This is a genomic window from uncultured Dysosmobacter sp., from assembly GCF_947631165.1.
GTDB lineage: Bacteria > Bacillota > Clostridia > Oscillospirales > Oscillospiraceae > Oscillibacter.
In genome coordinates, this window is record NZ_CANRKH010000022.1 from 1 (window position 1) to 49,279 (window position 49,279).

Sequence of the window (49,279 nt, forward strand, 5' to 3'; positions counted from 1 at the left end):
TCATTAGGGATTGTCTGTACGCCATGTCCTGTGTTATACTCTTGCTCATGAAGGATACGGCCTCCTCTCGTCAAGTTGGTGTCTGACAACTCAACTTTAACCGATGAGGCTCTATCCTTCATCCTTTTTTATTCATCTGTCTAATATGTATTGTAATCCTACACTGGATTTCCCGCGGAATTTCTCTGTACATCCTTCTCTTGCTATGGTATAATATACTTTCACTATTATCCAACATTCCCAATTGCCCTTTGCTCATCGGGGGCATTACCAGATATTCATCAAAAGCGAGGGATCATCATATGCGTGAAGAGATGCGGACCTTCGGTTACCTCTGCCCCAAGTGCGGCAAGCCGGTGATGGCCGCCCGCTCCATTTTCGCTCTGGAGGCGTCCAACGCGGAAGTGGCCTGCAGCTGCGGCGAGACCGCCCTGCGGGCCATCTTTGACGGCGAGCGATACCAGATCTACGTTCCCTGCGGCATCTGCGGAGAGACCCACATGGCCGTGTGCGAGCCGGAGCGGGTCCTGCGGGGAGCTACGGCCCTGGGCTGCGCCAAGACCAAGCAGTTCTGCTGCTTCATCGGTCCGGAAGGCACCGTGGAAAAGAACCTGCGGGAGCTGTCCATCCTGGCGGAGAAGGAGAAACGGCAGGAGGACGAGGGCCGGGAAGCCTTTTTGGACAACGTCATCATGTACGAGGTCCTGTCTGAACTGAAGGACATCGCCGCACGTCCCGGCGGCGTCACCTGCACCTGCGGCAGCAGCCGCTACGGCATGGAGATCCGCCGCTCCTCCGTGGATCTGGTGTGCCGGGACTGCGGCGCCAAGCTGCGCATTCCCGCCGCCACAGATCGGGATCTGGACGATCTGTGCTGCCATCTGAAGCTGGTCATCCCCGGAAAATGACCGTGTTTCAAGAATTGGAAAGGAGCTGACGACCTATGATCTCTCTGCTGGCCCGTCTTTTTCTGAAGCCGGAGGGCCGGGACGGCGCTGCGCTCCGCAAGGGCTATGGCATCCTCTGCGGCGCGGTGGGGATCGGACTCAATGTGCTGTTGTTTCTGGGCAAGCTGTTTGCCGGTGCGCTCTCCGGGTCCATCGCCATTACAGCAGACGCCTTCAACAACCTCTCCGACGCGGGCAGCTCGTTTGTTACGCTGTTGGGCTTTCATTTGGCGGGGCAGGCGCCGGACGCCGGCCATCCCTTCGGCCATGGGCGGTTCGAATACCTGTCCGGCCTGGTGGTCTCCATGCTGATCCTGCTGATGGGCTTTGAACTGCTCCAGTCCTCCGTCCATAAGATCCTCAATCCCGCCCCGGTGGCGTTCAGCTGGCTGATCGTGGCCATTTTGACCGTTTCCATTGCGGTGAAGCTGTACATGGCTCTTTACAACCGGAGACTGGGCAAGGCGCTGAAGGCTTCTGCCATGTTGGCCACAGCTGCCGATTCCATTGGCGACAGTGTGGCCACCGCCGCCGTGCTGCTGGCGACCCTGGTCGGGCATTACACCTCTCTGCTGATCGATGGCTGGGTCGGCGTGGCGGTGGCGCTCTTCATCCTCTGGTCCGGCGTACAGTCCGCCAAGGACACTGTGGACCCTCTTCTGGGTACGCCGCCCAGCCCGGAGCTGGTGGCCCGCATCCGGGACCTTGTACTGGCCCATCCCACCGTCATCGGCCTTCACGATCTCATCGTCCACGACTATGGCCCCGGCCGCATGATGATATCCCTCCACGCGGAGGTCTCCGCCGCGGAAAACGTGCTGGACCTGCACGACGAGATCGACAACATCGAGCGGGAGCTGGAAAAGGAGCTGGGCTGCAGCGCCGTCATCCACATGGACCCCATCGTCACCGACGACGGCATCACCGAGGAGACCCGCCGCCGGGTCGAGGCGCTGGTCCACTGTATCGACGACGCTGTCAGTATCCATGATTTCCGCATGGTGGCCGGTCCCTCCCACACCAACGTCATTTTCGACGCGGTAGTGCCCTTCCACTTCCGTCTCTCCGATGAAGAGGTGGCATCCAAGATCAAGGCCGCCGTGCAGGCTTTGGACGGCAGCTATTATGCCGTGGTGAACGTGGAGCGGTCTTATACATGAGCGGGCGGGGCGGAGAGGCGCCCATCTCCTGCGGCGGTCCCTGTTGAGGGACCGCATTTCATTGAAAGGAGCAGCCGCCATGGAAACTGGCCGTTTCGCGCCCTCTCCCAGCGGGCGCATCCATTTGGGCAACATCTTTTGCTGTCTGCTGGCCTGGCTCAGTGTCCGGCAGAAAGGCGGCCGGATCATACTGCGCATCGAGGACCTGGACACCGCCCGCTGTCCCCGCCGGTATGCTGCCCAGATGGAAGAGGACCTGCGGTGGCTGGGGCTGGACTGGGACGAAGGTCCCGCCGTAGGCGGCCCCCATGGGCCGTATTACCAGAGCCAGCGGACGGCGCTGTATCAGGCGGCGCTGGAAAAGCTGGAGACAAAGGGATTGGTGTATCCCTGCTTCTGTACCCGGGCGGAGCTGCACGCCGCCAGTGCCCCTCACCGGGAGGATGGCCAGGCGGTCTATGCCGGGACCTGCCGCCGCCTGACGGCGGCGGAGGCGGCGAAGAAGACCATGCGCCGCCGGCCCGCTCTGCGGCTGCGGGTCCCAGAGGAGATATGGGGCGTGCGCGACGGCCACATGGGGGCGTATCAGGAAAACCTGGCCCGGGACTGCGGCGATTTTCTGCTGCGGCGGTCCGATGGCATGTTCGCCTATCAGCTGGCGGTGGTGGTGGACGACGCCGCCATGGGGATCACGGAGGTGGTCCGGGGGGCGGACCTGTTGGCCTCTACACCCCGGCAGCTGTACTTATACCATCTGCTGGGATTAACGCCGCCCCGTTTTCTCCATGTCCCGCTGCTGCTGGCCCCGGATGGCCGCCGGCTGAGCAAGCGGGATGCCGACGCGGGATTGGACAGCCTGCAAGACCGGCTGAGCGCGGCGGAGCTGCTGGGGAAGCTGGCGTATCTGGCGGGCTTCCATCCCTCGGCGGAGCCGAGGACGGCCCGGCAGCTGCTGGCGGATTTTGCCTGGGACAAGGTGCCCCAGACGGATATCCGCATCCCGGAGGGACTGTTCTGAACATGGGGAGCCGCGGCGGAGGTCTGCGGCTCCACTGCTTTATGCGGCTTTTGACGCCTTCTCTGCTTTGAAGGCCCACAACAGTGTTTCCTGAGCGAAATTTTTGTGGTCAGGGTATTCCATTTTCTTCGGACAGACTGTATAATCCCATATATAGTTATCAAATCGGATGGGAGTGTTTTTCCATCTGTACAGGAGGCACGGATGCGGATCATCATCGTAGGCGCGGGAAAGGTGGGCCTGGCGCTGACACAGCAGCTTTCGGTGGAACATCAGGTCACCGTGATCGATCAGAACCCCCAGTTGATCGACAATATCATCAACATTTACGACGTAATGGGCGTCTGCGGAAACGGCGCCAGCTATGAGGTACAGAAGGAGGCGGAGACCGACAGGGCCGAGCTGCTGATCGCCACCGCTTCCAGCGACGAGATCAACATTTTGGCGTGTCTTGTGGCCAAGAAGCTGGGCGTGAAGCACACCATCGCCCGTATCCGCAACCCGGAGTATGAGAAGCAGCTCCGCTTCATGCGGGAGGAGCTGGGCCTCAGCATGTCCATCAATCCGGAGAAGGCCGCCGCCAGGGAGATCGCCCGGGTCCTGCGCTTCCCCGCGGCCATGAAGCTGGAGTCCTTTTCCAAGGGGCGGCTGGAGCTGGTGGAATACCGCCTGCCGGAGAAGTCGGTTCTGGATGGGATGAAGCTGCTGGACCTGTACAAGAATATCCGGGTCCGGGTCCTGATCTGCGCTGTGGCCCGGAAGGGGGAGACCATCATCCCCTCCGGCGACTTCACCCTGCATTCCGGTGATAAGATCTACCTTACCGCCGCGCCGGACCAGCTGAGCCAGTTCTTCCAGTACCTGGGGGTGTTCCGGAACCGGGCCTCCTCAGTGATGATCGTGGGCGCCAGCAAGATCTGCTACTATCTGGCGTCGGAGCTGCTGTCCATGAACATGTCGGTGAAGATCATCGACCAGAGCGAGCAGCGCTGCATCCAGATGAGCGAGCGGCTGCCCAAAGCCCTGGTCATCGTGGGCGACGGCACCGACAGCGAGCTGCTCCACGAGGAGGGCATCCAGCAGACCGACGCCTTTGTGGCCATCACCGGCATCGACGAGGCCAATATCCTCATGTCCATGAGCGCTGCCAAGCAGGCCGGGAACTGCAAGGTCATCGCCAAGATCAACCGCAGGTCCCTGGTGGACCTGGTGTCCAACGAGAGCATGATCGACAGCGTGGTGTCCGCCCGCAGCGTCACCACGGAGCTGATCATCCAATATGTCCGAGCCATGGAGAGCGCATCCGGCGCCAAGATCAAGACCCTCCACCGGCTGGTGGACGGGGCGGTGGAGGCCCTGGAGTTCGGCGTGACGGCGGATGTGCCTTTCATTGGCGTGCCGCTGAAAGACCTGCGGCTGCGGAGCGGTATCCTGCTGGCGGGCATCGTCCGGCGGAACGGCAAGATCGTCATCCCCTCCGGCAGTGATGTGCTGAACGAGAAGGACGACGTCATCGTGGTCACCACAGGTACCGCCCTTCAGGACATCCGGGACATTTTACAGTAAAGGCAGGAACCAGATTTGAACTATCGAATGATCGGCTTCGTCATTGGACGCATCCTGCTGACGGAGGCTGCCCTGCTGATGCTGCCTATGACGGCGGCGGCGCTGTACGGCGAACCGCTGCGGCCTTTTCTCGCCCCGGCGCTGGCCCTGCTGCTGACAGGAGCGGCCCTGGGCCTCCGGCGGCCCCGGCAGACGGCACTGTACGCCCGGGACGGCTTTGCCGTGGTGGCTCTGGCATGGCTGCTGATGTCTGCCTTTGGGGCGCTGCCCTTTGTGCTCTCCGGCGATATCCCCGGCTATGTGGACGCCTTTTTTGAAACGGTGTCCGGCTTCACCACCACCGGCTCCACCATTTTGACGGAGGTGGAGCACCTGACCCGGAGCGGCCTGTTCTGGCGCAGCTTCACCCATTGGATCGGGGGCATGGGCGTGCTGGTGTTTGTCATGGCCATCCTGCCCATGACCGACGGCCACGGGATGCATCTCATGCGGGCGGAGGTCCCCGGGCCCACCGTGGGCAAGCTGGTGAGCCGCATGAGCGACACCGCCAAGATTTTGTACGGTATCTATTTCGTGATGACCGTCATGGAGATTGTTTTGCTCCTGGCGGGAGGGATGCCGCTGTTCGACGCCTGCATCCACGCTTTCGGCACGGCTGGCACCGGCGGCTTCAGCTGCCGGAATCTCAGCGTGGGGGCCTATGAGAGCGCGTATTTCGATATTGTCATCGGCATCTTCATGCTGCTGTTCGGCGTGAACTTCAACCTGTATTACTTCCTGCTGATCCGCCGCTTCCGGGATGTGTTCCGCTCCGAGGAGCTGCGGGCCTATCTGCTGATCGTGGCGGCGGCAGTGTTGGCCATTGCGGCGGATATCGCCCATCTGTACGGAAACGCTTTTACCAGCCTGCGCTATGCATTTTTTCAGGTGGCGTCCATCATCACCACCACCGGCTTCGGCACGGCGGACTTCAACACCTGGCCTACCTTCTCCAAAGCCATCCTGGTGGTGCTGATGTTCGTGGGCGCCTGCGCCGGGTCCACTGGCGGCGGCATCAAGGTGTCCCGCATCCTGATCCTGGTGAAGTCCTCCGCAGCGGACATGCGGAAGATGCTGCACCCCAACGCCGTCACCACCGTCCGGCTGGAGGGCAAGCCCCTGCCGGAGAAGAGCATCCGGGGCGCCCATGTGTATTTCTCCGTGTATATGCTGGTGTTCGTCATCTCTTTCCTGCTGCTGTCGCTGGAGGGCTTTGACCTGGTGACCACCTTCACTGCCCTGGCGGCCTGTATCAACAATATCGGTCCCGGCCTGGAGGTCGTGGGCCCCATGGGAAATTTCGCTGCGTTTTCCCCGGCCTCCAAGCTGCTGCTGTCCTTCAATATGCTGGCCGGACGGCTGGAGCTGTTCCCCATGCTGCTGCTGTTCGCACCCTCTATCTGGAAGCGGCGGCTGGTGCTGCGCCGTTCCGGCGAAGAGCAATAGACCGGCAACAAGCAGCTATCTGTGAACTGGCCCGAATCATAAAAAGCCCCCTGATGCAGTCTGTTTTCCTGCATCAGGGGGCTTTTGCCTGCCGCTCGTTTTTCCGGTCCGTCTTGCGGCGTATCCGGGATCTTCTCACCGGCATATTCGCTTGTCAGCCAAAGGCCTGCTTGATCTCGTCCAATTCCTTTTGGGTCTCGACCCAATTTTCCACATAGCCGCAGTCACAGCAGACGTAGCGGATCACCGGGATCTTGCCGAAAAGAGTCACGGTGGTGGTGTAGATGTTGTTGCCGCTGGCATGGCGGAGAGGGCTGTCCGGGACCCGGATCACGTTCCGCCCGCCACACTTGGGGCAAGTGTGGGTGTTTTTCATGGCGTACGCCTCCCTCAATACGTCCGCTTTTGATACAGCCGCATGGACAGGGGGACGGAGACGGCGGTGAGGATCACCGCGGCCGCGGGCAGGACGGCTATGACCAGAGGCGGAACGTGTAGCGCGCCGTCGCCGATGTCCATGGCGATGGAGCTGACCGCTCCGGCGGCACCGCACACGAGAAAGATCATCAGGAACATCACCAGCCGTCCCCGCTCCACGCCGAAGCGGAACATGATAGGCAGGGTGATAGCCAATACGCAGGCGCTGGCGCAGAGGCCCAGCAGGCTTCCCACCGGGTCCAGGGCCGCCGTAGGGACGCGCAGGATGGTCAGGACCAGCTGGGTAGCCAGGGAGAACAGCGCCGCCGCGCCCATGCACAGCCAGCCCAGGGCGTATTTGCTCAGCACGATGTCACGGATGGAATAGGGCATCATGGCGGCCAGCTGGTCCCATTTGCTCCGCTCGTCGTAGGCCATGGCGGTGAAGGGCATCATGGCCGCCCAGACCACGATGAACACGTTGCCGAAGGCGCCGTTGAATACGGCGATGACCAGTATCACAAAAATGAAGATACGCATTTGCTTCAGCAGGACGCAGAGGTCTTTCCATACCAGTGCTTTCATGCTTCCTTCGCTCCTTTCACGGTGAAGAGGATGATATCCTCGATGGTGGGCCGGTCCAGCTGGAAGCCAGCGGGAGCCAGGTCCCGGCGGATCAGCGCCCGGACGCCGCCGTAGCCGTTTTCCTCCCGGGACACCACGGCCTCCGGCAGAAGGCACTCCAGCTGCTCGGCGCTGTCGGTGAAGATGCCATAGGCCTCCAGGAGCTGGTCCTTCTCGTCGCAGAACAGCAGCCTGCCTTGGTGGAGAAAGGCGATATAGTCGCACAGCTTTTCCAGATCGCTGAGGATGTGGGAGGAGATGAGGATGGAATGGTCTTCCTCCCGGGTAAATTCGTTGAAGATGTTCAGCACCTCGTCACGAATGATAGGGTCCAGTCCGGCGGTGGCTTCGTCCAGCACCAGCAGCTTGGGACTGTGGCTCAGGGCCACGGCGATGGCCAGCTTCATCCGCATGCCCCGGGAGTAGTCCTTGAAGGGTTTCTTCTCCGGCAGCTCGAACCGGCGGAGATAGCTTTTGTACAGGCCATCGTCCCAGCGGCGGTAGGTGCCGGCCATGATCCGGCCCACCTGGGCGGCGTCCAGGACCTCCGGGAAGTAGGCCTCGTCCAGCACCACGCCCACGTCCTCCTTCACCGCCTGGAACTCCGGGGCGTTCACGTCCACGCCCAGGATCCGGGCTTCGCCGCTGTCGGGCCGGAGGGCGTTCATCATGAGCCGGATGGTGGTGGATTTTCCGGCGCCGTTTTCGCCCACCAGACCGCAGATGGTGCCGGTGGGCACCGTCAGGCACAGGTCAGAAATAGAAAAAGCGCCGAAGGATTTGTGGATATGGGACAGTTCAATAGCGTTCATAGGGATTCCTCCTCCAATAGGATGCGAAGCATTTCCTGCAGCTCGGCGGGTGTGACGCCGCAGGCGCGGGCCAGCTCCGCGGCGGCGGACAGGTGGCCCTCCAGCTCCCGGAGCCGCTGCTCCCGGATGATATTCAGGTCCTTTTCCGCTACGAAGCAGCCCTTGCCGGCCACGGTGTAGAGGAAGCCTTGAGCTTCCAGCTCGTCATAGGCCCGTTTGGTGGTGATGACGGATATTTTCAGGTCCTTGGCCAAGGCCCGGATGGAGGGCAGCGCCTCCCCCGGCGAGAGCTGGCCGGAGATAATCTGGGCCTTGATCTGCTGACTGATCTGGTCATAGATCGGCTGGCCCGCCGTGTTGCGGATGATGAGTTCCATGGAAGTTCCTCCGTTCGTACTGTACATATACAGTATACACAGTATATACGGTTTGTCAAGTACCCTTTGAAAAAATTTTAGGGGGTCTAGGAAACAGGTTTGTTTTGTGATACACTACAAAGGATAAAAACAGCGGAAAACGGGAGGAACAGGCGGTTGGAGATCCTGAGCGGCGCGAACAACTGGAAACTGGTGGTCCGCCGGGAGGCGGCGGGAGCGGAGATCCTGTGGGCCGCCACCTGCGACACTAGGGCGGCCCTGCCGGAGGAGCTGTTCGGCCTGCCGGTGACGGCGCTGGGGGACCATGCCCTGACGCCGGGGCGGCCCATGCCGAAGGGGGAGACGGTGCTGGTGACCTGCGGCCCCGTGGCGGATGACGCGGCGTGGGACAACAGCCGCCTGGAGGACCTGGGCCTGCCGGAAAGCCTGCTTCGGGTCGGGGATTACGGCCTGCTGAACTGCCGGATGCTGCGGACTTTGCGGCTTTGGGACACGACGCTGTGCTGGGGCGGCGGCGCGCTGATGAATTGCCGGAGCCTGGAGCGTTTCCACGTGACCTGCACTGGCCGGGAAGGGGAGCTGCTGTCCTATTTCGCCGGAGAGCTTTCCCATGAGCTGGACATGACGCTGCGCCTGCCGGCCGGAGACACGGCGCGGCTGATCCTGCCGGAGTATGTGGAGATCTATGAAGAGAATTGCCCTGCCCACCATTTTGATTACAATATCTACGGCGCGGGCTACGGCTATCACCACTGTTTTTACCGGCGGAAGCTGAATTTGAAAGCCTATGACGAGCTGTGGCGTTCCATGCTGGGTATGGAGCACGATGAGGACTGCGCCATGCGGCTGGCCTGGTGGCGGCTGTGGTATCCCGCAGAGCTGTCGGAGCAGGCGGAGCGCGATTATCTGGCTTACCTGCAGGCAAATGTCCTGTCGGCTGCTCGCTGGCTGCTGGCGGAGCGGAACACGGAGGGGCTGCGGTTCCTGCTGGAGCACACCGGCTGGACCCGGGAGGAATTGTCGGAGGCCTGCGAGCTGGCCCGGCAGGCGGGGTTTCCGGAGGCGGTGGCGCTGCTGCTGGAAGAGCGGCACAGACGGTTCCCCACGGGCATGGGAAAGCGATTTGAACTCTAAATAAATTAGAAATTTGGAATTAGAGATGAGAAATGAGGAATTTTGATATCCGGCAAAGCCAGACATATCAAGATCATTCCGCTAAAGGCGGAATACAACGATTCCTGATTTCCAGAAGGAGGGGCTCCGCAGTGGGCGAAACGCCGGAGAAGGACTTTGCCGCCATCGGGCGGGACATTTTATTTGCCGCCCGCAACGAACTCTATATGAACCTGCCCTATCTGGATGCGGCCCTGTGCGCCCTGGACTTTCAGCCTGGGGGCGGGATCACGCTGTCTCTGGCTACCAACGGCGAGACCCTGTTTTACGACGGCGGCTATCTGGCGGAGCGGTATCTCCGGGGGGCTGTCTATACCAACCGGGCTTATCTCCATGTGATCCTCCACTGCATGCTGCGGCACTTGGCGAAAAAGCGCGGCAAGGTGCCGGAGCTGTGGGATCTGGCCTGCGACGCGGCAGTGGAGAGCATTTTGGACGAGCTGCACTACCCCTGTCTGGAGGAGGGCACCGTTCCCGCCAAGCTGAAATTTTACGGCGAGTGCCGGGCCGACATGCCGGTGCTGACGGCGGAGGGCATCTACCGCCGGCTGCTGCGCCTCAGCCTGCCGGAATATGAACTCGCTATGCTGCAAAGGCGCTTTTTGGCGGACGACCACGGCCTGTGGGACCCGGAGAAGCAGGACCAACAGTCCCAGCGGCAGGATGAGAAGTGGAAGGACCTGTCGGAAAAGACAAAGACTGGCATGGAGACGGTGCTGGCGGGCCAGGCCACCGGCGGCGAGGCGGTGCTGGAGCAGGTGAAGGTAGCCGTCCGGGACGATGTGGACTACCGGGCCTTTCTGCGGCGGTTCGCCGTGCCCCGGGAGATCATGGCGGTGGACGGCGACGCCTTTGACTATGGCTTTTACAGCTACGGCCTGCGGCTCTACGGCAACATGCCCCTGGTGGAGCCGCCGGAGACGAAGGAGGAAAAGCGCATCGAGGACTTCGTCATCGCCGTGGATACCTCCATGTCCACCTCCGGCGAACTGGTGCGGCAGTTCCTGGCCTGCACCTATGCCATTCTCCGCAGCACCGAGACCTTTACCTGCAAGGTGAATATCCGCATCCTCCAGTGCGACGATCAGGTCCGGTCCGACACGGCCATCCACGATCTGGAGGAACTGCGGGACTATATGGACCACTTTGAACTGGCCGGCGGCAGCGCCACGGATTTTCGCCCGGTGTTCCAGCACGTGGAACAGCTGCAAAAAGCGGGGGCCTTCACCAGCCTGCGGGGGCTGCTGTATTTCACCGACGGCATGGGCGTCTACCCCCAGAAGCGCCCGCCCTATGAGACGGCCTTTGTGCTGCTGGAGGAGCCGCCTATGTCCGTCAAATTCCCGCCCTGGGCCATCCGGCTGACGCTGGATCTGCCTGGCATAGAGAAAGCGGCCCGGGAGACGGCGGAGGAATATCCGGACCTCATCGACCTGGAGGAACTTCCCCAACTTTAGGAGGCGTCACGATATGAACATCAAACAGGCAAAGCAGGAGATCGCCAATACTTTGAAGGCGTATCTGGCCAAGGACGAGCTGGGGAATTACCTGATCCCCGCGGTCCGCCAGCGGCCGGTGCTGCTGATGGGGCCTCCGGGCATCGGCAAGACCCAGATCATGGAGCAGATCGCGGCAGAAGAGGGCGTGGGGCTGGTGGCCTACACCATCACCCACCATACCCGCCAGAGCGCCATCGGTCTGCCCTTCATTGAAAAGCGGACCTACGGCGGTCGGGAATTCTCCGTCACGGAGTACACCATGAGCGAGATCCTGGCCTCGGTGTATCAAATGATGGAGCGGACGGGGCTAAAGGAGGGCATCCTTTTTCTGGACGAGATCAACTGTGTGTCTGAGACTTTGGCGCCTATGATGCTGCAATTCTTGCAGTGCAAGACCTTCGGCAATCAGAAGCTGCCGGAGGGTTGGCTCATCGTGGCGGCGGGAAATCCGCCGGAGTATAACAAATCTGTCCGGGATTTCGACGTGGTGACCCTGGACCGGGTCAAGCGCATCGACGTGGCGGAGGATTTCGCCGTGTGGAAGGAGTACGCCTATCGAAAGGGCATCCACGGGGCAGTGGTGTCCTATCTGGACATCAAGAAGGACCATTTTTATCAGATCGAGACCACGGTGGACGGCCTGCAGTTCGCCACCGCCCGGGGCTGGGAGGATCTCAGCGAGCTGATCCAGGTCTATGAAAAGCTGGGCCTGCGAGTGGGCCGGGAGGTGGTGGGGCAGTATATCCAGCTGCCCCGCATTGCCAAGGATTTTGCCAATTATCTGGAGCTGTATTACAAATATCAGAAAACCTACCATGTGGATGACATCCTGCGGGGCCAGTGGCAGAATATCACCATGCTGGAGCTGCGGGAGGCCCCCTTTGACGAGAAGCTGTCGGTGATGGGCCTGCTGCTGTCCCGGCTGGCGGAGGCGGCCCGGGAGACCCGGAAGCAGGACGCCCTGACTACCGCTCTCCACGCCGCCTTGACGGAGTTCAAGGGGAAGATCGCCGAAATGGAGCCACAGGCGGTGCTGGCTCAGCTGGTGTGGCAGCGGCAGACGAGGCTGAAGCAGGCCGGCGAGGCGGGGCAGCTGGACAAAGAGCGCCGGGAACTGGACCAGCGGGAGATCAACACCCTGGAGGATTACCGCCAGCGCCTCCAGCGGGAGGACGCCGCAACCCCGGCGGAGGCTATGGACGCGGTGCGGGAGTGGTTCAGCCGGGAAGTGGAGAAGCGGGAGGCCCTGGGCAGGTTTGCCGGCGAAGAGTTCGACAACGCATTCCGCTTTTTGGAGCAGACCTTCGGCCAGGGCCAGGAGCTGGTGCTGTTTGTGACGGAGGTCACGGCAGGATATGACGCCAGCTGGTTCGTGGAGAATTTCGGCTGCGACGCCTATTTCCGGCACAACAAGGAACTGCTGTTTGACGATACCCGGCGGCGCATCCGGGAGCAGATCACTGCGGCCAAGGCGGCGGAAAGGGAGGATCATCATGACTGAGGAACAAAAGCGCATCGAAGCCGTGCTGGAGGAAAAGGTCCGGCCTGCCCTGCGGGCCCACGGCGGCGAGATCCAGATCGACCGCCTGGAAAATAAGGTGCTGTATGTGAAGCTGCTGGGCCAGTGCGCCGGCTGCCCCTCGGCGGACCTGACCAACGAGACCATTGTGGAGGCGGAACTGGTCAAAGCCCTGCCGGAGCTGGTGCAGAAGGTCTGCGTGGTGCAGACTGTCAGCGATGAGCTGTGGGAGCAGGCCAAGCGGCTCCTGCGGGACCACCATCTGTAAGGAGGAGCGGCCATGGAACTGACGCTGCGGAAAAACGGTCTCATTGCCCGGGCGGAGACCCTGGGCGGCGAGCTGGTGTCCCTGCGGGACCACAGGGGCACAGAGTACATCTGGAGTGGTGCCCCAGCCTACTGGTCCGGGCGGAATCCTGTGCTGTTCCCCATCGTGGGGCGGCTGAAGGATGGCGGTGTGGACATTGGCGGGAAGCACTATGAGATGGCCCGGCACGGCTTTGCCCGCCGGAGCGAATTCACCGTGGCGGAGCAGGGAGGGGACTTTGCGGAGTTTGAACTGCGGGAGAGCGGGGAGACGCTGCGGCAGTATCCCTTCCCCTTCTCTCTGCGGGTCCGCCACACCCTTTTGGAAACTGGCTTTTCCACCTGCTTCACCGTGACCAACATCGGAACGGCGCCCATGCCCTTCTGCATCGGCGCCCACACTGCCTTCCGCTGTCCGCTGGAGGCGGGGGAGCGGTTCGAGGACTACCGCCTGGTGTTTGACAAGGTGGAGGACGCGGCCTCCATCCCGCTGGGAGAGGGCGGCTGCCTGCAAAGCGGCGCAGGGGGCGTTGCGCTGGATCACACGGACACCATCGTCCTGGATCATGCCGTGTTCGATGAAGTCGACACTTTGATTTATGAGGGCCTGCGGTCCAGGAGCGTTCGCCTGTGCCATAAGGATACGGGCCGGGGCCTCCAGGTCGATTTTTCGGAGTTTCCCATGGTGGCCTTCTGGACCATGCCGGGGAAGGCAGCACCCTATATCTGCATCGAGCCGTGGCAGGGCTGCGCCGCCTTTGACAACGAGAGCGGAAAATTCGAGGACAAGCCTCACTGCGTGACCCTGGCGCCGGGAGAGGCGAAGAGGCTGACCTATACGGTATCGCTGTTGAATGATTAAAAGAAGCGCTCCGTCCATGGGGACGGGGCGCTTCTTGCTTCCATATTATGTTCTCAGGGGGAACGTGGGGATGCTGGACGGCCTGCGGTCACTTCATCAACTCGCACACCAGGTCAGTGTAGCCGGAAGGATCATCCAGCGTCAGGCCCGCGATGAGCAGAGCCTGGTCGTACAGCAGCGTAGCATACTTCTTCGCCTTTTCCGGGTCCTCCGCCACAGCGGCCTCCAGCGCCTGGAAGGCGGGGTGCTCCACGTTCAGCTCCAGGATGCGGTCCGCCTTGATGCCGGAATCGGGCTGGACGGCCTGGAAGTACTTTTCCATCTCAAAGCTGAGGCCCTCTCCGGCAGTGAGGCAGACGGGATGGGACTTCAGACGGGCGGAGGCCTTGACCTCCTTTACGGCGTCACCCAGGGCCTCCTTCACAAAGTCAAAAGCGGCCTTATGGGCATCCACGGCCGCTTCGGCCTTCTTTTCCGCGCCTTCTTCCAGTTCCTGATCCAGGATGGAGCGGAATTCCTTGTCCTGATAATTCCGCAGGGTCTGGGCGCAGAACTCGTCCACCTCCTCGGTGAAGTACAGGATCTCGCAGCCTTTTTCCTTCAGCAGCTCTGTCTGGGGCAGCTTGTCGATCTTCTCAGGGTTCTCGCCCATAGCGTAATAGATATACTTTTGATCCGCCTGCATCCGAGAGACGTACTCCGCCAGGGTCACTGGCTTTTTCTCCGTGGAGGACCAGAACAGCAGCAGGTCCTGGAGCAGCTCTTTGTGCATCCCATAGTCGTTGGCCACGCCGTATTTCAGCTGGCGGCCGAACTGCTTCCAGAAGGCCTCATAGGTCTCCCGCTCGTCCTTCAGCATTTTTGCCAGCTCGCTTTTGAGCTTCTTCTCCAGATTGGAGGCGATGACCTTCAGCTGCCGGTCATGCTGCAAAAGCTCCCGGGAGATGTTCAGGCTCAGGTCCGGGGAATCCACCACGCCCCGGACAAAGCGGAAGTGATCCGGCAGCAGGTCGGCGCACTTGTCCATGATGAGCACGCCGTTGGAGTAGAGCTGCAGGCCCTTTTCATATTCTTTGGTGTAGTAATCATAGGGCATGGCTCCAGGGATGAACAGCAGCGCTTTATAGGTCACCGCGCCCTCGGCAGACACGGCGGTGACCCGCAGGGGATCGGTATAGTCGTGGAATTTGTCCCGGTAGAACTTGTTGTACTCCTCCGGCTTCACGCTGGACTTCCGGCGCTGCCAGATGGGCACCATGGAGTTGAGGGTCTCCACCTCCTGGTAGGTCTCATACTCCGGCTTGTCGTCGGGGCAGCCCTCCTTTTTCCGGGTCTTGCTGACCTCCATGCGGATCGGGAAGCGGATATAGTCGGAGTATTTCCGAACCAGCTCCTGCAAACGCCAGGACTCCAGGAATTCGCCGTATTTTTCATCGTCGGTGTCCGGCTTGATGTGCATGATGATGTCGGTGCCGGCGGCCTCTTTTTCGCATTCAGTGATGGTGTAGCCGTCGGCTCCGGAGGACTGCCACATGTAGGCGTTCTCTCCGCCGTATTTCTTTGTCACCACAGTGATGTGGTCCGCCACCATAAAAGCGGAGTAGAAGCCCACGCCGAACTGGCCGATCACGTCGGTGTTCTTGGCGTCGTCCCCCATCTCCTGCTTGAATTTGTAGGAGCCGGAGGAGGCGATGACGCCCAGGTTGTTCTCCAGATCCGCCTTGTCCATGCCGATGCCGTTGTCGGACACCGTCAGCAGGCGGGCGTCCTTGTCCACGGTCAGCTCGATTTTGAAATCCTTGCGGTTCAGCTTCACCTGATCGTCGGTCAAAGACAGGTAGCACAGCTTGTCGCAGGCGTCGCTGGCGTTAGAGATGATCTCCCGGAGGAAGATCTCCTTGTGGGTATAGATGGAGTTGATCATCAGGTCCAGCAGCCGCTTGGATTCCGCCTTGAATTGCTTCTTTGCCATGATATGGGTACACTTCCTTCATTTTAATTTTTTTCAACACGTTAATATAGCATACCGGTTTGGAAAAATAAATGACTTTTTTGTAAATTCCACCGGCAAACAGTTGTCTGCCGGAACGATTCCGAGTAAAATACAAGCATACCCTCAGTGAACAAAGGGCAATGCGTTTTTTGGGGCATCTTGAACGGCTGGCAGGCGTGCTGCCTTTTGCCCATTAAGGGTATCATTCGGCGTGTCCGCCAAAAAAGGAGTTCTGCTTTATGGGCTTTTTCCAGAGGATCGGGAATGCGCTGGCCCGCTTTATGTATGGCCGCAACGGCATGGACCAGCTGAACCGGGCGTTGTTCTGGAGCTATCTGGCCATTTTTCTGGTGCAGGCCATCGTGGCGCCGTTGCTGAAGAGCCGCCCGCTGGCGCTGGCCTGCGATGCGCTGCTGTGGATTTTGATGCTGCTCATCTTCTTCCGGATGTTCTCCAAGAACCTGCCCAAGCGGCGGGCGGAGAACCAAAAATGGATGAGTTGGTGGTGGGGTGTGAAGAACCGCCAGGCTGGCGCCAAAGCCCGCCATGCCGACAAGGACCACCGGTATTTCACCTGCAAGAACTGCAAGACCATCTGCCGCGTTCCGGTGGGCAAGGGAAAGATCGTCATCACCTGCCCCAAATGCGGCGCGGAGATCAAGGCGAAAACATGAACGAGTGGTGGCGCGGGAGCGCGCCGCTGTCCATTTTCAGGAGGAGCTATGCGGATTCGGCTTGCCGCAGAGGCGGACGTTCCGGCGCTGCGGGCGATCTACGGGCAGTACATCGATACATCCGTGACTTTTGAATATGTTCTGCCCACGGAAGAGGAATTCCGGGAGCGGGTCCGCTCCATCTCGTCGGACTATCCCTATCTGGTCTGCGAGGAGGACGGCGTCATCGTGGGCTACGCCTACGCGCACCGCCAGGCGGAGCGGGCGGCCTATCAGTGGAACGCGGAGCTGTCGGTCTATCTGGATCGGAATCACACCGGCCAGCGGCTGGGGAGACGGCTGTACGGCGTTTTGACAGAGCTGCTGCGGATGCAGGGCATCCGCACGGTATACGCGCTGGTCACCAGTCCCAACCCGCGGAGCGAGGCCCTCCACCGGGGCATGGGCTTTCGGCTGATGGGCGTTCAAAAGCGCACCGGCTATAAGGCCGGCGCGTGGCGGGATGTGTCCTGGTTTGAGAAGGCCATCGCCGGCTATGATCCGGAACCCGCTCCATTTCTGCCCTTCTCCCGGATACCGGGAGAGCGGGCCGAGGAGGTCCTGGCGCAGTACGGCGCGTAAAAACATCCGGAGGAGCTTTGGCTCCTCCGGATGTTTTTTATGAATGTGGGAATGAAGGGAATCAGCCCTTGCAGACGGGTACGACCCAGCCCTTCTCATCGGGCAGGCGGCCCCACTGGATGCCGGTCAGGGTGTCGTACAGCTTCTGGGTCAGCTCTCCGATCTTGCCGTCGGAGATCTCGACCTTGTCGCCCTTCCAGTCCAGCTCCTTGACAGGAGACACGACGGCGGCAGTACCGGTGCCAAAGACCTCTTCCAGAGTTCCCTCGTGGCCGGCCTTCATGACGTCAGCGATGGCCAGCTTGCCCTCAATGACTTCATAGCCCCAGTCCTTCAGCAGCTCGATGATGGAGCGGCGGGTCACGCCGGGCAGCACGGTGCCCACGCAGGCGGCGGTGTAGATCTTGCCGGAGATCTTGAACATGATGTTCATGGCGCCGACTTCTTCGACATACTTCTTCTCAACGCCGTCCAGCCATAGGACCTGGGAGAAGCCCTTCTCCTCGGCCAGAGCGCCGGCCTTGATGGAGGCGGCGTAGTTGCCGCCGCACTTGGTGAAGCCGGTCAGGCCGGGGGCGGCGCGGATGTACTCATCCTCCACATAGATGCGGATGGGATCCAGACCCTCGGCATAGTAAGCGCCGGAGGGAGAGCAGATGATGCAGAAGGTGTAGTTCTTGCTGGCGTGGACGCCCATGCCCACATCGGTGGCATAGACGAAGGGACGGATATACAAAGAAGTGTCCTTGGCGTGGGGGACCCAGTCCTTGTCCACTTCCACCAGGGCCTTGACAGCCTGGACGAAATCCTCCACGGGGATGGTGGGGATGCACATACGGTCAGAGGAATCCTGCATCCGCTTGCCGTTGCAGTCGGGACGGAAAAGCTGGATCTGATTGTCGGCGGTGCGGTAGGCCTTCAGGCCCTCAAACAGCTCCTGCGCATAGTGGAACACCACACAGGCGGGGTCCAGGGCAAAGGGGGCGTAGGGGACAATGCGGGCGTCATGCCAGCCCTTGTCGGGGGAATAGTCCATCAGGAACATGTGATCGGAAAAGATCTTGCCGAAGCCCAACTGGTCGTCGGCGGGTTTTGCCTTGGGTGCGGTGGTTTTGACGATCTTGATATCCAACATTGCAAACTCTCCTTAATAAAAAATATCGTTGTTCAGAGTGCTGGGCGGAAACAAAAAAGACCTCCGCACAGTCCCGCCCGGGGGCGGAAAGGCGAAAGTCATACTTCCGTGGCGTGTCATGTCGGAGCGCCGGCTGACGATTCGCCGTCTCTATTACTTTTATACGCTGATAACAGGGGAAAGTCAAGCGGTAAAATACACAGAAAGCCCGTGCTTCTGGGAAAAAGGCGGCCGAAGGACCGGCGGAAGCATCAAAAGCTTCCGAAAAGCGCGGCGGACCAGCGGGAAGCGCCGGTCCGCCGTGTGTTTGGATAGATCTCAGATCACTGGACGCAGGCCATGCCTCTGCGGAAAGCCTCGATGTTCAGGGGAATGAACTTGGCCTTGGGACCGGCGAACATCGACTGGATCATCGCTTCGATGGTCTCCGGCTTCAGGATCTTGGTGGCCGCCACATAGGCGCCCAGCATCACCATGTTGCCCACCTTGGGATTGCCCACTTCCTCGGCGATCTTGGCGCAGGGAATGTAGTAGGCCGTCAGGTCCGAACGGCTCACCCGGTCGGTGACCACGTCGGAGTTGACGAATACGGAGCCACCGGGCAGCACGCCCTCTTCAAACTTGGAGAGGGATGGTTCATTCAGAGCGATCAGCTCGGTAAAGCGGGCGAACACCGGGGAGCCCACCGGCTTGTCGGACAGCACCACGGAGCAGTTGGCGGTGCCGCCGCGCATCTCAGGGCCATAGGAGGGAGCCCAAGTGACATTCAGCCCCTCGGCCATGCCGGCCTCCGCCAGATTCTTGCCGATGGCCAGACCGCCTTGGCCGCCGAAACCGGAAATAATGATCTCTTTCTTCATGTCGTCACACCTCCAGTCCCTTGTCCTTGATGACCCCCAGAGGATAGTAGGGGATCATGTTATCCTTCAGCCATTGAACAGCCTTCAGCGGCGTCATGCCCCAGTTGGTGGGGCAGGTGGAAAGGACCTCCACAAAGGTGAAGCCCTCCCGGTTCATCTGCTTTTCAAAGGCTTTCTTGATGGCCCGTTTGGCCTTATTGATGTTGGCGATATCGGTGACGCAGACCCGCTCGGCGTATACACAGCCATCTAAGGTGGACAGCATCTCCGCCACGCGGATGGGCATACCGGCCTGCTCCACAGTCCGGCCGGACTGACAGGTGGTGGCCTTCTGGCCGATCAGGGTCGTGGGGGCCATCTGGCCGCCAGTCATGCCATAAATAGCGTTGTTGACAAAGATGGTGGTGAACTTCTCACCGCGCATGGCGGCGTGGACGATCTCCGCCGCGCCGATGGAGGCCAGGTCGCCGTCGCCCTGATAGGTGAACACGGCCTGGTCAGGATGGGTGCGCTTGATGCCGGTAGCTACGGCAGGAGCGCGGCCATGGGAGGCCTCCAGCATGTCACAGGAAAAATAGTTATAGGCAAACACGGAGCAGCCCACCGGGCAGATGCCGATGGCTCCGTCCAGCAGACCCAGCTCCACCAGGGACTCGGCCACCAGCTTGTGAATGATGCCGTGGTGGCAGCCGGGGCAGTAATGCAGTTCAGCATCCGTCAGTCCTTTGGACTTCTCATATACGACCGCCATATCACTTGACCTCCTTCAAAGCGCTTTTGACCAGATCGATCATTTCCTCCACGGTGGGCATCACGCCGCCGGCGCGGCCCAGATACCGGATGGGCTTGCGGCCCTCCACAGCCAGCCGGACGTCATCCAGCATCTGGCCGGTGGTGCTCATCTCCACGTCCACGAAAGCTTTGACGTGGTCCTGTTCCGCCAGCGTGTGCAGCGCCTTTTCGGGGAAGGGCCAAAGCGTGATGGGGCGGAACAGACCGGCCTTGATCCCCTCGGCCCGTAGCGTGTCCAGAGCCGTCAGGGCGATGCGGGCAGGGGTCCCGTAAGCGGTGATGACGATCTCCGCGTCCTCACACTGGACCTCTTCCCACCGGACCTCGTTCTTTTCCATCTCGGCATATTTGGCCGTCAGATGGTCGTTATGATCGCTGCACTCCTCGGCGGCGATAAAGATGGAGGTGATAATGTTGTGGTGGTCGCGGCCCTTGCGGCCGCAGGCGGCCCAATCCTTGGGCGGAAGCGCCCGCTTTTTGACGGGATGCCACTCGATGGGCTCCATCATCTGGCCGATCAGGCCATCGCACAGCACCATGACAGGATTGCGGTATTGGTCGGCGATGTCAAAGGCCTCCTGCACGAAGTCCACGGTCTCCTGTACATTGGAGGGAGCCAGGACCACGGTGCGGTAGTCTCCGTTGCCGCCGCCCCGGGTCGCCTGATAATAGTCGCCCTGAGCAGGCTGAATGGTGCCCAGGCCCGGGCCGCCCCGCATGCAGTTGATGATGACAGCGGGCAGCTCAGCGCCTGCCAGATATGTAATGCCCTCCTGTTTCAGACTGACGCCGGGAGAGGACGAGGAGGTCATGGCCCGCATGCCGGCGCCGGCGGCACCGTATACCATGTTGATGGCAGCCAGCTCGGATTCGGACTGCACAAACACGCCGCCCGCTTTGGGCAGATGGGCGGACATATATTCTGGGACCTCGCTCTGGGGTGTGATGGGATAGCCGAAGAAGCAGTCGCAGCCAGCACGGATAGCGGCCTCGGCGATAGCTTCATTACCTTTCCAAAGTTCTTTTTCCACGATTGTTGACCTCCTTTTTCAGAATTTCTCCACAGTGATAATAGAATCCGGGCAGATTTTGGCGCAGCTGGCGCAGCCGATGCACTGGTCCATGTCGGTTACCGTGGCGGGATGATAGCCCTTGCGGTTGATGACATTCATATCCATGGTGACAATGTGCTTGGGACAGACGGTGGTACACAGCTCGCACCCTTTGCAGCGGTCAGAATTAAATGTTACTCTTGCAGACATGAGATGTACTCCTCCTTTCTATTCGGCCGTGGTCATTCCCACGGTTTCTTCATTTTAATAGTGATCGGAAACACGGTTTCCGGCAGATCGGACAGGTGGGACGCAAACCGCTCCTCCGCCACGTGGCAAAGGACTGGAATGCCGGTCTCCTGGGAGACAGCGGCGGCCAAAGCCGCGCCCTTGCGGATCTCCGCCTCCGTGGTCTCACCGCATAGGTGGGTGTTGTTGACGATGCCGGTGCAGGTGAGGCCGGTGGTGGCCTCAATGCCCCGCAGATAGGCGATGGCACTCTCCGGCGTGCGGACTTCCGGCCGGTTGGCGTTGAGTACATAGATGAGCTGGCAGTCCTCCTGGATCAGCTTAGGCTGGAACCGGGCCAGGACCCGGGCGCCCACCGGGTCGCCGCCGATGTCGAGTACGCCGCGGATATCCCGATTTTCCAGGATAGCCAGCAGCTCCGCCGGCAGGGCGGGGACGTCCGCGTCGGAGCAGGCCTGGGAGGAGGAGATCAGCCGTATGCCGGCCGCCTCCAGCAGGTCCCGCCGCTCCCGGGAGCGGAAATAGGGATTGACGATGTCCAGATCCGCCAGCATGACAGACTCGCCCGCCTGGGCCAGCGCCAGGGCCAGGTTCACGGCGAACTCCGTTTTGCCGGTTCCATAATGTCCCGTGATGATGGAGATGCGATGGGAACAGTTGGCTGCTGCGAACAAGAGCGGACCTCCTTTTTCAATAAAAATAAGTGTTGTAATATTTTGAAATCTGTTGTATGATGTCATTGTACTATGATTGATGTCTGATGTCAAGAGGCGCTTGCCTTTTTTTAAACGTGCGGTTATACTACAAAAGAGGGAGGCATGTGTATGGCGGAGACAAAGAAAGTAAAACTGTCGGAGCGGACGGCGGATCGTTTATGTGAGATGATCGTGGACGAGCACCGGTATCAGCCGGGCAGCAAGCTGCCCAACGAAAATGAACTGAGCGAGGCGCTGCGGGTCAGCCGGACCACACTGCGGGAGGCCATCTCCTTTTTGGTAGCCCAGGGCATCCTGGAGATCCGGCGGGGCAAGGGCACCTTTGTGGCAGAGGATCTGACCACCTCCGGCCTGGATCTCAGCGGCCTTGCGGGGCTGCGGGCCAGGGGGCGGGCCAAGGACCTGTTCGAGATGCGGCTGATCTTCGAGCCGGCCACCGTGGCGCTGGCCTGCCAGCGGGCCAGCGACGAGGAGCTGCGGCAGATCGCGAAAAGGGCCAGCCGGGTCGAGGCGGTGGCCGCAGAGGGAGGGGACTGGCCTCTGGCGGACCAGGAGTTCCACTGGGCTATTATCAAGGCATCCCACAATGAGTATATGCGCCGCCTGTATCCCATCATTAACAGTGCTGTCAACGAGATCATGCAGCTGACCCAGAACCGGTTCCACATGCAGAACACGGCCATTCAGGACAACCGCCTGATCCTGGAGTTTTTGCTGAAGCGAGACGAGGCGGGCGCGCGCCACGCCATGAGCATCCATATGAAGCACCTGATCAACATCCTTCAGGACTGAGCTGGGATCTACATCTTTCATGATCGAAAAAGCCGCGGGGAGCGGACGTGAGTTTTCACGCCGTTCCGGCGGCTTTTTCACAGCCGGCGGAAAGCTGTCTGCGGCGGTCAAGAGGCGGTACGCTGTTGGTTGTTCAGGGTGTTTGAGAGGCCATGCCGCTCTTCATGCACTATGGCTAGTAAAAAACTGTGAAAATATATAAAACCCGGTGAATGTTTCCATCTAAACTGCCGGATATTTTGTGAAAAACAGAAAAAACACCTATTAAAATCCACAACTTTAAGCTGCTTATTCACAAATTGTACACAAATTTTGCAATACCCCCTTAACAAATCAGAAACGAACGTGTATAATACCTGTCATGAATGGAGATTTGCGCTTTAGTGAGGGGAGGTCCGCCATGGATACAGCGATGCAGGAGCGGTTGGAAAAGCTGGTGAACGTGTATTCCCACCGGTATGATATCCACCGTGACCTGGCTGTGGAGGGCGGCAGCTTTCCTGCGGCGGCGTTTTATTTCCTGCGGGACGAGAACTATCTCATCAGAAGAGATAAGGTGCTCAACGCGGTGGAGACCCACGAGTATGTGTACTTCTACGTGACGGAGCATCTGGACGCCGCGGCGCTGCAAACGCAGATCGACATTACTATGGCCGATGGCATGAGCCGGATCAAGCCCAACAGGGAGCATATGTCCTCCTTTGTGACGCTGGTGATCCTGGCGGAGACCATCGACCCGGAGGCGAGGGTCCTGCTGAAAAAGACCCGCTTCCGCAAGTATTTCCGGCTGGCACTCCACGGCTGGATGGAGTATCACATAGCGGCAATGGAAACCTCAACAAACAGCTTCCTGTCAAATCCAGCCGGCAAGGAAGCACGCAAGACGCTGGAGCTGAATTTCGGCCCCAAGCGTACTAAGAAGGGAGAGTAGTAAAGCAATGAATGGTATTGTACTTCTCATCATTGGCGTTGCTGCGCTGGTCTGCGGCTACATCTTTTATGGCCGCTGGCTGTGCAAGCAGTGGGGCGTAGGCGAAAGCAAGGAAGCCACCCCCGCACATACCATGGAGGACGGCATCGACTATGTGCCTGCCCCCGCTCCGGTCCTGATGGGCCATCACTTTTCATCCATCGCGGGCGCCGGCCCCATCACCGGCCCCATCTCCGCTCTGAAGCTGGGCTTCGGCTGGCTGCCCTGCCTGCTGTGGATCGTCATCGGCGGCGTGTTCTTCGGCGGCGTGCATGACTTTGGAGCTCTGTTCGCCTCTGTCCGCCACGGCGGCCGTTCCATCGGCGAGATCATCTCCGAGAACATGAGCAAGCGGGCCAAGATGCTGTTCCTGACCTTCGCTTATCTGACCCTGATCCTGGTCGTGGCCGCTTTCGCCTCCATTGTGGCCGGCACCTTCGGCGCCACCTTCACCGAGGCTGGTGCTGTGGACTATGCAGCCTCTGAGGGCAATGCCCGCGTGGCTATGGTGTCCCTGCTGTTCATCGTGATCGCCATCATCTTTGGCTTCTGCGTCTATCGCCGCAACGCTCCTATGAGCGTGGCTTCCGTGGTGGGCGTCATCGGCATCGTGGTGATCATTGCCATCGGCATGAACTTCCATCCCATTTACCTGTCCTCCACCGCGTGGATGTGGATCTGCGGCCTGTACATCGCCATCGCTTCCGTCACGCCTGTGTGGATCCTGCTGCAGCCCCGCGATTATCTGTCCAGCTTCCTGCTGTACGCCATGCTGGCTCTGGCCGTGATCTCCGTGTTCATTGGCCATCCCTCTCTGGAGAGCCTGCCTACCTTCACCAGCGAGACCTGCAGCACCCCCATTTTCCCCGTGCTGTTCACCACCATCGCCTGCGGCGCCATTTCCGGCTTCCACTCTCTGGTGTCCTCCGGCACCACCTCCAAGCAGCTGGATAAGGAGACCGATGCGAAGCCCATTGCTTACGGCGGCATGCTGCTGGAGTGCGTGCTGGCCATCGTGGTCCTGTGCGCTGTGGCTGGCTATGCCAACGCCAACGGCGGCGACATCGGTGTTGGCCCCACCGTCCTGTTCGGCGGCGGCATTGCCGGCATGATCGATCCCAGCCATGGCGGCGTTTACAGTGTGCTGAACACCCTGCTGGTGCTGACCTATTCCTCCTTCTGCCTGACCTCTCTGGATACCGCTACCCGTTTGGCCCGTTTCATGTTCCAGGAGTTCTGGCTGGACGGCAGCAAGGGTGAGACCCCCGAGAATGTCACCGGCTACAAGAAGGTCCTGTCCAATATGTACGTCTCCACCATCATCACCGTGCTGCTGGGCGTGCTGCTGGGCCTGAACGGTTATGAGAAGATCTGGGCGCTGTTTGGTTCCGCCAACCAGCTGCTGGCTGCTCTGGGCCTGCTGGCTGTGGCTACCTGGCTGGGCAACATCGGCAAGAACAACAAGATGTTCCTGCTTCCCATGGTCTTCATGCTGGTCGTCACCATCTGCTCCCTGATCATCAACACCAAGACGCAGATCGGCCTGATCTCCGCCGGCGGCGCCGACTGGGGTCCCTATGTCCAGGCCATCCTGGGTGTGCTGCTGGTGGTCCTGGCTGTGGTTCTGGCCATCGAGGGTATTTCCACCATCAGCAAGCAGAAGAAAACTGCCGCGAAGTAATTCAAAGCACACAAACAGAACACAACGGAGTTTTGCCAGTCTCCGCTGTCAAAAAAGGACTGCCGCGAAAGCGGCAGTCCTTTTTTCATGAGGAATGAGGAATTCCCCCTCAACTGCCTGCGGGCGGCAGCTCCCCCAAGAGAGGACAAGGGATTCCAAGCCAGCAATTCCTAACTCCACATTCCTGATTTTTAATGCTGTCTGCAAAGGAAATGAAGCGCTTCGATGTAGCCTGGCAGGCCATGGCCCCGGATGGTGGCGGCGCAGGCGGCGCGGATATAGGAGACGTGCCGGAACTCCTCCCGGCTGTCCGGGTCGGAGACATGGATTTCCACTGTGGGGATGCCTACCGCCTTTACCGCGTCCAGCAGAGCCACACTGGTGTGGGTGTAGGCGGCGGGATTGATGATGATGCCGTCCACATGGTCAAAGTAGGCCTGCTGGATGGCATCCACCAGGGCGCCCTCGTGGTTGGACTGGAAGAAGGACACCTGGACGCCCAGTTTGTCCGCCTCGGCCTGGATCATGGCCTTCAGATCCTCATAGGTGGCCTTGCCGTAGATCTCCGGCTGGCGGATGCCCAGCATGTTCATATTGGGGCCGTTAATCACCAGAATATTCACAAAAATCCCTCCAGATAGCGGCGGCAGTGTCCGCCACCGTACCGTTGTTGTCAATTACCGTGTCCCGGAACCGGGCGTACATCGGCCCACGCTCTGCCCACATGGCGGCGAGGTCCGCTCCTTGGGAGAGAGGCCGTCCGTCGGTGGGGAGCAGCGTCAGATCCCGGATCAGATGATAGATCCGTCCGTTTTGATGCAAAGAGGCGTAGTTCCGCAGGTCTTTTACCACGCCGCCGCCGGTGAGGATGATCTTGCCAGAGAGCTTCCCGGCCTCCGCCGTGGCCTCCCGCTCCAGAGCCCGGAAAGCGGCCTCGCCCCCCTGGGCAAAGATCTCCGGAATAGAGCGGCCTGCCGTTTCCGCGATGCGCTGGTCAACGTCGATGGCCTCCCGGCCTGTCAGTTCTGCCAGGGCCTGTCCGACAGTTGATTTTCCGCTGCCGGGCATACCGATCAAAACAATGTTGGCGGTCTCTTGCCGGAGCAGTGCCAGGATGCGCTCATTTTCACTGTCGGGAATGGATTTTTCAAAGAAATGCTCCTCCGCCCGCTTGGCTTGAGCTACCAGCATGGGCAGGCCATCGCTGTAGGGCAGCCCCCGCTCTTCCGCCTGCATCAAAAGGGCGGTGCGGCGGGGATTATAGACCACGTCCAGCACGCCCGCACAGCGGGGGAAACAGTCCAGCTCCACCGGGGAGACTCCGGTGGAGGGATACATGCCCACCGGCGTGGTGTTCACCACGATCTCTCCGTCGGCATGGCGTTCCGGCAGATTCTCATAGTTATCCGGTCCGCTTCGAGAGATCACCACGACCTCTCTGGCACACTCCTGTCTGGCGGCGGCTTGGGCCGTCAGAGACGCGCCGCCGCTGCCCAGGATCAGGACTTTTTTGCCCGCCAGGGAAATGTTTGCCCGGCGGAGCATATAGCGGAAGCCGTCGATGTCCGTGTTGTAGCCGTACAGCCTGCCGTCCGCCCGGCGGACCAGGGTGTTGACGCTGCCGATGGCCTGGGCGGCGGGGTCTATGACATCGCAGAAGGGCATCACGCCCCGCTTGTAGGGGATGGTGACGTTCAGCCCGCCGATGTCCTCCCGGCGCAGAAAGCCCCCCAGCTCCTCCGGCTCCAGCTCAATGAGTCGGTAGCCCTGGCAGCCCAGGGCGGTGTGGATGGGGACGGACCAGCTGTGGCCCAGCTTTCGGCCCAATAGACCGTAGATTTTGCCGCGCATAGTTTCACCTCTTTTGAAAAGATAAGAGATATGAGATAAAAGATATTCTCTGTTGAAGGAGCCTCTCTTATCTTTTATTTCTTCACCCTTATCTCTAACGCCTTTTTAAACTTCAGAATAGGATCCCAGGAACTGGAAGCCGGGGCAATTGCGCTCCAGCTCTCCCAGCATGGACAGAACGCTGGGTTCCAGCACAGAGGCCTCCAGCTCCAGATAGAAGATGAACTCGAAGTTCCGGCCGGTGACGGGGCAGGATTCCAGTTTGGTCATGTTGATGTCCAGCGCCGCCAGCTTGGACAGGATGTCGTACAGCGCGCCGGGTTTGTTCTCCGTGGAGATGATCAGGCTGATGCGGTTGGCGCCGGCGTAAATAGCGGGGTCCTTGGTGACGCAGATGAAGCGGGTATAGTTGTTGTCACTGTCCTGGATGTCATCGTTGACACACTCCAGGCCGTACAGCGCCGCGCAGGGGTGGGAGGAGATGGCCGCCGCATGGGGATCGCCCCGCTCAGACACCATTTGAGCGGCCATAGCGGTGTTGTCGCAGGGGACGACCCGAACGCCGCTGAGGCCGTTCAAAAACCGGCTGCACTGGCCGATAGCCTGCTGGTGGGAGTAGATCTCGGTGATATCCTCCATCTTCGTCCCGGGCAGTGCCAGCAGCTCGTGGCGGATGCACAGGCGGGTCGAGCGGACCACCGACAGCTTGTGGTCCTGCAGCAGGTCATACACCGCCCGGACGGAGCCGTTGGAGCTGTTTTCGATGGGCAGAACGCCAAACTTGCACAGGCCTGACTCCACAGCGGAGGCCACGGCGGCGAAGGTCTTGACATACACGATGCTGCCCCGGGGCAGGATGCGGTCGCAGGCCACCTGGCTGTTGGCCCCCTCCACGCCCTGGCAGGCCACCATGCCCGTCTGGGGAAACACCTCACTGCCGGCGGACAGGGCCTTTTCCACCTGGGCCTTGACGTTGGCGGGGGCGGAGATCAGTTCCGCCTGCCGGGAACGGGCCAGCTCGAAGAGCGTGGAATAGAGGTGGTAAGCATAGCGCTCTTTGTCGCCGGCCTTTTCTGTGACTTTGGCCAGAATCTCCCGCTCCCGCTGCTTGTTCAGGATGGGCAGGTGATGCTCGTTCTTATAGGCCGCCACCTCTTCGGACAGGGCCATGCGCTCCAAAAACAGAGCCAGCAGCTGGTCGTCGACAGCGTCGATCTTTACACGGATATCAGAAAGTTCCATGATTTCCCTCCAACAATAAATCTAATAAAACGGCAGCGGTGACTGCCTCCACCACCGGTACGGCCCGGTGGGCGATACAGGGGTCGTGCCGCCCATGGATGGTCAGTTCCGCGTCCGCCTGGGCGGAGAGGCTGACCGTTCGCTGGGACCGGCCAATGGATGGGGTCGGCTTGATCCCGACCCGCAGCATAACGGGCATTCCGGTGGTGATGCCGCCTAGAATGCCGCCGGCGTTGTTTTGCGTGGTGACGATCCGGCCCTCTTCCATGGTGAAGGGGTCGTTATTCTCCGAGCCATGGAGCCGGGAGGCCCCAAAGCCTGCTCCAAATTCTACGCCCTTCACGGCGGGAATGCCGAACAGGGCCGCCGCCAGACGATTCTCAACGCCGTCGAACATGGGATCGCCCAGCCCGGCGGGCAGGCCCACCGCAGCACACTCAATGACGCCGCCCACCGAGTCCATGTCGTTCTTGGCCGCCAGAATGACGGCCTGCATCCGCTCTCCCGCCTGCCCGTCCAGCACGGGGAAGGACTTGGCAGCCACGCTGTCAAACAGCTCTTTGGTGGGATGCAGGGGGAAGGACACGTCGTTTTCCGTCCCTACGGCGGCCAGATGCGCCCCTACGTACACGCCCCTCCGGGCTAAGATCTGCTTGGCAATACCGCCAGCGATGCACAGGGGAGCCGTCAGGCGGCCGGAGAAGTGGCCGCCGCCCCGCATGTCTGCACAGCCGTCCCACTTGCAGGCGGCGGTGTAATCCGCGTGACCGGGACGGGGTTTATCCAGAAGTTCCCTGTAATCCTTGGATCGCTGGTCGCCGTTCTCAATGATAGCGCACAGGGGGGACCCACAGGTGACGCCGTTTTCCAGGCCAGAGAGGAAGACAGGGGCATCCGCCTCCTTCCGAGTAGTGGAGAGGGGGCTTTTGCCTGGCTTCCGCCGGTCCAGAAAGGCATTCAGTTCGTCCAGATCGACAGCCTCCCCAGCGGGCAGACCGTCCAGAACGACGCCGATGGCTTTTCCGTGGGACTGGCCGAACACGGAGACCGTTAAGAGCTTTCCAAATTTAGAGGACATGGACCACACCTCCCAATGTTTGATAGACCTCCCAGAAGTCTGGATAGGATTTTTTCACACATTCCGCTCCCAGCAGGGTCACGGGCTGTTGGCAGCGAGTGGCGGCAATGGCCGCCATCATGGCGATGCGGTGATCGTTGCAGCAGTCCACCGTGACGCCGCCTGTCAGAGCGTCCCGGCCTTTGATCTTCAGGAAGTCCGGTCCCTCCTTCACATCCGCGCCCAAGGCGTTGAGCACCTGGGTCACGGAGGCCAAGCGGTCACTCTCCTTGATGCGCAGACGGGCGGCATTGGTCAGGTAGGTAATTTCTCCCGTCCGGAGGGCTGCAATCACCGCAAGGGGTGGAACTAAATCGGGGCAGTTTGAGACATCCACGTCCATCTCCCCTGGGTCGGACAGCTTATCCACCCAGTCCTCAACTACGGCGTCCCCCTGGGTGGAATGAGTGTCCAGTCCGCCGACTTCTACCCAGTTTCCCAAGAAGCCCGCCGCGTACCAGAACGCCGCCTGAGACCAGTCGGCCTCCACAATAAAACGGCAGGTCTGATAGCTTTGGTTCCCGGAAACAGCAAAGCCGTCCTCCAGCACCTCAATCTGAATGCCAAACTGTTCCAGCACTTCCAGGGTCATGTCCACGTAGCCGTGGGACTCCAGTGGTGAGGTGAGGACGATGGTGCTGTCCCCGCCCAGCAGGGGCAACGCGTAAAGCAGTCCGGTGACAAACTGGCTGGACACGTTGCCGGGGAGACGGTACTCCCCCGGCCCCAGGTGGCCCCGAACCGTCAGGCTTCCATCCTTCTGCTCGTAGAAGATGCCCTTCTCGTCAAAGATATCGAAGTAAGGCTTTTGCGGTCGCTCCATCAGCCGTCCCCGGCCGGTGAACACACCGCCGCCCGCCACCGCCAGGGCGATGGGAATGAGGAAGCGAAGAGTGGAGCCGGACTCCCCGCAGTCAAAGCGGGGCAGCTCATTTCCGGGGCGGGAGAGATTCCGGATGCCGCTGACAAGGATGGTGTCGCCGCTTTGACGGGACCACTCCGCCCCCAGGGCCTCCATGCAGCGGAGGGTTGCCTGGATGTCCTGGGAAGGGGCCAGCTCTTCCAAAACGCTGAATCCTCCCGCTAGGGCGGCGGCAATCAGTGCCCGGTGGGCCAGCGACTTGCTGGGCGGCGGAGTGACCGTCCCCTCCAGGGGGCCGGGGGTGATTCGCAGGTCCATACTCAGCCCTCCAATCCCGCCCGGATAATGGGCAGCAGATCGGTGATGGATACTTTCTTCAGCTCACACGCACCGATCTCCCTGGGAACCACGATAGTGATCGTGTTTCCCGCCCGCTTCTTGTCCGAGAGGGCGGCTTCTGCCAATTCCTCCGCGGAGAAGCCTGTAAAAACAGGCAGTCCCAGGGCTTCCAGCGCGGAGCAGATTCGGCCCCCGTCATGGCACTTCACAGCGTATTCCGACATCCAGCCCAGCTTTTCGGATGCCCGGGTCATGATGGCCAGCCCCGCCGCCACGGCGTGACCATGGGGGATCGTATATCCGCTGCACTTCTCGATGGCGTGGCCGATGGTGTGGCCCAGGTTCAGCAGTTTCCGCTCCCCCTGCTCCTTTTCGTCCCGCTCCACCACGCCGGCCTTATATTGGATACAGGCGGCGATGACCGGCGCCGGCTCCAAAAAACGGAACCCGCCGTCTTCCATACAGTTGAACAGGCTGGCGTCAGAGAGAACAGCAGTTTTGATGGCCTCCGCCGCGCCGTCGGCGAACACCTCAGGCGGCAGGGTCTTGAGGCAGTCGGTGTCGCACAGCACGGCGGCAGGCTGCAAAAAGGCCCCCGCCAGGTTTTTGCCCGCCGCTAGGTCGATGGCGGTCTTGCCGCCCACGGAGGAATCTACGGCAGCCAGGAGGGTGGTGGGAAGTTGGACGTACCGGACGCCTCGGAGGTACAGAGCTGCCGCCAGGCCGGCCATGTCCCCGCAGACGCCGCCGCCCAGGGCTGCGACGCAGTCGGTCCGGGTCAGCTGTTCCTCCGCCAGGAACTCCAAGATGGCGGAGAGGGTCTTAAAGTTTTTGCGGGTTTCCCCGGCAGGGAATACGTAGGAGCTGACGGTGAAGCCGGCGTCCCGCAGACTGGCGGTGACGGTGTCCAGATACAGCGCCGCCACGGTGCTGTCGGCGATCACCGCCATATGGCAGTTCCCCAGCAGGTCCCACAGATATGCCCCGCAGGACCGCAGCAATCCGCCGCCGATCCGCACTTCATAGGCGGGGGAGGTGCGGACCTGAATGGTTTGGATGGAGTTTGGCATAAAACCACACTTTCTAAAAATTAGGAATGAGGCGGATCCGCCGCCTTGCGCCCGCAGGCACTTGGGAAGGGGGCTGAGAAGATCCGTAAAGCGCCTTGATCCGCCATTCCCCGCTTATGAATACGGGTTCTAAAGGGGGGCAGAGGTCTTTACGTCAGTTGCCGCCTGCGGCAGCCTTTTTCTCTCGCCCGTCCTTCAAGAGGGCGCACAGCCGCTCCGCGTCCCTGGCCTTCAGGGCCTCCTGATACTCCGTCAGATGGCGAATGATCTCGTCCAGTTCCACTGTCAGGTAGTCGGCGTCGTCCAGGAACAGTTCCGTCCACATATCCTCATCCAGCCGGGCCACACGGGTCATGTCCTGGAAGCTGCCAGCGGAGAAGCCCCGGCGGCGCTGAGCCTCGGGGGACTTCACGTAGGAGCTGGAGACGATGTGCGCCAGCTGAGAGGTGAAGGCGATGATGCGGTCATGTTCCTCCGGGTCGGAGAAGGTGAGGCCGGCAAAGCCGATGTCCAGGAAGAAAGCTTTCAGGGTCTCCAGCAGCTGCATGTCCGTCCGCTTGTCCGGCGTCAGGATCATGGATGCGCCCACATATAGGCTGTCTGTGGCGGAGGTAAAGCCGCCCCGCTCCTTGCCGGCCATGGGATGGCCGCCGATATAGGCGAAGCCGTACTGCTGGGCGACGGGGCCGATGGCGTCCACCACGATCCGCTTCACGCCGCACAGATCCACCAGAATGGCGCTTTTGGCAATCAGCGCGCCGTGGCGGCGGACCCATTCCACGGCCGCGCCGGGGCGGATGGCCACCAGGATCAGGTCGCACTGGGGCAGGTTTTCATCAGTCAGGGGGGCGTCAATAGCGCCGCACATCCGTGCCAGGGTCATGGTCTCCTTATCCAGATCCGCGCCCCAGACGGTGTGGGCGGTGCGGGCCTTGATGCTCTTGGCCATGGAGCCGCCGATCAGCCCCAGGCCGACGATACCGACATTCATAAACTCAATCCTCCAAGCTCTTCATGGTTTCATGCAGCTTCAGCAGCTTCTTTGCCAGACCGTCAAAGACCTCCGGCTTCAGGGACTGAGGCCCGTCGCAAAGGGCGTGGGCGGGGTCGTTGTGGACCTCGATCTGCAGACCGTCGGCGCCGGTGGCCACAGCGCCCATGGCCAGCGGCTCTACCAGCCAGCTCTTGCCAGTGGCGTGACTGGGATCGACAATGATGGGTAGGTGAGTCAGCTTCCGCATCACAGGGATGCAGGCCAGGTCCAGGGTGTTGCGGGTATAGCTCTCGAAGGTGCGGATGCCCCGCTCGCAGAGAATGACGTTCTCGTTGCCGCCCGCCATGACGTATTCGGCGCTCATCAGCCACTCCTCATAGGTGGCGGACATGCCCCGCTTGATCATCACAGGCTTGTCCTGATGGCCCACGGCCTTCAGCAGGTCAAAGTTCTGCATGTTCCGGGCACCGATCTGGATCACGTCTACATCCTTGAAAAGAGGGAGCTGGCTCAGGTCCATCAGCTCAGTGACGATGGGGAGGCCGGTCTCCTGCCGGGCGATCTTCAGGTATTCCAAGCCGGTGGCGCCCAGCCCCTGGAAGGAATAGGGAGAGGTTCGGGGCTTGAAGGCACCGCCCCGGAGCATGGTGGCACCGCTGGCCTTCACCGCCTTGGCGATGGCCACCACCTGCTCCTCGGATTCCACGGAGCAGGGGCCTGCCATGATGGTCAGATTGCCGCCGCCGATCTGGGTATTGCCTACCTTTATCACGGTGTCCTCAGGGTGGAACTTGCGGTTGGCGTTTTTGTAAGGCTCCTGGACCCGCTTCACGTCCTCCACGATGTCCAGGGCGGAGATCAGGTCGATATCCAGCTTGGAGGTATCGCCCACCAGACCCAGAATGGTGTGGGCCTCGCCGATGCTGGTGTGGATGGTGATGCCCTTCTCCTGCAGCCAGGAGATCAGGCTCTCCAGCTGGTCGCGGTTGGGATTGTGCTTCAGAATGACGATCATGATATGTTCCTCCTTATAATGTTGGCGCGGCACAAAAAAGACCCGCAGCCGGTCCGGCTGCGGGTCGTCATGTACTGGCAGTTTCTGACAAAACTGACCTTACACCCGTGCGCTTTCAGCCAAACCGAAATAAGCCTTACCCGTAAAGTAGGTAAAGCTAAAGTAGCGGTATTCGGCTGCACGGGAAATAGCGGTCATAACCCTGTCCCTTTCGTTCTCTTTAGATGTTTAAAGCATAACACTTTACAAGCCAAATGGAAATTGTGAATATTTCCAAATAGCGGCGGAAAACGCGGGAAAATTTGTGCATCCTGGAAAATCAGGCAGCGGCAGGCAGGCAACCGGCCATCAGAAGCTCCGTGGCCTGCAGGATGTAGCGGACGTCCCGCCGGGCGTCGGAGCAGCGGGCCATGTACCGGCGGTGCAGCTCTTCCAAAGCGGCGGTCAGGTCCTGGCAGTCTCTTTTCCGCTGCAGGGTGCAGTGGGCCAGATACATGGCCAAATACAGCCGCAGCTCGCTCTCATAGCGGTGGTGATCCAACTGGCTGTTGGGGAAGTGTTCGTTATGGGGGTATGTAAAGGCGTCCGCCAGATAGTGGGTCAGCTTGCCCAGGGTGTAATACTGCCACAGTGTCCAGTGGGCATGATGCTGAAGTCGGGCAATGTGGGTCACGATGTAGCGTTGGGAGTTGGTGTAGTTGTGGCCCCGCAGCTTGCAGGCCCGCAGGGAGCCTTTCAAATAGCTGAGGGGATTACAGTCCGGCTGGAAAGAGCCGAACAGAAAGGCCAGCTCATACCGTCTGGCGGTAAAGCCCTGGTGGCTTTGCAGCAGCGCGTCCGCCAGCAGCTTGTGGCTGCGTTTTTGCAAAGGTCATACCTCCATCCCGTAGTTCGCTCAGTAAAACGAGTATATCATGGACGGCAGGCAAGCGCAAGCAAAAAAATAAGGAAATATTTGGAAGAAGCCAGCCGGCTTTCCGCTGGCTCGCCCGGTGCTTTTGACCAGTGGCCCCATGCTTTCCGTTCCCGCCGCCAGACCGCCTGGCCCGCGGGAAAATTCTCCCCGCCAGGGTTGCAATCAGAGCACAGGCAAGGTACAATGGCTGTAAAAAAGGAGGCGAGGGATATGGAAAAACTGCTTCCGACCCGCCAGGGGCGGATGGCGCACATCCAGGATTGGCGGCGGCAGTATCAGGCGCTGCGGATGAGTGCCGAAGAGGCGGCGTCATGGGTCGATTTGGGCGGCGCGGCGGCCATGACCTCCTCCGCCAGCTGGCCCTATGCGGTGGACGGGGCGTTGGCCGCCCGGCTGCGGCGGGAAGGCGGACGCCTGGAGATCGACAGCCTGTTCGCTCCGCTGGATACGGCGCTGTTGTCGCCGGAACTGGCAGAGCTGGTGGATTATAACGCCAATTTTTTCTCCGGCGAGCGGGCACTGCTGTCCCATGGCAACGTTCACTTCGTGCCGACCCATCTGAGCGCCACCGGAGACTGGATGGCCTCCCGTCATCCCCGGACAGTGATCCTCACCTGCGCGCCGCCGGATGAAAACGGCTGGATGAGCCGTTCCCTGTGGGGGGCCATGCTCCACCGCCGGGTCTTGGAGCGGGCGGAAACGGTGATCGTGGAGATCAACGATCAGCTGCCTTCCTTTTCCAGCGGCGGGGAGGGGCATATGCTGTTCCATGTGTCCGAGGCGGATGTCATCGTGGAGACCAGCCGCCCACCGGCGGAGCATCCGCCGGCATCTGCTGACGACATGGACCGGGCCATTGCCGGCTGCATCGCGGAGCTGGTGGAGGACGGTGCCTGCGTCCAGTTCGGCCTGGGCGGACTGGCTAACGCTGTGGGAGAATGCTTGATCTATGCGGGTAAAAAGGATCTGGGCGTTCAGACGGAGGTCATGAGCAATTGCCTGGTGGGCCTGATGCAGCGAGGCGTGGTGAACAACAGCCGCAAACAGGTCTGCCCCGGCCGGACAGCGGGCGCTTACTTCATCGGAGACAGGCGGCTGTGGGAATTTGCCGAAGGCAATCCTGCCTTTTGCCAAAAGGAGATCGACTGGACCAATGACGCCCGCAATATCGCCAGAAACGACCGTGTGGTATCTATCAACAACGCCATGGAGATCGACCTCACCGGACAGGTGAACGCAGAGTCCGTCGGCCCCCGGCAGTGGTCCGGCACCGGCGGGCAGCTGGAGTGGGTCCTGGGCGCCCAGTGGTCTCGGGGCGGCAGGAGCATCATCGCTCTGCGCTCCAGCTACTGGGACAAAAGCGGCGTTCGCCATTCCAAGATCGTCCCTCAGCTGGCCCCTGGCAGCATTGTGACCACGCCCCGCACCTGTGTGCAGTACGTGGTCACGGAGTACGGCGTGGCGGATCTGCGGTACAAAAGTACGCTGGAGCGGGCCAAAGCCCTCATCGCCATCGCCCATCCGGACTTTCGGGAGGAGCTGTCCCGGCAGCTTCCCTGGTGAATGTTCGCTGGGGATGAAAGACGCTGCCTGGTTCCAGACGGTGTTTTGCCTCATACGGAGATTTCGGGGAAATACCCCGGCGCGGTTCGGCTTTCGATGTTCCATGATTTGTCAGGAAAGCTGGGCTTGCGGAAAGAGACGTTTATAGATGCGGCCCCGCCGTGGGGAAAGCACGGCGGGGCCAAAGGAGAAAGAGGGGGAACGATGTTCCGGCTCTGCACCGGACGGTCTGGCCGGCGCAGGTGAAAAAATCCAAAGAGAATTTTTCACCTGTGCCGGCTTGCCATAGCGGCACAACAGGCGGCAAAAAACGCAATGGGGCACAGAAGTGCCCCATTGCGTTTGTCCTATATCCCTTTTAGATGCTTTACACAGAGAACAGCAGATCGCTGTACACCGGGAAGGGCCAGTACTCGCTGGCGGTGATGGCCTCCAGCTTATCGGCGGCCTCACGGGCCTTGGCCATGTCGGCCACGATGATATCGTGGGCATAGACCATGGCCTTTTTGGCGTCGGCGGGGGCCTTCTCCAGGTCCTTTTCCAGCTTGTCGCAGGCGGCCATCAGCGCGTCGGTCAGCTTGGCGGCCTCCTTGGCGGTGGCGGTCTCATATTTGCAGGCCACACCCAGAGCATCCTTGCTGGCGGCACGCTCACACAGATCGGTGGCGTAGCCGGACACGGCGGGCAGGATGTCGTGGCGGATCATGTCCACCATAGTGCGTGCCTCGATGCTGATCACGGTGGAATAGTTCTCGATGTGGATCTCAGCACGGGCGTTGATCTCCTCCTTGGTGTAGATGCCGTGCTTCACGAACAGGTCCACGTTTTTCTTGGCGGTGTACATGGGCAGGGCGTCGGCGGTGGAGGTCAGGTTGCACAGACCCCGCTTTTCAGCCTCCTTGATCCAGGCGTCGTCATAGCCGTTGCCGTTGAAGATGATGCGCTGATGCTCGGTGAAGGTGCGCTTGATGAGCTTCTGCAGATCGGCCTGGAAATCCTTGGACTTCTCCAGCTCGTCGGCAAACTGCTTCAGCTCCTCGGCCATCATGGTGTTCAGGGCGATGTTGGGCCCGGAGATGGACTGGGAGGAACCCAGCATCCGGAATTCGAACTTGTTGCCGGTAAAGGCCATGGGGGAGGTGCGGTTGCGGTCGGTGTTGTCCTGAGGGATGGCAGGCAGCACGTCCACGCCGATCTCCAGGGTGCGCTTGCCGGAATCCTTGTGCTCGGTGCCCTTGATGATGGATTCCACCACGCCGTTCAGCTCGTCGCCCAGGAAAATGGACAGCACGGCGGGGGGAGCTTCCTGAGCGCCCAGGCGGTGGTCGTTGCCGGCAAAGGCCACGGTGGCCCGCAGGAAGTCCTGATACTCGTCAACGCCCTTGATAAAGGCGGCCAGGAACAGCAGGAACTGGGCGTTTTGGCTGGGGGTCGAGCCGGGCTTGAACAGATTTTTGCCGGTGTCGGTACCCAGGGACCAGTTGTCGTGCTTGCCGGAGCCGTTGACGCCGGCGAAGGGCTTTTCGTGGAGCAGGCACACCAGACCGTGGCGGTCAGCTACCTTCTTCATCATCTCCATGGCCAGCTGATTGTGGTCGCAGGCGGTGTTGGCGTCAGAGAAAATGGGGGCCATCTCATGCTGGGAGGGGGCCACCTCGTTGTGCTTGGTCTTGCTCAGCACGCCCAAGGCCCACAGCGTCTCGTCCAGGTCCTTCATATACGCGGCTACGCGGGGCTTGATGGCGCCGAAGTAGTGGTCCTCCAGCTCCTGGCCCCGGGGCGGCTTGGCGCCGAACAGGGTCCGGCCCGTCATCCGCAGGTCTTTGCGCTGGTTGTACAGCTCCTTGTCGATCAGGAAATACTCCTGCTCGGGACCCACCTGGGCCACGACCCGCTTGGTCTCCATGTCGCCGAACAGCCGCAGGATGCGGATGGCCTGACGGGACACCTCGTCCATGGAGCGCAGCAGGGGGGTCTTTTTATCCAGCGCGTGGCCGGAGTAGGAGCAGAAGATGGTGGGGATGCACAGAGAACCCTCCTTGATAAAGGCGAAGGAGGTGGGGTCCCAGGCGGTGTAGCCCCGGGCCTCGAAGGTGGCGCGAAGGCCGCCGGAGGGGAAGGAGGAGGCGTCAGGCTCGCCCCGGACCAGCTCCTTGCCGGAGAACTCCATGATGATCTTACCGCCGCCCACGGGGGAGATGAAGCTGTCGTGCTTCTCAGCGGTGACGCCGGTCATGGGCTGGAACCAGTGGGTATAATGGGTCGCGCCCTTTTCCACGGCCCACTGCTTCATGGCCTCGGCGATCTCGTTGGCGGTGGAGATGTCCAGAGAGGTGCCTTCGGTGACGCACTTCTTCCAGGCGCGGTAGGACGCGGAAGACAGGCGCTCCTTCATGGTCTCTTCATTGAAGACCATGCTGCCGAACAGCTCGGGGAGTTTGGTCGGTGTGCTCATACGTTTCATCCTCCTATGTTTCGTATTTAAAATCGTATCATAAAACGACAGGGATGCAAATAGGTAATACTTCTAAAAATATGGCCGCTTATTTGCCGCTGGCACCGTAGTTTGCCAAAACACGGGCGGATGGATCGTTCACATCACAGCCCTCCCACTCCTTGTTGGGCATCCAGAAGTCCGCGATCATCCGGGCCTGGCCGGGGTAGTATTTTTCAAAGATCTCCCGGTACAGAAGGCTTTCCTTGGTGAAGGGAGTGCCGTAGTCATACTTCTGCCGCAGAGTCTCAAACTCTCCGTCGGTGTACTTATCCTCAGCGTAGGCCTTCAGATCGTCTACCATGGAGTGGCCCACAGCGTCGGAGAAAGCGGCCTTCTGCCGCCACAGGATGTCCTCCGGCAGCAGGTGGTCCTTCTCAAAGGCGTGGCGCAGCAAGTATTTGCCCATGTCATAGGTGTTCAGCTTCAGCTTGGGGTCAATACGCATGACATATTTCACAAAGTCCAGATCGCCGAAGGGGACCCGGGCCTCCAGGGAGTTGACGGAGATGCAGCGGTCGGCCCGCAGCACGTCGTACATGTGCAGCTCGTCGATCCGTTTCTTGGATTCCTGCTGGAAGGCCTCGGCGCTGGGTGCGAAGTCGGTGTATTTATAGCCGAACAGCTCGTCGCTGATCTCACCGGTCAGCAGGACCCGAACGTCGGTCTGCTCGTGGATGGCCTTGCAGCACAGGTACATGCCCATGCTGGCCCGGATGGTAGTGATATCCCAGGTGCCCAGCATGGCGATGACCTCCTCCAGGGAGTCCAGCACCTGCTGACGGGTCATGTAGACCTCGGTATGGTCGGCGCCGATGTAATCGGCCACCTCCTTGGCGTATTTCAGGTCGATGGCGTCCTTATCCATGCCTATGGCGAAGGTGCGGATCTTCTTGCCCAGCACCAGGGCGGAGATGGCGCACACCAGGCTGGAATCCAGACCGCCGGAGAGCAGGAAGCCCAGCGGGGCGTCGGCGTCCAGGCGTTTGTCAACGCCGGCGATGAGCTTGTCACGAATATGCTTGCAGACGGTCTCCAGGCCATCCGGCACGTATTCCGTCACAGTGGTCAGGTCGGCATAGCGGACAAACTTGCCATAGGCGTAATAGTGGCCGGGAGGGAAGGGGCAGACCTCGTCACACAGCCCTACCAGGTTCTTGGCCTCGCTGGCGAACACGATGGCGCCCTCCCTGTCGTAGCCGTAGAAGAGGGGACGGATGCCAATGGGGTCCCGGGCGGCAATGAGGGAATCCGTTTTGGAGTCGTAAATGATCAGGGCGAACTCCGCATCCAGCTGGGCGAACATATCCAGGCCGTATTCGTGGAACAGGGGCAGCAGGATCTCACAGTCGCTGCCGCTTTTGAACTGGTAGCCTTTCTCCGCCAGCTGCCGCTTCAGGGGACGGAAACCGTAGATCTCGCCGTTGCAGACCACATAGTCGCCGTCCAGCTCAAAGGGCTGCATCCCCGCCTCCGTCAGGCCCATGATGGCCAGCCGGTGGAAGCACAGCCAGCCGGAGGGGGTCTCGATGATGCGGCTCATATCAGGGCCGCGGGAAATGGTACGGTCAAAAAACGGCTGAAGCTCCGCTTTGGTGCAGGTCTTTTTGGAAAATCCCATGATAGCGCACATAATAAGCACCTCCGAAAGTTTACGACCCGGCCCGGGAAGGCCGAGCGGCAATAAAAAACGCAGCTACATCCTAAAATTTTAGGACGAATAGCTGCTATCCGCGGTGCCACCTAATTTACCTTCTCCCGTAAGAGAACGGTCACCTTCAAAGGCTCCAACAAGCCCGTGTGATGTAACGATCACAACTCGTCGCACTTACTGACGGCATCCCGCGTTCAGATTGCAGCTACGGAGTGTTCTTCCCGCGGATTCTTTGGTACGGGGTTCTCACTCTCCCCCGCTCACTGGACCGGAACGTCCGCGGTACTTTTCTCCATCAACGCCATTGTTGATGATTGAATTGATATGCGTAGTCTAACATTAGAACACGTTGTCTGTCAATGGTAAAACCCACAAAAACATGGGCGTGAGTTAGGAAAACTTTTGTGTGCGTTAGAAGCACATGGCCGGTCCAGCTTTTAAAGAAGGGAGAGGAGATCTGGTCCCGCCTGCTGAAAGAGCGGCTTCCAGCAGGCGGGACCAGGCTCAATTTTCCATGTGGCGGCCTAAAAAGGCGGCAATGGTCTGAGCCAGCTTGAATTCTGTGTCGCCGGTGGCGGCGCCGGGGGCGGCGGCGATGAACAGTACCAGCCCCAGCAGATCGCCCTCCGACAGGATGGGAGCCGCCACAGCGGTCACAAATTTATCAGTGCTGTCGGAGACGGGGATCGCCTGTCCCTCGCCGCTGAATTGGTAGATGCGGCGGGCCTCCATGATCTGTTCCAGCTCCGGCGTGATGCGCTTGCCTAGCAGCTCCCGCTTGGCGCCGCCGGCCACAGCGATCACTGTGTCCCGGTCCGTCACGGCGCAGATGCTGCTGGTGGAGCGGCTCATGGTCTCGCAAAGCTGCCCGGCAAAATCCTCCACGCCGCCCAGCAGCGAGTATTTTTTAAAAATGACCTCTCCATCACGGCTGGTGTAGATCTCCAGGGGGTCGCCGTCACTGATAACATTGGCACGAAAGACCTTGTTCGGGCGCTGCCTGGCGCCCTGAACGAGCTCCACCTCGTAAGAACGGACATCATTCGTCCGCAGGATGGATTTTGAGATATCTCCCGTGCCTTCAGGAAAATTTGCGGCATTCTCCCGACTGATGGACATGGCTGCCACAGCCTCGTCCGCTTGGGACAGGTCACCGCACCGAAGAATGCTGTCGATATCGGCCTTTAACTGAATTTCCAGGTGATCCTCATAGACTTTGATCTTCTCAATGATGAGCTGGAGGTCGTTCCGATCCAACTTGGGCTTGTTCAGGATATCGTCAAAGACCTCCATAGCCGTTTTCGCCGCCCGGTTCACCCGGATGATGGCGCTGCGCTTGTCCAAGGTCATTTGGATCTGATTTTGCAGGCCCTCTATCCGGCGGAGCAGGTCGCTTTCCAGCTCGTCGTAGGTCGCCTCCAGAATAGCTTCCCGCTCCGGGCTCTTCATAACGTCCCGTACCCGCTGGCGCTTTGTGGCTTTCAGCTCCTCCTTCAAGTCCGCCAGAACTGCTTCCAGATTGGCGGCGCTCTGCTCCGTCTCTCCGATGTCCTCCTCTTCCCGTGCCAGGTCGGCGTTGAGCCGGTCCAGCATGGCAGCAGAGTTGTCCTTGACCTTGCGGACATAAATCTTCAACAGCTCATCCAGCTTATCGACCCGGATATGGTGGCTGGTGCAGCCTTTCAATCCCCGGCGGTGGTACTCCCCGCAGCGGTAGGCGTCCCGCAGGTCAGCCCGGCTCATGGCGAACATGGGAGAACCACAGTCGCCGCACTCCAGAAAGCCGGAGTAGGCGTTGTCATACTTTTTCTGCCCCCGGTAGTGAGCGGTGGAGCGGATCTCCCGCAGTGCCTTCACGGTGGCGAAGGTGCGGTAGTCAATGATGGGCTGGTGATGGTGCTCGATGACGATGTGCTCCAGCGTGTCCCGCTTCATATCCCTGCCGTTGATCTTCTTTCGGGTATATTTGCCCTGCCGCAGGGTGCCGATATAAAAGTCGTTGTCCAGAATGCCCTGGATGGTGACGATGGCCCAGACAGGCTTTGCCTGGCGTTTGCAGTCCTCCCCGGCGGCCTCCTTCCGCTGCCGCTCCGCCATGCGGGGTGTTGGGATGCCCTGGTCAGTGAGATAGCCCGCGATTTTCTTATAGCCCCAGCCGTCGATGTACAGTCGAAAAATTTCCCGCACGATCTCTGCCTCGGTGGGGACGATCTCAAATTCCTGCCGCTTGTTGACAATGTACCCGTAAGGAGCGGCGCAGATCCATTTGCCGTCCTGCTGACGGCGCTTGATGACGGATTTTACCTTTTTGCTGGTGTCAGTGACAGGCATCTCGTTGATGAGAAACTGGAACTGAATCTTCAGCCAGTCGTCGTCATTGGGAAAGTCGATGCCGTCCCCGATAGAGATGATCCGCACCCCGGCATCTCTTAGATCTTCCAGCTCGACCAGTCCCCGGCTGTTGCGGCGTGAGAATCGGGAGAAGTCCTTGACGATCAGGATGTCTTTCTGGTGGCTCATCAGCTCCCGGCGCATGGCTTGGTAGCCCTCCCGCTGCTCGAAGGTGTAGCCGGAGCGGTCCCTGTCCTCGTAGAAGGTCAGGGTGCTGTCCGGAAATTTTTGCTTTACAAAATCCTGAATGATGGCCTTTTGGTTTTCAATGGAGGTGTTGTCCCGGTCCAGATCCTCATCCACCGAGATACGGGCATAGCCTGCGATATCAAACCGTTCGATCATCGGTCTCACCCTTTAAGTATTTCGCAGTCTGCCGGTCGAACTCCGAGATGTAGTCTGCGTCCTGTCTTTTACGGAACTCCGCATAAATGCCGCTAACCTTTTTCACCGCATCGTCATGGGAAATACCACCTTTGCCATCCAGCACCTTCCGGCGGTTGTTGGTGAGGAAGCGGTCAGTTTCCGCCAGCCAATCCTTCATGCTCATGAGCTGCTCATCCTCCGCCATCAGCTCGGCGTAGTCGATGAACATAGTCACCAGACGGTTGAGCCGGGAAATTTCCTTTTCGTTCAGATAATTCTTGGCTATCAGCGTGTCGCTTTTCAAAATCTTTCCGTTCGGCGCGCTCTTCCAGGTGGTCAGGCCCATGGTGGGGCTGTCCAGAGTAGCCCGCTCACTGATCAGCTCTGCCGCCGTCTTGCCGGTGACGGCAAAGTGCAGCTTGTTCTGAACGAAGGCATAGAAGGCTTTTGTGGTTTCGCTGTTTTTGTCGTAATCATAGCTGCACTGCTCGAACACATCGGCGATCTTCTGGTAGGCCCGGCGCTCACTGGCTCGGATTTCCCGGATGCGCTCCAGCAGCTCATCGAAGTAGTCCTTCCCAAAGGGCCGCCCGTTCTTCATCATCTCGTCGTTGAGAATGAAGCCCTTTTGGATGTACTCTTTCAGCGTTTTCGTGGCCCACTGGCGGAAGCGGGTTGCTTTCTTGGAGTTGACCCGATAGCCCACGGCGATAATGGCGTCCAGGTTGTAGTGGTCCAGACTGCGCCGGACTTGTCGAGAGCCTTCCTGGCGAACCACTAAGAATTTCTTAGTAGTTGCCTCTTGACTTAATTCTTCCTCGGCATAGATGTTTTTCAAGTGCTGGAGCACATTTTCTGGTGTGCAGTCAAAAAGTTGGGCCATGCCGCTTTGCGTCAGCCAAAAGTTTTCATCTTGGAAAACCACGCTGACAAATTCCTTGCTGCCCCCGCTGTCGTAAAGCAGGATCTCACCTGTTTTGGCAGCTTCCGTATCCATAAGAACGCCTCCTTTTCTATCCATTATGTTCTTTCACGTTTTCACTATTTCAGATAATATTGTATCACTTGGCGGAGCCAATAGCAACTGGATTTTTCTTTATATGATCCGCAGGTAAGGCGGCCGCGGCCATCGGCATGGTAACCTGCGGTTGATTTCTTGTCATGTCAGGTAGCACGCTTACAGTCCAAGGCTCATACCAGCCTGTTTTTCTTTTTCTACTTCTGCCTGCGCGATGCACTTGCGGTTATAGCACAGCAGATCACTGGTTGCATCGGCCAGATTTTGGCCGCCGGACTGGAACACCGCCACCAGATAATTCTTTTGCTTGTATGCCTGGTACAGCGGTCGCAGCTTTTCCTGAACGGCTTCATCCCGCTTATCAACGTTGGTGAGCCAGATCTCCACGATTTTGTTTTCATCTCTGACATAGATCTCCAATGGGCTGTCACTCCTTCCTGTGGAAATAGTTTCCTCTGTTTTGGCGTGTTTATTCACATGAATAGGATCGGACCCTGCTCCTGTGCAGGCAGGCCCGTCATCTGATTGGAGAGCGTTCGCAGCAGCACCGTCTGTGTTTCTGTATGCTGTTCCAGTTGAGCTAACAGGTCCAGCAGATCCGCCCATTCTTCCTCTGTGGGATGTGTTTGTATCCGTGTGGACGCTGGCATCGCTTCCGCGGGCTCGGGACGGTTCAGCGCCATCAGCTCGTCCATGGATAACCTTTTCTCTGATCCTGAACTCATCCTCCATCATCTCCTTCAGATATTTGTCGCCGAACAGCAGCCGGCCCCGGCACTGCCAGCCGTTGGGTGTGGTGTAAGTGATATTCCTCGGCCCTTTTCCCAGCGCACCTGATAGCCCTCGCTCTCCATCAGGGCGATGAACTCCTCCCGACCGGCAGCATAGCGCATACAGTCGTTGATCACATTCATGAGCCGCAGTTTCCTACTCTGGCCCCTGGCGGCGGTGTGGTACTCCACCGTGGTCATGGACTTTGTTTTCTTCTCCCTTGGCTGGAACACCGGCAGGCCGAACCTCGCACATACCTCGTCGTTTCTCTGGCGCAGCTCCTGGAGCTGCTGGGACGCGATGTGCAGCTTCCGCCCGGTATCCAGGTTGACCGCATTGATGACGAGGTGGGAATGGATGTGCTCCCGGTCTATGTGGGTACAAACCAGGACTTCGCTGCCCTCGAAATAGTTTGCCAGCTCCAGCGCCGCCGCGTGGGCGGTGGCAGGATCTACGGCTTCGCCTTTCGGGAAGCTTTGCACCATGTGGTAGAACTGGACGCCGTCCTCCTTGTGCCAGAGCCGCTTGGTGATCATGAAATCCCGGAAGGCAGATTCCGGCTGGCAGTTGACTCCGGTGACCAGCTTCTGGTCTCCCCAGACGGTTTTCTTGTCCTGCATGGTGTAGAGCATCACCGCTTTCATGCCGCCGCGGGTCTGCCCGTGCTTGTAGTTCGTGAAACTGATGATCGCCATTGTCACCAGCGCTTTCTCTCGGCAATGGCACGGAGCGCGTCACGCAGTTCAGAGAACACCCGAATCACGTCGTCCAGATTGGCAGCGGTGACACGGCCCATGTGCGCCAGGGTGACCAGTTGATTCAGGTTGTTGCCGGTGGAGCGGAGCTCCTGGAGCACCTCTCTCAGGCCGTCGATGATCACGATCTGCTGGCCGAGACAGCAGGCGGTGACATAGTTGCCCTGGGACAGATGCGCCTGCCTTGCTTTTTGCTTGATGGTCTCAAGGTTTTCAGAAGAGATACGGATGCTGAATGTGGTGTCCTTCATTTTCTGTTTCATGGTGATACTCCTCCTGTCCTTCAAGTTTTTCATGATTATGGGGTGTGGGGCAGCGCCCCGCAAATATGCGGAAGGCGGATGGCGGCTGTGCGACGTCCAGACAAACGCGATGCTGGCCGTCGTCGACGCAAGCTCCATATCTCTCGCTTCCGTCTGATGCCGAAAGCTCGCTCATTTCACTGCGTCTCCTCTTCCCACCGAACCCGCTCCACTGGGCTTCGGCGGGAACCCTATTGGGAAGCGTTTTCCCCATCCATCGGAGCCTTCGCAACTCGCCCCAAAAGCGGCGCAAGCCGGTGCCTCACTCCGCCAGCGGTGGGAGTACCCCCAGAGGAGCGACACCCCCGCTGAAACCGCCGCAAACGGGCAAACAGACAGGGTCAGCAGGGTCGATAGGGACGGTTTCTCCGGCCCCGGCAGTATCGTCACGATCGGCACGGTGCAACTCGATGAGCCGCTTGCCGTTGCTTCCGCGGGTCACAGCTACGATACCCTGGGTCCCTAGAGCATCAACGCTTTGCAGAATCCTGCGGAAAACTGTTTTTGCTGTGATGCCCTCTGCTCCATCAGGGTCAATATGCGCCGCCAGCTCCGTGGGAGTGCCGATAAATTCCGCACAGTCACGCATCAATGCAGAGAGAAGAAAAATGATCCTGTCGCCCAGCAGCGACCACTGTTCCAGGCTGTCAGAGACCAGCTCCCACACGTTCTCACTGTTGCACTCCAGTTCCAGGTCCCGGTATTCGATGTCCCGCCCGATGCAGGAGAGCTTCGCCTTCCCGCTGCCCCGCTTTTCCTCCACCAGTGTGAAGCTGGAATCCACCGCGCCGCTGATGGCGGTGGTGCCAGAGATGCGGCTGAACACATCGTTGGCGGACTCTTTTCGCAAGTGGTGGATGAGCAGGACGGCGATGCCGTGGGTATCCGCAATTTTTTTCAGGGGAGCCAGGTCCCGATAATCGTTGGCGTAGGTGTTGTCATAGCCGGTACTGCGAATCATCTGCAGCGTGTCAATGATGATCAACACTGTGTCCGCATGAGAGGACAGGAACTCCTTTAACTGTTCCTCCAGTCCTTTCCCCAGTACAGCACTCTCTGTACAAAAGTGGACATTGTCCGGCGCATCCTCCGTAATCTCGAACAGCCGGTTCTGGATGCGGAGCGTGGAATCCTTCAAGCAGAGATAGAGCGTGGTGTCCTGACGAGCGGACATCCCTCAGACAGACTTTCCTTTCGCTACGGTCACGGCCAGCCACAGTGCCAGCCAGGACTTTCCCACTTTGGGTAAACCGGCGAGGATGTGCAGCCCCTGAGAGAGCAGCGTATCCACCACCAAGTTCAGCGGCTGGAGCGGCTGGGACATGAGCGTGGCGCCATCGATAGTCTGCAGTGTTTTTCTCATGGTTTCTCCTTTCGATATTGTTTTTTACAGTTTTATTTTCTACGCCCTTAGCTTAGCATGAAGGTTGACTTTTGAATATAGGTTTTGTATTATTTATATACATACACTATATCGAGACAAATACATTCTCTATTTTGAGGAGGTGGGTACATGGGCATCTTAGGAAGAGATCTGTTCGATATAAACCGGCCTCGGACAAACACAAAAATAGAATTTGGCGCAGCGTGCTACTGGGTGGAGTCGAATCAGCTGCCCCTTCCTTATGGAGCAATCCTGACCGAGATCCTCAACCTCGATACCGCACCCTTTCAGGAACCGCTGGACAAGCTGGAGCAAGTTGTTGGGGCCAAGGACTACACAGCAGCCCCGCGGGCCTATATAGATGTGGTGAATACCCTTGGCTCTCTGCCGCTGTATCGCCTGTATCTGGAGGATTTCCATGCCTTTGGCCAATGGCAGGTCGAGGATTTTGTGGTTGGAGAGGCACGGGACGCTTTCGCAGAATTTGCGATCGACGAAGACCGCAAGCTGTCTGCTTTTGTTCAGCAGAGTCTTGACGATATCCGCTTCATCCAACGGCGGTACGCATGGTTTCTGGATTCCATGTTCAAGGACAAGCAGTTTGAAAAGAAAAAGGGCCAGAGAAAAGAATCTCTGGCCGAGCAGATCACAGCGCATTTTCTGGATGCTTTTGTGAGCGGGATCAGTTTGGGCGAGGACAGCAATGTGGATGCTCCAAACGTAAAGACGCAATATGCAGTTCGTGTAAGTGGAAAGCGGGGACCTGAACTGGTGGAAAAGATGTACTTCGACCGGTTGATCGACTTCGTTTATGTGGAGTTCATGAAGGGACTGCAGAAAGGCTTTGTCCCCAAGCGCTGCGTCAATTGCAGCCGCTGGTTTTTGCAGGAGCCTGGAGCGACATACTCCTACTGCAACGAACTGGCTCCTGGTGAAAGCAGTAAGACCTGTCGGGAGATCGGAGCAACTACCAGCTTCCGGGAAAAGGTGCAAAACAACGATGTCTGGAAGGTTCATCAGCGGGCCTATAAAAAATACTTTGCCCGTACACGGAGCGGGACCATGACCAAAGCCGAATTCAAGGGGTGGTCTCGTGAAGCGGAGAGGCTGCGCGACAGTGCGCTGGAGCGGTATAAGCGGGTTGAGACTCAGGAGGAGAAGGACCGCATCGCAAAAAAACTTTCAGCAGAACTGAACAGACGGTAAAACGATATTCGTGTTTAAAATGCTGCTGGAATGAGTGGAATCGCCCACATCCCAAATCGGGATAGTAAGCGTTTCGTTGAGCTCATTGTACAATGCGCTGTTTGCCGCAAAGCCCACAGCCTGGACAATGGTTCCTGCATCGACGAGGTGTTCCTTACCCGCCGCCTCAATGATGATTGCCTTACCATCATAAAGGTGATGGTGGCCCTCACCTCCGTTTTTTGCAGCTCTTGCCAAGGCTTCCAGTCAACCTGCGGCTTCAATTGGGGCACAAAGCAACATGACCGGAACCGGTAGCGGTTCACAGCAGCAACAGTTATCAATTTAACCGTATCGGCTGTCATTGGTATCCGCTGCTCCGCTTTCACTGCGCCACTCCAATTCGAATTTGTTTTTCCTGTTCAGGATTCTTTCGCGCTGTCTGCGCAATCCGGGGCGATTCAAAATTGAAGCGGATATCTAAGAAAATAGCGTGCGGAAATACTGTCAGGAAAGGTGTGGTCCGACAGTATTTCCGCACGTTATTATAGAGATTGTGCTATTCTACCAGAGTTGTTCTGGTTTGTTACTCTTTCAGTCCACCAGCCTGGCACAGTCGGCAGGGCGGCCGGAGAGCATCTCCAGGCCATGGGCCAGGGCCGGAAGGACAGCCTCCAGGTTTTCCCTGGC

The 49,279-nt window shown here is 59.6% G+C and carries 46 protein-coding genes and 1 pseudogene; 17 read left to right on the plus strand and 30 right to left on the minus strand.

The features are described 5' to 3' along the window. Positions 1–302 precede the first annotated feature (302 nt). From Q0Z69_RS11065 to Q0Z69_RS11085, 5 genes are all read left to right on the plus strand, one after another. Positions 303–908 carry a hypothetical protein gene (locus Q0Z69_RS11065; RefSeq protein WP_298033378.1) on the plus strand — a complete coding sequence of 202 codons (606 nt, stop codon included), beginning with the start codon at positions 303–305 and terminating at the stop codon, positions 906–908. A gap of 35 nt (positions 909–943) precedes the next feature. Then, positions 944–2,107 carry a cation diffusion facilitator family transporter gene (locus tag Q0Z69_RS11070; protein WP_298033381.1) on the plus strand — a complete coding sequence of 388 codons (1,164 nt, stop codon included), beginning with the start codon at positions 944–946 and terminating at the stop codon, positions 2,105–2,107. A 79-nt stretch (positions 2,108–2,186) separates the two neighbouring features. Continuing rightward, positions 2,187–3,125 (plus strand): tRNA glutamyl-Q(34) synthetase GluQRS, encoded by a 939-nt coding sequence (gluQRS, locus tag Q0Z69_RS11075; RefSeq protein WP_298033384.1) that lies wholly within the window; start codon positions 2,187–2,189, stop codon positions 3,123–3,125. A 204-nt stretch (positions 3,126–3,329) separates the two neighbouring features. Then, positions 3,330–4,691 (plus strand): Trk system potassium transporter TrkA, encoded by a 1,362-nt coding sequence (gene trkA, locus Q0Z69_RS11080; RefSeq protein ID WP_298033387.1) that lies wholly within the window; start codon positions 3,330–3,332, stop codon positions 4,689–4,691. A gap of 15 nt (positions 4,692–4,706) precedes the next feature. After that, positions 4,707–6,176 (plus strand): TrkH family potassium uptake protein, encoded by a 1,470-nt coding sequence (locus tag Q0Z69_RS11085; RefSeq protein WP_298033389.1) that lies wholly within the window; start codon positions 4,707–4,709, stop codon positions 6,174–6,176. A 154-nt stretch (positions 6,177–6,330) separates the two neighbouring features. Here the strand turns inward: Q0Z69_RS11085 and Q0Z69_RS11090 are convergent, their stop codons facing one another. Genes Q0Z69_RS11090 through Q0Z69_RS11105 form a run of 4 tightly spaced genes read right to left on the minus strand, consistent with a single transcriptional unit; the run spans position 6,331 to position 8,406 of the window. After that, complete coding sequence (locus Q0Z69_RS11090) at positions 6,331–6,552, minus strand: hypothetical protein (protein WP_298033392.1); 222 nt, start codon at positions 6,550–6,552, stop codon at positions 6,331–6,333. Between the two features lie 14 nt (positions 6,553–6,566). Beyond that, positions 6,567–7,178 (minus strand): ABC-2 transporter permease, encoded by a 612-nt coding sequence (locus Q0Z69_RS11095; protein WP_298033394.1) that lies wholly within the window; start codon positions 7,176–7,178, stop codon positions 6,567–6,569. Continuing rightward, complete coding sequence (locus tag Q0Z69_RS11100; protein ID WP_298033397.1) at positions 7,175–8,029, minus strand: ABC transporter ATP-binding protein; 855 nt, start codon at positions 8,027–8,029, stop codon at positions 7,175–7,177. Before Q0Z69_RS11100 ends, Q0Z69_RS11095 begins: the two co-directional genes overlap by 4 nt. Beyond that, positions 8,026–8,406 carry a GntR family transcriptional regulator gene (locus tag Q0Z69_RS11105; protein ID WP_298033400.1) on the minus strand — a complete coding sequence of 127 codons (381 nt, stop codon included), beginning with the start codon at positions 8,404–8,406 and terminating at the stop codon, positions 8,026–8,028. The genes Q0Z69_RS11100 and Q0Z69_RS11105 overlap by 4 nt, the downstream gene beginning before the upstream one ends. Positions 8,407–8,562: 156 nt before the next feature. Here Q0Z69_RS11105 and Q0Z69_RS11110 point away from each other — a divergent pair, with 156 nt between their 5' ends. The 5 genes from Q0Z69_RS11110 to Q0Z69_RS11130 all read left to right on the plus strand — a co-directional run bounded on the left by Q0Z69_RS11110 (position 8,563) and on the right by Q0Z69_RS11130 (position 13,765). Continuing rightward, complete coding sequence (locus Q0Z69_RS11110) at positions 8,563–9,540, plus strand: hypothetical protein (protein ID WP_298033403.1); 978 nt, start codon at positions 8,563–8,565, stop codon at positions 9,538–9,540. A gap of 131 nt (positions 9,541–9,671) precedes the next feature. Further along, on the plus strand, positions 9,672–11,036 hold the full coding sequence (locus tag Q0Z69_RS11115) for a DUF2201 family putative metallopeptidase (RefSeq protein WP_298033404.1): 1,365 nt from the start codon (positions 9,672–9,674) through the stop codon (positions 11,034–11,036). A 13-nt stretch (positions 11,037–11,049) separates the two neighbouring features. Further along, entirely contained in the window at positions 11,050–12,579 is a 1,530-nt protein-coding gene (locus tag Q0Z69_RS11120; protein WP_298033405.1) for an ATP-binding protein, read from the plus strand. Then, the gene (locus tag Q0Z69_RS11125) at positions 12,572–12,865 is read left to right on the plus strand and encodes a NifU family protein (RefSeq protein ID WP_298033407.1); all 294 of its coding nucleotides are present in this window, start codon (positions 12,572–12,574) and stop codon (positions 12,863–12,865) included. Before Q0Z69_RS11120 ends, Q0Z69_RS11125 begins: the two co-directional genes overlap by 8 nt. Positions 12,866–12,877: 12 nt before the next feature. Beyond that, positions 12,878–13,765 carry an aldose 1-epimerase family protein gene (locus Q0Z69_RS11130; RefSeq protein WP_298033409.1) on the plus strand — a complete coding sequence of 296 codons (888 nt, stop codon included), beginning with the start codon at positions 12,878–12,880 and terminating at the stop codon, positions 13,763–13,765. Positions 13,766–13,853: 88 nt separating this feature from the next. Here the strand turns inward: Q0Z69_RS11130 and htpG are convergent, their stop codons facing one another. Then, positions 13,854–15,737, minus strand: a complete 1,884-nt coding sequence (htpG, locus tag Q0Z69_RS11135; RefSeq protein WP_298033411.1) for a molecular chaperone HtpG — start codon at positions 15,735–15,737, stop codon at positions 13,854–13,856. A gap of 260 nt (positions 15,738–15,997) precedes the next feature. Between htpG and Q0Z69_RS11140 the strand changes: the two genes are divergently transcribed. Together Q0Z69_RS11140 and Q0Z69_RS11145 are read left to right on the plus strand one after the other, a co-directional pair. Next, positions 15,998–16,432: a hypothetical protein gene (locus Q0Z69_RS11140; RefSeq protein WP_298033413.1), complete on the plus strand. Its 435-nt coding sequence runs from the start codon at positions 15,998–16,000 to the stop codon at positions 16,430–16,432. Positions 16,433–16,480: 48 nt separating this feature from the next. Next, a complete protein-coding gene (locus tag Q0Z69_RS11145) occupies positions 16,481–17,053 on the plus strand; it encodes a GNAT family N-acetyltransferase (protein ID WP_298033415.1) in 573 nt (190 codons plus the stop codon). A gap of 61 nt (positions 17,054–17,114) precedes the next feature. Here the strand turns inward: Q0Z69_RS11145 and Q0Z69_RS11150 are convergent, their stop codons facing one another. The 6 genes from Q0Z69_RS11150 to Q0Z69_RS11175 form a co-directional block, all read right to left on the minus strand. Beyond that, positions 17,115–18,188: a branched-chain amino acid aminotransferase gene (locus Q0Z69_RS11150; RefSeq protein WP_298033417.1), complete on the minus strand. Its 1,074-nt coding sequence runs from the start codon at positions 18,186–18,188 to the stop codon at positions 17,115–17,117. 323 nt (positions 18,189–18,511) lie between these two features. Further along, the gene (locus tag Q0Z69_RS11155) at positions 18,512–19,048 is read right to left on the minus strand and encodes a 2-oxoacid:acceptor oxidoreductase family protein (protein WP_298033419.1); all 537 of its coding nucleotides are present in this window, start codon (positions 19,046–19,048) and stop codon (positions 18,512–18,514) included. Positions 19,049–19,052: 4 nt separating this feature from the next. Next, positions 19,053–19,799: a thiamine pyrophosphate-dependent enzyme gene (locus Q0Z69_RS11160; RefSeq protein WP_298033421.1), complete on the minus strand. Its 747-nt coding sequence runs from the start codon at positions 19,797–19,799 to the stop codon at positions 19,053–19,055. A gap of 1 nt (position 19,800) precedes the next feature. Next, entirely contained in the window at positions 19,801–20,871 is a 1,071-nt protein-coding gene (locus tag Q0Z69_RS11165) for a 3-methyl-2-oxobutanoate dehydrogenase subunit VorB (RefSeq protein ID WP_298033423.1), read from the minus strand. A gap of 18 nt (positions 20,872–20,889) precedes the next feature. Beyond that, positions 20,890–21,102 carry a 4Fe-4S dicluster domain-containing protein gene (locus Q0Z69_RS11170; protein ID WP_298033425.1) on the minus strand — a complete coding sequence of 71 codons (213 nt, stop codon included), beginning with the start codon at positions 21,100–21,102 and terminating at the stop codon, positions 20,890–20,892. Between the two features lie 32 nt (positions 21,103–21,134). Further along, entirely contained in the window at positions 21,135–21,815 is a 681-nt protein-coding gene (locus Q0Z69_RS11175) for a hypothetical protein (RefSeq protein WP_298033427.1), read from the minus strand. A gap of 150 nt (positions 21,816–21,965) precedes the next feature. Here Q0Z69_RS11175 and Q0Z69_RS11180 point away from each other — a divergent pair, with 150 nt between their 5' ends. The 3 genes from Q0Z69_RS11180 (at position 21,966) to Q0Z69_RS11190 (ending at position 25,300) form a co-directional block, all read left to right on the plus strand. After that, complete coding sequence (locus tag Q0Z69_RS11180; protein ID WP_298033429.1) at positions 21,966–22,649, plus strand: FadR/GntR family transcriptional regulator; 684 nt, start codon at positions 21,966–21,968, stop codon at positions 22,647–22,649. 400 nt (positions 22,650–23,049) lie between these two features. Further along, positions 23,050–23,580 carry a hypothetical protein gene (locus tag Q0Z69_RS11185; RefSeq protein ID WP_298033432.1) on the plus strand — a complete coding sequence of 177 codons (531 nt, stop codon included), beginning with the start codon at positions 23,050–23,052 and terminating at the stop codon, positions 23,578–23,580. A gap of 7 nt (positions 23,581–23,587) precedes the next feature. Next, a complete protein-coding gene (locus Q0Z69_RS11190; protein ID WP_298033433.1) occupies positions 23,588–25,300 on the plus strand; it encodes a carbon starvation protein A in 1,713 nt (570 codons plus the stop codon). 191 nt (positions 25,301–25,491) lie between these two features. Here the strand turns inward: Q0Z69_RS11190 and aroQ are convergent, their stop codons facing one another. The 9 genes from aroQ to Q0Z69_RS11235 form a co-directional block, all read right to left on the minus strand. Beyond that, a complete protein-coding gene (gene aroQ / locus Q0Z69_RS11195; RefSeq protein ID WP_298033435.1) occupies positions 25,492–25,923 on the minus strand; it encodes a type II 3-dehydroquinate dehydratase in 432 nt (143 codons plus the stop codon). Continuing rightward, positions 25,904–27,151, minus strand: coding sequence for a shikimate kinase (locus tag Q0Z69_RS11200; RefSeq protein WP_298033436.1), 1,248 nt, complete (start codon positions 27,149–27,151; stop codon positions 25,904–25,906). The genes aroQ and Q0Z69_RS11200 overlap by 20 nt, the downstream gene beginning before the upstream one ends. A 105-nt stretch (positions 27,152–27,256) precedes the next feature. After that, positions 27,257–28,393, minus strand: coding sequence for a bifunctional chorismate mutase/prephenate dehydratase (locus Q0Z69_RS11205; RefSeq protein ID WP_298033439.1), 1,137 nt, complete (start codon positions 28,391–28,393; stop codon positions 27,257–27,259). Beyond that, positions 28,380–29,471, minus strand: a complete 1,092-nt coding sequence (aroC, locus tag Q0Z69_RS11210; RefSeq protein WP_298033442.1) for a chorismate synthase — start codon at positions 29,469–29,471, stop codon at positions 28,380–28,382. Before aroC ends, Q0Z69_RS11205 begins: the two co-directional genes overlap by 14 nt. Then, entirely contained in the window at positions 29,461–30,690 is a 1,230-nt protein-coding gene (gene aroA, locus Q0Z69_RS11215) for a 3-phosphoshikimate 1-carboxyvinyltransferase (RefSeq protein ID WP_298033444.1), read from the minus strand. The genes aroC and aroA overlap by 11 nt, the downstream gene beginning before the upstream one ends. Before the next feature lie 2 nt (positions 30,691–30,692). Further along, positions 30,693–31,781: a 3-dehydroquinate synthase gene (aroB, locus tag Q0Z69_RS11220; RefSeq protein WP_298033445.1), complete on the minus strand. Its 1,089-nt coding sequence runs from the start codon at positions 31,779–31,781 to the stop codon at positions 30,693–30,695. Positions 31,782–31,935: 154 nt separating this feature from the next. After that, entirely contained in the window at positions 31,936–32,772 is an 837-nt protein-coding gene (locus Q0Z69_RS11225) for a prephenate dehydrogenase/arogenate dehydrogenase family protein (RefSeq protein WP_298033447.1), read from the minus strand. A gap of 4 nt (positions 32,773–32,776) precedes the next feature. Beyond that, a complete protein-coding gene (gene aroF / locus Q0Z69_RS11230; RefSeq protein ID WP_298033448.1) occupies positions 32,777–33,790 on the minus strand; it encodes a 3-deoxy-7-phosphoheptulonate synthase in 1,014 nt (337 codons plus the stop codon). 319 nt (positions 33,791–34,109) lie between these two features. Next, on the minus strand, positions 34,110–34,658 hold the full coding sequence (locus Q0Z69_RS11235; protein WP_298033449.1) for a zinc dependent phospholipase C family protein: 549 nt from the start codon (positions 34,656–34,658) through the stop codon (positions 34,110–34,112). A gap of 258 nt (positions 34,659–34,916) precedes the next feature. Here Q0Z69_RS11235 and Q0Z69_RS11240 point away from each other — a divergent pair, with 258 nt between their 5' ends. Next, positions 34,917–36,269: an acetyl-CoA hydrolase/transferase family protein gene (locus tag Q0Z69_RS11240; protein ID WP_298033450.1), complete on the plus strand. Its 1,353-nt coding sequence runs from the start codon at positions 34,917–34,919 to the stop codon at positions 36,267–36,269. Positions 36,270–36,636: 367 nt separating this feature from the next. On the opposite strand, the gene Q0Z69_RS11245 is transcribed toward Q0Z69_RS11240, so the two are convergent. The 9 genes and pseudogenes from Q0Z69_RS11245 to Q0Z69_RS11285 all read right to left on the minus strand — a co-directional run bounded on the left by Q0Z69_RS11245 (position 36,637) and on the right by Q0Z69_RS11285 (position 47,383). Continuing rightward, positions 36,637–38,724, minus strand: coding sequence for a glutamine synthetase III (locus Q0Z69_RS11245; protein ID WP_298033451.1), 2,088 nt, complete (start codon positions 38,722–38,724; stop codon positions 36,637–36,639). A gap of 88 nt (positions 38,725–38,812) precedes the next feature. Further along, positions 38,813–40,396: an asparagine synthase B gene (gene asnB / locus Q0Z69_RS11250; protein ID WP_298033453.1), complete on the minus strand. Its 1,584-nt coding sequence runs from the start codon at positions 40,394–40,396 to the stop codon at positions 38,813–38,815. 525 nt (positions 40,397–40,921) lie between these two features. Continuing rightward, positions 40,922–43,153: a stage V sporulation T C-terminal domain-containing protein gene (locus Q0Z69_RS11255; RefSeq protein ID WP_298033456.1), complete on the minus strand. Its 2,232-nt coding sequence runs from the start codon at positions 43,151–43,153 to the stop codon at positions 40,922–40,924. Next, positions 43,137–44,171, minus strand: coding sequence for a virulence RhuM family protein (locus tag Q0Z69_RS11260; protein WP_298033458.1), 1,035 nt, complete (start codon positions 44,169–44,171; stop codon positions 43,137–43,139). Before Q0Z69_RS11260 ends, Q0Z69_RS11255 begins: the two co-directional genes overlap by 17 nt. 180 nt (positions 44,172–44,351) lie before the next feature. Beyond that, positions 44,352–44,612: a hypothetical protein gene (locus Q0Z69_RS11265; RefSeq protein ID WP_298033460.1), complete on the minus strand. Its 261-nt coding sequence runs from the start codon at positions 44,610–44,612 to the stop codon at positions 44,352–44,354. Positions 44,613–44,665: 53 nt separating this feature from the next. Then, the gene (locus Q0Z69_RS11270; protein ID WP_298033463.1) at positions 44,666–44,887 is read right to left on the minus strand and encodes a hypothetical protein; all 222 of its coding nucleotides are present in this window, start codon (positions 44,885–44,887) and stop codon (positions 44,666–44,668) included. Between the two features lie 45 nt (positions 44,888–44,932). After that, a complete protein-coding gene (locus Q0Z69_RS11275; protein WP_298033466.1) occupies positions 44,933–45,658 on the minus strand; it encodes a relaxase/mobilization nuclease domain-containing protein in 726 nt (241 codons plus the stop codon). 2 nt (positions 45,659–45,660) lie between these two features. Continuing rightward, positions 45,661–45,981, minus strand: coding sequence for a plasmid mobilization protein (mobC, locus tag Q0Z69_RS11280; RefSeq protein WP_298033469.1), 321 nt, complete (start codon positions 45,979–45,981; stop codon positions 45,661–45,663). Positions 45,982–46,282: 301 nt separating this feature from the next. Beyond that, positions 46,283–47,383 (minus strand): annotated as a pseudogene (locus Q0Z69_RS11285) (AAA family ATPase). A gap of 150 nt (positions 47,384–47,533) precedes the next feature. Here Q0Z69_RS11285 and Q0Z69_RS11290 point away from each other — a divergent pair. Further along, positions 47,534–48,610 (plus strand): DUF6076 domain-containing protein, encoded by a 1,077-nt coding sequence (locus tag Q0Z69_RS11290; protein ID WP_298033472.1) that lies wholly within the window; start codon positions 47,534–47,536, stop codon positions 48,608–48,610. Here Q0Z69_RS11290 and Q0Z69_RS11295 read toward each other — a convergent pair. After that, positions 48,587–48,847, minus strand: coding sequence for a hypothetical protein (locus Q0Z69_RS11295; RefSeq protein WP_298033476.1), 261 nt, complete (start codon positions 48,845–48,847; stop codon positions 48,587–48,589). The genes Q0Z69_RS11290 and Q0Z69_RS11295 overlap by 24 nt on opposite strands. Positions 48,848–49,279: the final 432 nt, after the last annotated feature.

Coding starts and splice junctions, on each gene's coding strand:
- Q0Z69_RS11065 (WP_298033378.1), top strand. CDS start 303: ATGCGTGAAGAGATGCGGACCTTCGGTTACCTCTGCCCCAAGTGCGGC.
- Q0Z69_RS11070 (WP_298033381.1), top strand. CDS start 944: ATGATCTCTCTGCTGGCCCGTCTTTTTCTGAAGCCGGAGGGCCGGGAC.
- gluQRS (WP_298033384.1), top strand. CDS start 2,187: ATGGAAACTGGCCGTTTCGCGCCCTCTCCCAGCGGGCGCATCCATTTG.
- trkA (WP_298033387.1), top strand. CDS start 3,330: ATGCGGATCATCATCGTAGGCGCGGGAAAGGTGGGCCTGGCGCTGACA.
- Q0Z69_RS11090 (WP_298033392.1), bottom strand. CDS start 6,552: ATGAAAAACACCCACACTTGCCCCAAGTGTGGCGGGCGGAACGTGATC.
- Q0Z69_RS11095 (WP_298033394.1), bottom strand. CDS start 7,178: ATGAAAGCACTGGTATGGAAAGACCTCTGCGTCCTGCTGAAGCAAATG.
- Q0Z69_RS11100 (WP_298033397.1), bottom strand. CDS start 8,029: ATGAACGCTATTGAACTGTCCCATATCCACAAATCCTTCGGCGCTTTT.
- Q0Z69_RS11105 (WP_298033400.1), bottom strand. CDS start 8,406: ATGGAACTCATCATCCGCAACACGGCGGGCCAGCCGATCTATGACCAG.
- Q0Z69_RS11120 (WP_298033405.1), top strand. CDS start 11,050: ATGAACATCAAACAGGCAAAGCAGGAGATCGCCAATACTTTGAAGGCG.
- Q0Z69_RS11125 (WP_298033407.1), top strand. CDS start 12,572: ATGACTGAGGAACAAAAGCGCATCGAAGCCGTGCTGGAGGAAAAGGTC.
- Q0Z69_RS11130 (WP_298033409.1), top strand. CDS start 12,878: ATGGAACTGACGCTGCGGAAAAACGGTCTCATTGCCCGGGCGGAGACC.
- htpG (WP_298033411.1), bottom strand. CDS start 15,737: ATGGCAAAGAAGCAATTCAAGGCGGAATCCAAGCGGCTGCTGGACCTG.
- Q0Z69_RS11140 (WP_298033413.1), top strand. CDS start 15,998: ATGGGCTTTTTCCAGAGGATCGGGAATGCGCTGGCCCGCTTTATGTAT.
- Q0Z69_RS11145 (WP_298033415.1), top strand. CDS start 16,481: ATGCGGATTCGGCTTGCCGCAGAGGCGGACGTTCCGGCGCTGCGGGCG.
- Q0Z69_RS11150 (WP_298033417.1), bottom strand. CDS start 18,188: ATGTTGGATATCAAGATCGTCAAAACCACCGCACCCAAGGCAAAACCC.
- Q0Z69_RS11155 (WP_298033419.1), bottom strand. CDS start 19,048: ATGAAGAAAGAGATCATTATTTCCGGTTTCGGCGGCCAAGGCGGTCTG.
- Q0Z69_RS11160 (WP_298033421.1), bottom strand. CDS start 19,799: ATGGCGGTCGTATATGAGAAGTCCAAAGGACTGACGGATGCTGAACTG.
- Q0Z69_RS11170 (WP_298033425.1), bottom strand. CDS start 21,102: ATGTCTGCAAGAGTAACATTTAATTCTGACCGCTGCAAAGGGTGCGAG.
- Q0Z69_RS11180 (WP_298033429.1), top strand. CDS start 21,966: ATGGCGGAGACAAAGAAAGTAAAACTGTCGGAGCGGACGGCGGATCGT.
- Q0Z69_RS11185 (WP_298033432.1), top strand. CDS start 23,050: ATGGATACAGCGATGCAGGAGCGGTTGGAAAAGCTGGTGAACGTGTAT.
- Q0Z69_RS11190 (WP_298033433.1), top strand. CDS start 23,588: ATGAATGGTATTGTACTTCTCATCATTGGCGTTGCTGCGCTGGTCTGC.
- Q0Z69_RS11200 (WP_298033436.1), bottom strand. CDS start 27,151: ATGCGCGGCAAAATCTACGGTCTATTGGGCCGAAAGCTGGGCCACAGC.
- Q0Z69_RS11205 (WP_298033439.1), bottom strand. CDS start 28,393: ATGGAACTTTCTGATATCCGTGTAAAGATCGACGCTGTCGACGACCAG.
- aroC (WP_298033442.1), bottom strand. CDS start 29,471: ATGTCCTCTAAATTTGGAAAGCTCTTAACGGTCTCCGTGTTCGGCCAG.
- aroA (WP_298033444.1), bottom strand. CDS start 30,690: ATGGACCTGCGAATCACCCCCGGCCCCCTGGAGGGGACGGTCACTCCG.
- aroB (WP_298033445.1), bottom strand. CDS start 31,781: ATGCCAAACTCCATCCAAACCATTCAGGTCCGCACCTCCCCCGCCTAT.
- Q0Z69_RS11225 (WP_298033447.1), bottom strand. CDS start 32,772: ATGAATGTCGGTATCGTCGGCCTGGGGCTGATCGGCGGCTCCATGGCC.
- aroF (WP_298033448.1), bottom strand. CDS start 33,790: ATGATCGTCATTCTGAAGCACAATCCCAACCGCGACCAGCTGGAGAGC.
- Q0Z69_RS11240 (WP_298033450.1), top strand. CDS start 34,917: ATGGAAAAACTGCTTCCGACCCGCCAGGGGCGGATGGCGCACATCCAG.
- Q0Z69_RS11245 (WP_298033451.1), bottom strand. CDS start 38,724: ATGAGCACACCGACCAAACTCCCCGAGCTGTTCGGCAGCATGGTCTTC.
- asnB (WP_298033453.1), bottom strand. CDS start 40,396: ATGTGCGCTATCATGGGATTTTCCAAAAAGACCTGCACCAAAGCGGAG.
- Q0Z69_RS11255 (WP_298033456.1), bottom strand. CDS start 43,153: ATGATCGAACGGTTTGATATCGCAGGCTATGCCCGTATCTCGGTGGAT.
- Q0Z69_RS11260 (WP_298033458.1), bottom strand. CDS start 44,171: ATGGATACGGAAGCTGCCAAAACAGGTGAGATCCTGCTTTACGACAGC.
- Q0Z69_RS11270 (WP_298033463.1), bottom strand. CDS start 44,887: ATGGACGAGCTGATGGCGCTGAACCGTCCCGAGCCCGCGGAAGCGATG.
- Q0Z69_RS11275 (WP_298033466.1), bottom strand. CDS start 45,658: ATGGCGATCATCAGTTTCACGAACTACAAGCACGGGCAGACCCGCGGC.
- mobC (WP_298033469.1), bottom strand. CDS start 45,981: ATGAAACAGAAAATGAAGGACACCACATTCAGCATCCGTATCTCTTCT.
- Q0Z69_RS11290 (WP_298033472.1), top strand. CDS start 47,534: ATGGGCATCTTAGGAAGAGATCTGTTCGATATAAACCGGCCTCGGACA.